Source organism: Pseudoalteromonas sp. NZS71 (assembly GCF_015864715.1).
Taxonomy (GTDB): domain Bacteria; phylum Pseudomonadota; class Gammaproteobacteria; order Enterobacterales; family Alteromonadaceae; genus Pseudoalteromonas; species Pseudoalteromonas arctica.
In genome coordinates, this window is the sequence record NZ_JADYWS010000014.1 from 57,672 (window position 1) to 115,342 (window position 57,671).

At 39.4% G+C, this 57,671-nt stretch carries 51 protein-coding genes (2 of these 51 cut by a window edge); 28 read left to right on the forward strand and 23 right to left on the reverse strand.

The features are described 5' to 3' along the window. Both I6E85_RS10875 and tcdA read left to right on the forward strand, forming a co-directional pair. Positions 1–163, forward strand: the 3' end of a protein-coding gene (locus I6E85_RS10875; protein ID WP_024599580.1) for a TIGR01621 family pseudouridine synthase. Its footprint begins 518 nt before the window's first position; only the last 163 of its 681 coding nucleotides appear in the window; its start codon lies beyond the left edge, outside the window; it ends in the stop codon at positions 161–163. Then, complete coding sequence (gene tcdA, locus I6E85_RS10880) at positions 164–961, forward strand: tRNA cyclic N6-threonylcarbamoyladenosine(37) synthase TcdA (RefSeq protein WP_024599579.1); 798 nt, start codon at positions 164–166, stop codon at positions 959–961. Positions 962–967: 6 nt separating this feature from the next. On the opposite strand, the gene I6E85_RS10885 is transcribed toward tcdA, so the two are convergent. From I6E85_RS10885 to I6E85_RS10895, 3 genes are all read right to left on the reverse strand, one after another. Further along, positions 968–1,384, reverse strand: coding sequence for a SufE family protein (locus tag I6E85_RS10885; protein WP_197236959.1), 417 nt, complete (start codon positions 1,382–1,384; stop codon positions 968–970). A 33-nt stretch (positions 1,385–1,417) separates the two neighbouring features. Continuing rightward, a complete protein-coding gene (locus I6E85_RS10890; RefSeq protein WP_197236960.1) occupies positions 1,418–2,644 on the reverse strand; it encodes a SufS family cysteine desulfurase in 1,227 nt (408 codons plus the stop codon). Positions 2,645–2,757: 113 nt separating this feature from the next. Continuing rightward, entirely contained in the window at positions 2,758–4,044 is a 1,287-nt protein-coding gene (locus I6E85_RS10895) for a citrate synthase (RefSeq protein WP_007586875.1), read from the reverse strand. 420 nt (positions 4,045–4,464) lie between these two features. On the opposite strand from I6E85_RS10895, the gene sdhC reads away from it, so the two are divergent. From sdhC to sucD, 8 genes are all read left to right on the forward strand, one after another. Beyond that, positions 4,465–4,842, forward strand: a complete 378-nt coding sequence (sdhC, locus tag I6E85_RS10900) for a succinate dehydrogenase, cytochrome b556 subunit (protein ID WP_076914908.1) — start codon at positions 4,465–4,467, stop codon at positions 4,840–4,842. Then, on the forward strand, positions 4,833–5,180 hold the full coding sequence (gene sdhD / locus I6E85_RS10905) for a succinate dehydrogenase, hydrophobic membrane anchor protein (RefSeq protein WP_007586873.1): 348 nt from the start codon (positions 4,833–4,835) through the stop codon (positions 5,178–5,180). Before sdhC ends, sdhD begins: the two co-directional genes overlap by 10 nt. Continuing rightward, entirely contained in the window at positions 5,181–6,953 is a 1,773-nt protein-coding gene (gene sdhA / locus I6E85_RS10910) for a succinate dehydrogenase flavoprotein subunit (RefSeq protein ID WP_197236961.1), read from the forward strand. A 10-nt stretch (positions 6,954–6,963) separates the two neighbouring features. After that, positions 6,964–7,680: a succinate dehydrogenase iron-sulfur subunit gene (locus I6E85_RS10915; protein ID WP_007375751.1), complete on the forward strand. Its 717-nt coding sequence runs from the start codon at positions 6,964–6,966 to the stop codon at positions 7,678–7,680. Between the two features lie 95 nt (positions 7,681–7,775). Next, the gene (gene sucA, locus I6E85_RS10920) at positions 7,776–10,595 is read left to right on the forward strand and encodes a 2-oxoglutarate dehydrogenase E1 component (RefSeq protein ID WP_024599576.1); all 2,820 of its coding nucleotides are present in this window, start codon (positions 7,776–7,778) and stop codon (positions 10,593–10,595) included. Positions 10,596–10,598: 3 nt separating this feature from the next. Further along, positions 10,599–12,116: a 2-oxoglutarate dehydrogenase complex dihydrolipoyllysine-residue succinyltransferase gene (gene odhB / locus I6E85_RS10925; RefSeq protein WP_197236962.1), complete on the forward strand. Its 1,518-nt coding sequence runs from the start codon at positions 10,599–10,601 to the stop codon at positions 12,114–12,116. A gap of 177 nt (positions 12,117–12,293) precedes the next feature. Beyond that, positions 12,294–13,460 (forward strand): ADP-forming succinate--CoA ligase subunit beta, encoded by a 1,167-nt coding sequence (gene sucC, locus I6E85_RS10930; RefSeq protein WP_024599574.1) that lies wholly within the window; start codon positions 12,294–12,296, stop codon positions 13,458–13,460. Next, complete coding sequence (gene sucD, locus I6E85_RS10935; RefSeq protein ID WP_024599573.1) at positions 13,460–14,332, forward strand: succinate--CoA ligase subunit alpha; 873 nt, start codon at positions 13,460–13,462, stop codon at positions 14,330–14,332. Before sucC ends, sucD begins: the two co-directional genes overlap by 1 nt. 59 nt (positions 14,333–14,391) lie before the next feature. Here sucD and I6E85_RS10940 read toward each other — a convergent pair whose 3' ends face one another. Further along, positions 14,392–15,462, reverse strand: a complete 1,071-nt coding sequence (locus I6E85_RS10940; protein WP_076924592.1) for a DUF3083 family protein — start codon at positions 15,460–15,462, stop codon at positions 14,392–14,394. Between the two features lie 218 nt (positions 15,463–15,680). Here I6E85_RS10940 and glnS point away from each other — a divergent pair, with 218 nt between their 5' ends. Next, complete coding sequence (gene glnS / locus I6E85_RS10945; protein ID WP_197236963.1) at positions 15,681–17,339, forward strand: glutamine--tRNA ligase; 1,659 nt, start codon at positions 15,681–15,683, stop codon at positions 17,337–17,339. 308 nt (positions 17,340–17,647) lie between these two features. On the opposite strand, the gene fur is transcribed toward glnS, so the two are convergent. The 5 genes from fur to I6E85_RS10970 form a co-directional block, all read right to left on the reverse strand. Continuing rightward, positions 17,648–18,091, reverse strand: a complete 444-nt coding sequence (fur, locus tag I6E85_RS10950) for a ferric iron uptake transcriptional regulator (RefSeq protein WP_007586857.1) — start codon at positions 18,089–18,091, stop codon at positions 17,648–17,650. A 186-nt stretch (positions 18,092–18,277) separates the two neighbouring features. Further along, the gene (gene fldA, locus I6E85_RS10955) at positions 18,278–18,805 is read right to left on the reverse strand and encodes a flavodoxin FldA (protein WP_007586856.1); all 528 of its coding nucleotides are present in this window, start codon (positions 18,803–18,805) and stop codon (positions 18,278–18,280) included. A gap of 14 nt (positions 18,806–18,819) precedes the next feature. Beyond that, positions 18,820–19,098, reverse strand: a complete 279-nt coding sequence (ybfE, locus tag I6E85_RS10960; protein ID WP_002962928.1) for a LexA regulated protein — start codon at positions 19,096–19,098, stop codon at positions 18,820–18,822. 2 nt (positions 19,099–19,100) lie between these two features. Then, positions 19,101–19,322, reverse strand: a complete 222-nt coding sequence (locus I6E85_RS10965; protein WP_002962930.1) for a DUF2788 domain-containing protein — start codon at positions 19,320–19,322, stop codon at positions 19,101–19,103. A gap of 95 nt (positions 19,323–19,417) precedes the next feature. Further along, positions 19,418–20,185, reverse strand: coding sequence for an alpha/beta fold hydrolase (locus tag I6E85_RS10970; protein ID WP_007586854.1), 768 nt, complete (start codon positions 20,183–20,185; stop codon positions 19,418–19,420). Positions 20,186–20,405: 220 nt separating this feature from the next. Between I6E85_RS10970 and seqA the strand changes: the two genes are divergently transcribed. The 7 genes from seqA to I6E85_RS11005 all read left to right on the forward strand — a co-directional run bounded on the left by seqA (position 20,406) and on the right by I6E85_RS11005 (position 28,387). Then, positions 20,406–21,002, forward strand: a complete 597-nt coding sequence (gene seqA / locus I6E85_RS10975; RefSeq protein ID WP_024589204.1) for a replication initiation negative regulator SeqA — start codon at positions 20,406–20,408, stop codon at positions 21,000–21,002. Between the two features lie 9 nt (positions 21,003–21,011). Then, positions 21,012–22,649: a phosphoglucomutase (alpha-D-glucose-1,6-bisphosphate-dependent) gene (pgm, locus tag I6E85_RS10980; RefSeq protein WP_101163771.1), complete on the forward strand. Its 1,638-nt coding sequence runs from the start codon at positions 21,012–21,014 to the stop codon at positions 22,647–22,649. Positions 22,650–22,770: 121 nt separating this feature from the next. Beyond that, the gene (gene astE, locus I6E85_RS10985) at positions 22,771–23,823 is read left to right on the forward strand and encodes a succinylglutamate desuccinylase (RefSeq protein ID WP_024589206.1); all 1,053 of its coding nucleotides are present in this window, start codon (positions 22,771–22,773) and stop codon (positions 23,821–23,823) included. A 265-nt stretch (positions 23,824–24,088) separates the two neighbouring features. Next, positions 24,089–25,303 carry a thiamine pyrophosphate-dependent dehydrogenase E1 component subunit alpha gene (locus I6E85_RS10990; protein ID WP_010552681.1) on the forward strand — a complete coding sequence of 405 codons (1,215 nt, stop codon included), beginning with the start codon at positions 24,089–24,091 and terminating at the stop codon, positions 25,301–25,303. Beyond that, positions 25,303–26,280, forward strand: coding sequence for an alpha-ketoacid dehydrogenase subunit beta (locus tag I6E85_RS10995; protein WP_008171214.1), 978 nt, complete (start codon positions 25,303–25,305; stop codon positions 26,278–26,280). The genes I6E85_RS10990 and I6E85_RS10995 overlap by 1 nt, the downstream gene beginning before the upstream one ends. Before the next feature lie 8 nt (positions 26,281–26,288). After that, the gene (locus tag I6E85_RS11000; protein WP_197236964.1) at positions 26,289–27,872 is read left to right on the forward strand and encodes a dihydrolipoyllysine-residue acetyltransferase; all 1,584 of its coding nucleotides are present in this window, start codon (positions 26,289–26,291) and stop codon (positions 27,870–27,872) included. A 149-nt stretch (positions 27,873–28,021) separates the two neighbouring features. Further along, the gene (locus I6E85_RS11005) at positions 28,022–28,387 is read left to right on the forward strand and encodes a DUF805 domain-containing protein (protein ID WP_197236965.1); all 366 of its coding nucleotides are present in this window, start codon (positions 28,022–28,024) and stop codon (positions 28,385–28,387) included. A gap of 68 nt (positions 28,388–28,455) precedes the next feature. On the opposite strand, the gene I6E85_RS11010 is transcribed toward I6E85_RS11005, so the two are convergent. Together I6E85_RS11010 and I6E85_RS11015 are read right to left on the reverse strand one after the other, a co-directional pair. Continuing rightward, positions 28,456–29,631, reverse strand: coding sequence for a putative manganese transporter (locus tag I6E85_RS11010; protein WP_197103004.1), 1,176 nt, complete (start codon positions 29,629–29,631; stop codon positions 28,456–28,458). Positions 29,632–29,791: 160 nt separating this feature from the next. Then, positions 29,792–31,417, reverse strand: a complete 1,626-nt coding sequence (locus tag I6E85_RS11015; RefSeq protein WP_024589210.1) for a M28 family metallopeptidase — start codon at positions 31,415–31,417, stop codon at positions 29,792–29,794. Positions 31,418–31,530: 113 nt separating this feature from the next. On the opposite strand from I6E85_RS11015, the gene I6E85_RS11020 reads away from it, so the two are divergent. From I6E85_RS11020 to I6E85_RS11035, 4 genes are all read left to right on the forward strand, one after another. Beyond that, positions 31,531–32,343: a DUF3025 domain-containing protein gene (locus tag I6E85_RS11020; protein ID WP_024589211.1), complete on the forward strand. Its 813-nt coding sequence runs from the start codon at positions 31,531–31,533 to the stop codon at positions 32,341–32,343. Beyond that, positions 32,340–33,128 carry an ABC transporter ATP-binding protein gene (locus I6E85_RS11025; protein WP_007586825.1) on the forward strand — a complete coding sequence of 263 codons (789 nt, stop codon included), beginning with the start codon at positions 32,340–32,342 and terminating at the stop codon, positions 33,126–33,128. Before I6E85_RS11020 ends, I6E85_RS11025 begins: the two co-directional genes overlap by 4 nt. Continuing rightward, positions 33,121–34,329 (forward strand): ABC transporter permease, encoded by a 1,209-nt coding sequence (locus tag I6E85_RS11030; protein WP_024589212.1) that lies wholly within the window; start codon positions 33,121–33,123, stop codon positions 34,327–34,329. Before I6E85_RS11025 ends, I6E85_RS11030 begins: the two co-directional genes overlap by 8 nt. A gap of 275 nt (positions 34,330–34,604) precedes the next feature. Next, positions 34,605–37,664: an ATP-binding protein gene (locus tag I6E85_RS11035; RefSeq protein ID WP_024589213.1), complete on the forward strand. Its 3,060-nt coding sequence runs from the start codon at positions 34,605–34,607 to the stop codon at positions 37,662–37,664. A 25-nt stretch (positions 37,665–37,689) separates the two neighbouring features. Here the strand turns inward: I6E85_RS11035 and I6E85_RS11040 are convergent, their stop codons facing one another. From I6E85_RS11040 to I6E85_RS11065, 6 genes are all read right to left on the reverse strand, one after another. Further along, positions 37,690–38,523: a UDP-2,3-diacylglucosamine diphosphatase gene (locus I6E85_RS11040; protein ID WP_010552730.1), complete on the reverse strand. Its 834-nt coding sequence runs from the start codon at positions 38,521–38,523 to the stop codon at positions 37,690–37,692. A gap of 361 nt (positions 38,524–38,884) precedes the next feature. Next, positions 38,885–40,609, reverse strand: coding sequence for a proline--tRNA ligase (locus tag I6E85_RS11045; RefSeq protein ID WP_024589214.1), 1,725 nt, complete (start codon positions 40,607–40,609; stop codon positions 38,885–38,887). Positions 40,610–40,698: 89 nt separating this feature from the next. Beyond that, entirely contained in the window at positions 40,699–41,403 is a 705-nt protein-coding gene (tsaA, locus tag I6E85_RS11050) for a tRNA (N6-threonylcarbamoyladenosine(37)-N6)-methyltransferase TrmO (protein WP_024589215.1), read from the reverse strand. Positions 41,404–41,816: 413 nt separating this feature from the next. Continuing rightward, positions 41,817–42,386, reverse strand: a complete 570-nt coding sequence (locus I6E85_RS11055) for an outer membrane beta-barrel protein (RefSeq protein ID WP_007586810.1) — start codon at positions 42,384–42,386, stop codon at positions 41,817–41,819. Positions 42,387–42,644: 258 nt separating this feature from the next. Beyond that, positions 42,645–43,109, reverse strand: a complete 465-nt coding sequence (locus tag I6E85_RS11060; protein ID WP_007586808.1) for an acyl-CoA thioesterase — start codon at positions 43,107–43,109, stop codon at positions 42,645–42,647. A gap of 132 nt (positions 43,110–43,241) precedes the next feature. Continuing rightward, entirely contained in the window at positions 43,242–44,888 is a 1,647-nt protein-coding gene (locus I6E85_RS11065) for an electron transfer flavoprotein-ubiquinone oxidoreductase (RefSeq protein ID WP_024589217.1), read from the reverse strand. Positions 44,889–45,109: 221 nt separating this feature from the next. On the opposite strand from I6E85_RS11065, the gene I6E85_RS11070 reads away from it, so the two are divergent. The 3 genes from I6E85_RS11070 to I6E85_RS11080 all read left to right on the forward strand — a co-directional run bounded on the left by I6E85_RS11070 (position 45,110) and on the right by I6E85_RS11080 (position 47,175). Next, on the forward strand, positions 45,110–45,859 hold the full coding sequence (locus I6E85_RS11070) for an electron transfer flavoprotein subunit beta/FixA family protein (protein WP_024589218.1): 750 nt from the start codon (positions 45,110–45,112) through the stop codon (positions 45,857–45,859). Then, entirely contained in the window at positions 45,860–46,786 is a 927-nt protein-coding gene (locus I6E85_RS11075) for an electron transfer flavoprotein subunit alpha/FixB family protein (RefSeq protein ID WP_024589219.1), read from the forward strand. 104 nt (positions 46,787–46,890) lie between these two features. Beyond that, positions 46,891–47,175, forward strand: a complete 285-nt coding sequence (locus I6E85_RS11080) for a hypothetical protein (protein ID WP_024589220.1) — start codon at positions 46,891–46,893, stop codon at positions 47,173–47,175. A gap of 69 nt (positions 47,176–47,244) precedes the next feature. Here the strand turns inward: I6E85_RS11080 and asnS are convergent, their stop codons facing one another. Beyond that, positions 47,245–48,642, reverse strand: a complete 1,398-nt coding sequence (asnS, locus tag I6E85_RS11085; protein ID WP_024589221.1) for an asparagine--tRNA ligase — start codon at positions 48,640–48,642, stop codon at positions 47,245–47,247. Between the two features lie 297 nt (positions 48,643–48,939). On the opposite strand from asnS, the gene I6E85_RS11090 reads away from it, so the two are divergent. Continuing rightward, the gene (locus tag I6E85_RS11090) at positions 48,940–49,374 is read left to right on the forward strand and encodes an ATP-binding protein (RefSeq protein ID WP_007586798.1); all 435 of its coding nucleotides are present in this window, start codon (positions 48,940–48,942) and stop codon (positions 49,372–49,374) included. 90 nt (positions 49,375–49,464) lie between these two features. Here I6E85_RS11090 and I6E85_RS11095 read toward each other — a convergent pair whose 3' ends face one another. The 5 genes from I6E85_RS11095 to bioA form a co-directional block, all read right to left on the reverse strand. Then, positions 49,465–50,481: an ABC transporter ATP-binding protein gene (locus I6E85_RS11095; protein ID WP_024589222.1), complete on the reverse strand. Its 1,017-nt coding sequence runs from the start codon at positions 50,479–50,481 to the stop codon at positions 49,465–49,467. A 14-nt stretch (positions 50,482–50,495) separates the two neighbouring features. After that, positions 50,496–51,995 carry an iron ABC transporter permease gene (locus I6E85_RS11100; protein ID WP_024589223.1) on the reverse strand — a complete coding sequence of 500 codons (1,500 nt, stop codon included), beginning with the start codon at positions 51,993–51,995 and terminating at the stop codon, positions 50,496–50,498. Continuing rightward, the gene (locus I6E85_RS11105) at positions 51,995–53,035 is read right to left on the reverse strand and encodes an extracellular solute-binding protein (RefSeq protein ID WP_024589224.1); all 1,041 of its coding nucleotides are present in this window, start codon (positions 53,033–53,035) and stop codon (positions 51,995–51,997) included. The genes I6E85_RS11100 and I6E85_RS11105 overlap by 1 nt, the downstream gene beginning before the upstream one ends. Next, entirely contained in the window at positions 53,036–53,848 is an 813-nt protein-coding gene (locus tag I6E85_RS11110; protein ID WP_024589225.1) for a hypothetical protein, read from the reverse strand. A gap of 421 nt (positions 53,849–54,269) precedes the next feature. Beyond that, positions 54,270–55,571: an adenosylmethionine--8-amino-7-oxononanoate transaminase gene (gene bioA / locus I6E85_RS11115; protein WP_024589226.1), complete on the reverse strand. Its 1,302-nt coding sequence runs from the start codon at positions 55,569–55,571 to the stop codon at positions 54,270–54,272. Positions 55,572–55,664: 93 nt separating this feature from the next. On the opposite strand from bioA, the gene bioB reads away from it, so the two are divergent. Continuing rightward, positions 55,665–56,705 (forward strand): biotin synthase BioB, encoded by a 1,041-nt coding sequence (bioB, locus tag I6E85_RS11120; protein ID WP_197236966.1) that lies wholly within the window; start codon positions 55,665–55,667, stop codon positions 56,703–56,705. A 10-nt stretch (positions 56,706–56,715) separates the two neighbouring features. Further along, positions 56,716–57,671 carry the 5' portion of an 8-amino-7-oxononanoate synthase gene (locus tag I6E85_RS11125; protein ID WP_024589228.1) on the forward strand. Its footprint extends 196 nt past the window's final position, so only the first 956 of its 1,152 coding nucleotides appear in the window; it begins with the start codon at positions 56,716–56,718; the stop codon falls past the right edge of the window.

A 57,671-nucleotide genomic window follows, 5' to 3' on the forward strand; every position in this document is an offset into this window, starting at 1 on the left:
GTCTTCAAATCGTACATATTTACATGCATATGCCTTGAGTTTTGTATGGCATGGTGAACAAATACAGTTTACTTTACTACCTGACTGCGGTGATGAGTATTTAGCGTTAATTAAACATCAAGATTTTCAAGCATGGCAGTCGCCATGGCAACTGGATTGGTAAATGAGCGAAAAAGTTACAGATATACGTTTTGGCGGAATTAAGCGTTTATATGGTCATCAACAATTTGATTGGCTTCAAGAAGCACACTTTTGTGTAGTAGGTATTGGTGGTGTAGGAAGCTGGGCGGCTGAAGCACTTGCACGTACTGGTGTTGGTAAAATAACATTGATTGATTTGGATGATATTTGCGCCACTAACGTAAATAGGCAGATTCATGCATTAACGGGTACTATTGGTCAAGCTAAAGTAGAGGCAATGAAAGCGCGCTGTGAGCTTATTAATCCAGAGTGCCAAATTAATGTGATAGATGATTTTATTACACTTGAAAATATCCAAGAGCATATTCAAGATTTTGATTATGTGATTGATTGTATTGATGCAGTTAAAGAAAAGGCAGCATTAATAGCACATTGCAAACGTAATAAACTCCCTATAATTACAACCGGTGGTGCTGGCGGGCAAACAGATCCTAGTCAAATAACCTTTGGTGATGTAGCTAAAACTACACAAGACCCATTACTTGCAAAAGTACGTTATATCTTGCGTAAGCAGTATAATTTTAGTAATAATCCTAAACGTAAGTTTAATATTGATTGTGTCTACTCAACAGAACAACTGGTTTACCCAGGAAGCGATGGCAGTGTATGTCATGCAAAGCAAAGTGCTGATGGCTCGATGAATATGGATTGTAATAATGGTTTTGGATCTGTGACTATGATCACAGGAAGCTTCGGCTTTTTTGTTGCGGCAAAAGCGGTGCGTAAATATCTAGATAAAAAACAACGCTCACAAGCTTAGTTTTCGTTAACTAAGCTTTTGTTGTGCCATGGTTTGTATTTCATCAACCATAGCTTTAATACCATTACCACGTGATGCGCTTAAGTGGCTTATAAGGCCGAGTTTTTCAAATTCTTCATACGCATTTTTATTCACTACTTGCTCTGGTGTGAGGCCATTGTAAAGCGCTAAAATAATGGCTAATAATCCTTTTACTATACGTGTATCCGAGTCACCAATTACAACAAGTGTATTTTCTGTTAAATCAAATTCAACAAACATCCATACTTTGCTTTCACAGCCAGGTACAAGTGCATCATCGGTTTTCAAAACATCAGCTAAAACAGGTAAAGTTTTTCCTAAAAGCATTATCTCACGATATTTTTGCTGCCAAGCGGGTGCATTTTTTATAGATTCAGTGACTTTGTTAAACGTATTTGTCATGAGTTATCCTAATTAATTCTATTAAAGTGACGTTTAGTCCAGTAAAGCGATACACTTTTTGAGTGAATCAATGAATATATCTACATCTTCATAGGTATTATAAAAACAAAAGCTCGCTCTTAGCGTTCCATTAAGCCCTAAATGTGTCATTAATGGCTGTGTACAATGGTGTCCACTCCTCACTGCAACCCCGTACCCGTCAAGTAAAGTTGCCAAATCATAAGGATGTTCATCATTTAAATTGAAACAGAGTGTACCAATATTGTCATATAGGTTGCTATATATTGTAATACCATCGATCTTTACCAATTCTTGAGCTGCATAGCTAAACAATTTTTGCTCATACTGCTGAATTTTTGCGTGATCTAACTCATTTAAATAGTCTAATGCGGCACCGAAACCTAAAACTCCAGAGATATTTGGTGTTCCAGTTTCAAATTTTGCAGGCGCAGGACGATAAGTACTGTGAGTTAAGTACACTTTATCGATCATTTCCCCACCTGATTGGTAAATATCAAGGGTATTTAATTGCTCATATCGACCATAAAGCACACCTAATCCTGTTGGGCCGAGCATTTTATGGCTTGAGCAGACATAAAAGTCACAGTCTAATTCACGTAAATCGGGTTTTAAATGCAGTGCACCTTGTGCTCCATCGACTAATACAAGAGAATTGACGCTTTTTGCAGCTCTAATTAGTGGTTTTAAATCGGTAATATTACCCAGTGTGTTAGATGCTTGTGTAATAGCTAATAGGGCAGGCTTAGTTTTTTTTATATATTCACAGCATTCTTTGGTGTTCAGCGTGCCATTTTTATTAAGTGGAAGTGCTATTAATTTAGCACCCGTTTGTTGACTTACTATTTGCCAAGGCACTATGTTTGCATGATGCTCAAGCGGAGATATCATGATGGTATGACTTTCATTAAAGCGTTTTTTTAATCCGTTAGCGACCAAATTAATGGCTTCTGTAGCGCCTTTAGTCCATACAATCTCTTTACTATACACATTAAAATACTGTGCAGTTTTATCCCGTACTTGTTCGTATGAATAAGTGGCTTGCTCGCTAAGTGTATGGCGTCCACGGTGTACATTAGCGTTTTGAAACGTATAGAATTCAGTAATTGTATCTATAACTGATTGAGGCTTTTGTGAAGTTGCTGCTGAGTCTAAATAAACAAGCGGGCAGCCGTTTATTGTTTGATTTAATGTTGGGAAGTCGTTTCTAATTTTATTTATATCAAACTTTAAATCAAGCATGGCTCATCTACATAGTGTTTTAAGGCAGGAATTGTAATCGGTTTATGATAATTCTCAAGTGTTGTTAATAAAAAAGGCCGCAAAATGCGGCCTTTTTAAACTAACCAGCGTAATTAACGCTTGTCAGTTGATACGTAGTCACGTTGAGTGTAACCAGTATAAAGTTGACGAGGACGGCTGATCTTATGACCAGGCTGAGATAGCATCTCATCCCAGTGAGTGATCCAACCAACAGTACGTGCCATTGCAAAGATTACAGTGAACATGCTTGTTGGAATACCAATCGCTTTTAAGATAATACCAGAGTAGAAATCTACATTAGGGTATAGTTTTTTCTCTACAAAGTACGGGTCTTCAAGCGCTATTTGCTCAAGCTTCATAGCAATATCAAGAAGTGGATCTTGGATATTCAGCTCAGCTAAAACTTCGTGACACGTTTGACGCATTACTGTAGCGCGTGGGTCAAAGTTTTTGTAAACACGGTGTCCAAAGCCCATAAGGCGGAACGGGTCAGCTTTATCTTTAGCTTTAGCTACGTATTCATCAATACGGTCAACAGAGCCAATCTCTTCTAACATGTTTAAACATGCTTCATTAGCGCCGCCGTGAGCAGGTCCCCATAAAGATGCAATACCAGCTGCAATACATGCATACGGGTTAGCACCAGATGAACCAGCAAGACGAACTGTTGAAGTTGATGCATTTTGTTCATGATCTGCATGAAGCATAAAGATTTTATCCATTGCTTTTGCAGTTACAGGATTAACTTTGTATTCTTCAGCAGGTACAGAGAACATCATGTGTAAGAAGTTTTCTGCGTAGCTTAAATCGTTACGTGGGTATACAAACGGTTGGCCGATATTTGTTTTGTAAGCCATTGCCGCGATTGTTGGTAACTTAGCGACAAGCTTAACTGCGCTTGTTTTACGTTGTTCAGCATCAGTAATATCAAGGTCTTCATGATAGAAAGATGATAATGCACCCACTACACCACAAAGCATTGCCATTGGGTGAGCGTCGAAGCGGAAACCTTGGAAAAAGTTAGCAATCTTCTCATCAAGCATAGTGCTTGTAGTGATTTCATTCTTAAAAACTTCATATTGTTCTTTAGAAGGTAACTCACCATTTAAAAGTAAGTAACAAAGTTCAATGTAATTTGAGTCTTCAGCTAATTGCTCAATTGGGTAACCACGGTGAAGTAGTACACCTTTACCACCATCAATATAGGTGATTGCAGATTCACAAGAACCAGTCGACATGAAACCTGGGTCATAAGTAAAGTGACCGTGTGAACCTAACGTACGTACGTCGATTACATCTTGGCCAGCAGTGCCTTGATAAATTGGAAGTTCGATTGGATCTAGTCCATCAATTTGGACTGTGGCTTTTTTATCTGCCATCGTTATGTATCTCCTATTAAGATATCTATTCTGATTTTTAGATTTTAAAGTTCTGAAATCTGTTTTAAGCACATCTTTTCATTTTAACGTGAAAGAGGGGGTTAAAGTCAATTTTTATAAACATTATGCATATATGTATAATAAATATTCGGTATTAATTAAATATAATACTATTGGCTAATTCGCAAACATCTCTAAATAAACAAGAATTGTAAAAAGCCCTGTGGGTATATATACTAACGGTGGTTTTAAACCGTATTGTATTTGGGTAAACATATTCTTAACAGCTTAAAATTTACAGCTTTGTGAACTTTAATTGTTTTGGTACGTTTATTTTGATAGTTCCATCAGTAATATTTGGTGGGTTTTTAGAAAAACAAGTAGATGAGCTCCACTGTGAGCAAAGATGGGCAAGTAACTGTGAAAAAGCAAAGACCTGTAAATCTAGATCTAACAACTATATCTATGCCGGCAACGGCTAAAGCTTCAATTTTTCACCGCGTCACCGGTGTTGCATTATTTTTTGCTTTAACGTTTGTCATTTGGGCTTGGTCTGAGTCTCTCTCTTCAGCTGAAAGTTTTGAATTCGTCAAGGGTCTGTTTAACGGATTCATTGCCAAATTTATAGCTTGGGGCACTGTTTCTGTATTAGGTTATCACCTTATTGGTGGTATCCGTCATATGATTATGGATATGGGACATTGGGAAGAACTTGAATCAGGTAACCTCAGCGCTAAAGTTTCAATGGCTCTTGGTGTTGTGTTTGCCGTATTGGCAGGGGTGTGGATATGGTTTTAAATCAAGCAACTCTAAAACGTGATGGTGTACAAGATTTCGTATCTTTACGTACCACGGCATTAATAATCAGCGCTTACGCGATTTTTATTATAGGCTATTTTTTAGCGACGCCAGAAGTCACTTTCGAAGCCTGGACAGGCCTCTTCTCTAACCTAGCAATGAAAGGGTTTACGTTAATTACCCTTGTTTGCATTATGGTTCATACCCGCATTGGCCTTTGGCAAGTTCTTACAGACTATGTTAAGTGCGCAAAGCTTCGTGCAGTTTTAGGTTTTGTATTAAACCTAATGGCCGTTGCTTACGTAGCTATTGGTCTAATCGTATTATGGGGTGTTTAAGTGAAATATTCTGTTCGTGAATTTGACGCCGTAGTAATTGGTGCAGGTGGTGCAGGTATGCGCGCTGCTTTAGCAATTACAGAATCTGGCAAAACGTGTGCATTAATATCTAAAGTATTTCCAACGCGCTCACACACTGTATCTGCTCAAGGCGGTATTACGGTTGCGCTTGGTAATTCACACGAAGATAACTGGGAATGGCATATGTACGATACCGTTAAAGGTTCCGATTTCATCGGTGACCAAGACGCTATCGAATACATGTGTCAAACTGGCCCAGAAGCTATTACTGAATTAGAAAACATGGGTTTACCATTTTCTCGTTTTGAAAATGGCCGTGTTTACCAACGTCCTTTCGGTGGTCAATCGAAAAACTTTGGTGGTGAACAAGCCGCACGTACTGCAGCAGCTGCTGACCGTACGGGCCATGCTTTATTACACCTTCTTTATCAACAAAACGTTAAAAACAAAACAAATGTATTCTCTGAATGGTATGCACTTGATTTAGTTAAAAACGATAATGGTGATGTAGTAGGGTGTACTGCAATTGAGATTGAGACAGGTGAAGTTACCTTTTTCAAATCTAAAGCTGTTGTATTAGCTACTGGTGGTGCAGGTCGTATATTCGCATCAACCACTAATGCTCACATTAACACTGGTGACGGTGTTGGTATGGCAACACGTGCTGGTATTTCTATGCAAGACATGGAAATGTGGCAGTTCCACCCAACGGGTATCGCAGGTGCTGGTACGCTAGTAACTGAAGGTTGTCGTGGTGAAGGCGGTTATCTTTTAAATAAAGATGGCGAGCGCTTCATGGAACGTTACGCTCCAAACGCAAAAGACTTAGCGTCTCGCGACGTTGTTGCACGTTCAATGATGACTGAAATCCGTGAAGGTCGTGGCTGTGATGGTCCTTGGGGTCCACATCTTAAGTTAAAACTTGACCACTTAGGTGAAGAAACACTTAACTTACGTCTTCCTGGCGTATGTGACCTTGCTAAAACATTTGCTCACGTTGACCCTGCAAAAGAGCCGATTCCAGTAATTCCAACTTGTCATTATATGATGGGTGGTGTTCCTACTAATGTAAATGGACAAGCGCTACAAATCGATGCTCAAGGCAACGAAACAGTAGTTCAAGGTTTATTTGCAGTAGGTGAGATTGCCTGTGTATCTGTACATGGTGCAAACCGCTTAGGTGGTAACTCATTACTAGATTTAGTTGTGTTTGGTCGTGCTGCGGGTAACTTCTTAGGTAAGTACCTGAATGACGTTGAAATATCTAAAGCTGCTTCAGAATCAGATTTAGAAGCGTCTCTTGCACGTTACAATCGTTGGGAAAATTCAACGGCTGGCCAAGGTGAAGATCCAGTTCAAATCAAAAAAGACCTACAACAATGTATGCAGCTTAACTTCTCGGTATTCCGTGAAGGTGACTCAATGGCATCTGGTCTTCAAGAACTTAAAGAAATTCGCGAACGTCTGCAACATGCTCGTCTTGATGATAAATCATCAGACTTCAACACGCAGCGCATCGAATGTCTTGAACTAGACAACTTAATGGAAACAGCTTACTCAACTGCAGTAGCTGCAAACTTCCGTACAGAAAGCCGTGGTGCACATTCTCGCTTTGACTTCCCAGATCGTGATGACGAAAACTGGTTATGTCACTCAGTATTCAATCCTGTAACGGATGAAATGAGCAAGCGTGATGTAAACTATGCGCCTAAAACGCGTGAAGCTTTCCCACCTAAAGCACGTGTTTACTAGGAGATAGACGATGGCACAAGTACAATTTTCAGTTTATCGTTATAATCCAGATGTTGACAACGCTCCTCGTATGCAAGAATACACCTTGCAAACAGAGGAAGGTCACGACATGATGGTGTTGGATGCACTTATTCTTCTAAAAGAACAAGATCCTACATTATCTTTCCGTCGTTCATGCCGTGAAGGTGTGTGTGGATCTGATGGTGTTAACATGAATGGTAAAAATGGTTTAGCATGTATTACTCCTTTATCTACGCTACAAAAAAATGGCAAAGGTAAAATAGTAGTACGTCCACTACCAGGTTTACCTGTGGTTCGTGACCTTGTTATTGACATGAGTCAGTTCTACACTCAGTACGAAAAAGTTAAACCTTATTTAATTAATGATCAGCCTGCAGCAGGCGAACGTCTTCAAACTATTGAAGAACGTGATAAATTAGACGGGTTATATGAGTGTATTTTGTGTGCATGTTGTTCAACATCGTGTCCTTCGTTCTGGTGGAATCCAGACAAGTTCATTGGTCCAGCAGGCCTTCTTCATGCTTACCGTTTCTTGGCTGATAGCCGAGATACAGCAACTGAAGAACGTTTAGCGGATTTAGACGATGCGTTCAGTGTGTTCCGTTGTCACAGTATCATGAACTGTGTTAGCGTTTGTCCTAAGGGTCTTAATCCGACCAAAGCAATTGGACAAATCAAATCTATGTTACTAAACCGAGCGGTTTGATAGCTTAGTAAAGGTAAGATGGCTAATATTAAAATTATATTAGCCATCTTGTTATAATAACTATTAATTTCTGCGCTAAAAAAAAGGGCTTATAAATGCACGAAGGTGTGATGAAGGCATGGCTAGAATCTTCACATTTAAACGGCGGCAACGTTGCTTATGTAGAAGAGCTTTATGAAGCGTATTTAGACGATGCGACTTCTGTGCCAGACGAATGGCGAGAAGTGTTTGAACAATTACCTAAAGTTGATGGTGTGGATGTTGAAGTAAAACATTCAGAGGTTCGAGCACAGTTTGCACAGCTTGCTAAAAACAAGCATAGAGAAGTAGTGGTAGCAGAGGGTAGTGGCGGTGACCTTAAACAGGTTAAAGTTCTACAACTTATTAATGCTTTCCGTTTTCGAGGACACCAAAATGCAAACCTAGATCCATTAGGCATTTGGCAGCGAGAACGTGTACGAGATTTAGAGCTAGAGTACCACGACTTATCTTCAAGTGATTTTGACCGCGAGTTTAACGTAGGATCGTTTGCCGTTGGGCGCGATACTATGCCTTTAGGTGAATTATACCAAGCTCTGAAAACTACTTATTGTGGTTCGGTTGGCGCTGAGTATATGCACATCACATCAACAGAGGAAAAACGTTGGTTACAACAACGTCTAGAATCTGTCCAGTCTAGACCTAAATTCTCAAAAGATGAAAAGCTTCGTATCCTGAAAGGGCTCACAGCAGCTGACGGTCTTGAAAAATATTTAGGCTCAAAGTTTCCAGGTGCTAAACGTTTTTCACTTGAAGGTGGTGATGCGTTAGTTCCAATGCTTAAAGAGCTTATTCACCGTGCTGGTGAAAGCGGCCAACAAGAAGCTGTTATTGGTATGGCTCACCGCGGTCGTTTAAATGTTCTTGTGAACGTACTTGGTAAAAACCCATCAGAGTTATTTGATGAATTTGCTGGTATTCACAAAGAAACATTAAGTTCTGGTGATGTTAAGTATCATATGGGTTACTCGTCTGATTTTGCTACCAAAGGTGGCAATGTACATATGGCGCTTGCTTTTAACCCATCACATCTTGAAATTGTTAATCCAGTAGTTATGGGCTCTGTGCGTGCTCGTCTTGATCGCTTAGGTGACAGCTCTGGTATTAAAGCATTACCAATTACGATCCATGGTGACTCTGCGATTGCTGGTCAAGGTGTTGTACAAGAAACGTTTAATATGTCACAAACTAACGCGTTTAGTTGTGGTGGTAGTATTCGTATTGTTGTTAACAACCAAGTAGGTTTCACAACCTCGAAGCAAGATGACGTTCGTTCAACGCCATACTGTACTGACATTGCTAAAATGGTCCAGTCTCCTATCTTCCATGTTAATTCAGATGATCCTGAAGCAGTTGCATTTGTTACTCAAATTGCACTTGATTTTAGAAATCAGTTTAAGCGTGATGTAGTAATCGATTTAGTTTGTTATCGTCGCCATGGTCACAATGAAGCTGATGAGCCTAATGCAACTCAGCCTGTTATGTACCAAAAAATCAAAAAACATCCAGTGCCGCGTTTAATCTATGCAGATCAACTTATTGCTGAAGGTTCTTTCTCTGAACAAGAAATTAAAGCGCTAGCTGATGAATATCGTGATGCATTAGATGAAGGTAACTGTGTTGTTTCTGAAATACAGCCAGAGACTTCACATTCTTCTGATTGGGCAAAGTATGTTGGTCATGAATGGGACGTTGAGTATGATGCTAGCGTACCTTTAGAAGAGCTTAAGGCTCTTGGTGAGAAGATAGCTTCTTACCCAGAGCAGTATAAAGCACAGTCACGCGTTAAAAAGATCTATGACGACCGTAAACTAATGGCTTCTGGAGAGAAACCACTTGATTGGGGTATGGCTGAAACGCTTGCTTATGCAACAATTGCAACTGAAGGTACTGATATTCGTTTAACGGGTCAGGATTCAGGACGTGGTACTTTTTTCCACCGTCATGCGGTAGTTCATAGCCAATCAGACGGTGCTACTTATACGCCACTTCAACACTTGAGTGAAGACCAAGGTACTTTTCAAATATTTGACTCTGTTCTTTCTGAAGAAGCTGTTGTTGCCTTTGAATATGGTTATGCAACTGCGGAGCCAACTTCACTACTACTTTGGGAAGCTCAATTTGGTGATTTTGCCAATGGCGCTCAAGTAGTATTTGACCAATTTTTAAGTTCTGGTGAGCAAAAATGGGGCCGTCTATGTGGTCTTACAATATTGTTACCTCATGGTTACGAAGGTCAAGGTCCAGAGCATAGTTCAGCACGCCTAGAGCGTTTCTTACAACTATGTGCTGATCACAATATGCAAGTATGTGTTCCTTCAACGCCAGCGCAAGTTTACGCTATGCTTCGTCGTCAATCAGTTCGACCACTTCGTCGTCCGTTGATTGTTATGACGCCTAAGTCACTACTTCGTCATCCGCTTGCTACTTCATCACTTGAAGAGCTTTCACACGGTGTTTTCCATAATATGATTGACGAAATCGATGATATTAAGCCAGAGAAAGTAGAGCGTGTTGTATTTTGTAGCGGTAAAGTTTACTACGAGCTATTACAAGAACGTCGTAAGCTTGAGCAAGATAATATTGCAATTGTACGTGTTGAACAGTTATACCCGTTCCCACACGATGAAATGCAAACAATTATAGAGCGTTACCAACACGTAACTGATTTTGTTTGGTGTCAAGAAGAGCCACAAAACCAAGGTGCATGGTACTGTTCACAACATCACTTTATTGATGCAATCCCACAAGGTGCTAAATTAAAATATGCAGGTCGTAAAGCCTCTGCATCGCCAGCGTGTGGTTACATGTCAGTACATACTAAAGAACAACAAGCGCTCGTAGCCGACGCGCTTACTATAGAAAATAAAGGATAAGCAATGAGCACAGAAATTAAAGTTCCTGTTCTTCCTGAGTCGGTTGCAGATGCTACCGTTGCTACATGGCATGTAAGTGTTGGCGACAAAGTAACTCGCGATCAAAACTTAGTAGACATTGAAACAGATAAAGTGGTTTTAGAAGTGGTTGCACAGCACGACGGTGTAATTACAGAAATATCACAAGAAGAAGGTGCAACCGTACTTGGCGATCAAGTTATGGGTTTACTTGGTGATGCTGATGCAGCGCCAGCAAGTGAAGGTTCAACTAAAGAAGAATCAGCACCAGCTAAATCAGAAGACGCGCCAGCGGCGCAATCAGCACCAGCATCAGAAGGTAAAGAAGTGGACATTAAAGTACCTGTACTTCCAGAATCAGTTGCAGACGCAACAATTGCTACATGGCATGTACAACCAGGTGACGCGGTAACACGCGACCAAAACTTGGTAGATATTGAAACAGATAAAGTTGTTCTTGAAGTGGTAGCTCAAGAAGATGGCATCATGGGTGATATCATTCACGGCGAAGGCGATACTGTATTAGGCGAGCAAGTAATTGGTTCGGTTAAAGCAGGCGGTGCACCAGCTGCTCCAGCTGCAAAAGCAGAATCAGCGCCAGCAGCAGATTCAAGCGAAAGTTCAGATGTGTTAACACCATCAGTTCGTCGTTTAATCGCTGAGAAAGGCCTAGACGCTTCTAAGATTAATGGCACAGGTAAAAATGGTCGTGTAACTAAAGAAGACGTTGATACTTTCTTAAAAGCACCAGCGCCAGCGGCTAAAAAAGCAGAAGCTTCTGCTCCAGCAGCACCGATGGGCGATCGTACTCAAAAACGTGTTCCAATGACCCGTTTACGTAAAACGATTGCAACACGTCTTCTTGAAGCTAAAAACTCAACTGCAATGTTAACAACATTCAACGAAGTGAACATGGAACCAATCATGAGCCTTCGTAAGCAGTACCAAGAAGTGTTTGAAAAGCGTCATGGTATTCGTTTAGGTTTCATGTCTTTCTACGTGAAAGCGGTAACTGAAGCACTTAAGCGTTTCCCAGATGTTAACGCATCAATCGATGGTGACGATATTGTTTATCATAACTATTTTGATATTAGCATTGCAGTATCTACTCCACGTGGTCTAGTTACTCCAGTACTTAAAGATTGTGACAAACTATCTGTTGCTGAAATCGAAAAAGGTATTCGTGAACTAGCACTTAAAGGTCGTGATGGTAAGCTTACGCTTGCTGATATGACCGGTGGTAACTTCACTATTACTAACGGTGGAGTATTTGGTTCATTACTATCTACACCTATCATTAACTTGCCACAATCTTCGATTTTGGGTATGCATAAAATCCAAGACCGTCCTATGGCTGTAAATGGTAAAGTTGAAATACTTCCTATGATGTATTTAGCACTTTCTTATGACCACCGCATTATTGATGGTAAAGAATCTGTTGGTTTCTTAGTGACTATTAAAGAGTTACTTGAAGATCCAACTCGCTTATTGCTAGATGTTTAATCTAGTTGTATGAAATGTAAGCTGTGAATGAACATTCACAGCTTTTTTTTTGCGCCTTTGGTCTTACTGGGGTTTTCATGTTAAGCCTTGGGATCTATACTAGGTGCGCAATTTGGGATAGTTGTTTATTTGAAAAAATATTCAGCTCTTTTAGTATAAAAAATTGGATAAAGCATCATGAATTTGCATGAGTATCAGGCAAAACAACTTTTTGCCGAATATGGTTTACCAGTTTCTCAAGGTTTCGCTTGCGATACACCTGAAGAAGCTGCAGCAGCTGCTGAAAAAATCGGCGGTGATATGTGGGTTGTTAAAACTCAGGTTCACGCAGGTGGACGTGGTAAAGCTGGCGGTGTAAAGCTAGTTAAAACTATCGACGAAGTAAAAGCGTTTGCAGCTAACTGGTTGGGTAAAAACCTAGTTACTTACCAAACAGACGAGAAAGGCCAGCCAGTAGCTAAAATTTTAGTTGAAAGCTGTACTGACATTGCTAACGAATTGTACCTAGGTGCAGTAGTTGACCGTGCATCTCGCAAAGTAGTTTTCATGGCGTCTACTGAAGGCGGCGTTGAAATTGAAACTGTTGCAGAAGAAACACCTGAGCTTATCCACAAAGCTGAAATCGATCCACTAGTGGGTCCACAGGCTTTCCAAGCACGTGAGCTAGGCTTCAAATTGGGTCTTAACCCAGTACAAATGAAGCAGTTTGTTAAGATCTTTATGGGTCTTGGTAAAATGTTCACTGATTTTGATTTCGCACTACTTGAAATCAACCCGTTAGTAATCACAGACGAAGGTAATCTTCACTGTCTTGACGGCAAAATCGGTATCGATGGTAATGCACTTTACCGTCAACCTAAAATCCGTGAGTTCCACGATCCATCTCAAGAAGATGCACGTGAAGCACACGCAGCAAGCTTCGAACTTAACTACGTTGCTCTAGATGGCAATGTTGGTTGTATGGTTAACGGTGCAGGCCTAGCGATGGGTACTATGGACATCGTAAACCTACATGGCGGCAAACCGGCTAACTTCCTAGATGTTGGCGGCGGCGCGACTAAAGAACGTGTTTCTGAAGCATTCAAAATCATTCTTTCTGACGACAATGTTAAAGCTGTTTTAGTAAACATCTTTGGCGGTATTGTACGTTGTGACATGATTGCTGAAGGCATCATTGGTGCAGTTAAAGAAGTTGGCGTAACCGTACCAGTTGTTGTACGTTTAGAAGGTACTAATGCTGAATTAGGTCGTGAAGTTCTTAAGAACTCTGGTCTAGATATCATTGCTGCTGAATCACTAACAGACGCTGCTGAGAAAGTTGTTGCTGCTGCGGAGGGCAAATAATGTCTGTATTAATCAATAAAGATACAAAAGTTATCTGTCAAGGTTTCACTGGTGGCCAAGGTACTTTCCACTCAGAGCAAGCGCTTGAGTACGGTACACAAATGGTTGGTGGTGTTAGCCCGGGTAAAGGCGGTCAAACGCACCTTGGTCTTCCTGTATTCAACACAGTTCGTGATGCTGTTCAAGAAACTGGCGCAACAGCTTCAGTTATTTATGTACCAGCTCCTTTCTGTAAAGATGCAATCTTAGAAGCTATCGATGCTGGCATTGAGCTGATTGTTTGTATCACTGAAGGTATCCCTACACTTGATATGGTTGATGTTAAAATCAAACTAGATCAAACAGGTACTCGTATGATCGGTCCTAACTGTCCAGGTGTTATCACTCCTGGTGAGACTAAGATTGGTATTATGCCTGGTCATATCCACAAACCTGGTAAAGTAGGTATTGTTTCTCGCTCTGGTACTTTAACGTACGAAGCAGTTAAGCAAACTACTGATGCTGGTTTTGGTCAGTCTACGTGTGTTGGTATTGGTGGTGATCCAATTCCAGGTACTAACTTTATCGACGTTCTAGAAATGTTCGAAAAAGATCCACAGACTGAAGCAATTGTAATGATTGGTGAAATTGGTGGTACTGCAGAAGAAGAAGCTGCAGAGTACATCAAAGCAAACGTAACTAAACCTGTAGTATCTTACATTGCTGGTGTTACTGCACCAGAAGGTAAGCGTATGGGTCACGCTGGCGCAATCATTGCCGGTGGTAAAGGTACTGCTGATGAGAAATTTGCTGCATTAGAAGCTGCGGGCGTAAAAACTGTACGTTCACTTGCTGATATCGGTAAAGCACTTAAAGAGAAAACAGGCTGGTAATCGCTTGTTTCCTTTAAAAAGGCCCGCATATGCGGGCCTTTTTGTTATTAGCTGAAAATTTAGAACGGGTAACTAATATGCTGGAAAAAACGTACAGATAAATCTTGTCGCTGCTTATTTATGGCTAGCTCATTGCACAGAGAATGAATTGTTTTTTCCACTTGGTTCATAAATCGACCGTACCCCATTTCATGTTTATCCTGTTGTGTAGCAACCACTACAAAATGTAGGGTCTCTACTAGTTTATTTGCCTCATAAAAATACTTAATCTGATTTTCATTAGAGTCAATATCAAAACTTAATTTTTGAAGTTCTGCATTGCCTTCACTTTTATCAATTTTACTGTTTCGTATAATAGGTGTTGCGCCATTAGCAACCATAGCGCCATGATTCAGGTTGTTATTTTGACACGCACGTATAAATGAGTAGGCAAAGTAGTCATAAAATTTAGCATAGTCATTTGTGTTCATTAGTGTTTGAAATTGCGTTTTAATAGCGCGCGAAACCGGTATAGTAAAAGTCGCGTAAGTCATCTCTGCGTAATCATTGGGTATGCTGCATTGTCTTGACTGATAGCGAGGGAAAAGGCTTCTTAATTTGTAACCATAGCTTTCTTTATTGCCTTTTTCTTTAGCAAATAGGTCATATGTTAAGTGTTGATGATCGCGAAGTTTAAACTGGGATTGATTTACTAAAAGTTGTTCTTGTAGAGTGTTTAAGACTTTTTGAACTTTATTATGAAATTCTGCAGAGTTGGCTCGTAAATCATCGCCTGTAGCTAAAAATAGAATACGTATTTTTTTACTCGGTGTACCTTCAGTGTAATAAATCTTATGCGCTTCATGATAGCAAGGGTTATAAAAAAAGAGCATCTGTTTATCTGTCTCAAACTGATAAGACTCATCATTAAACCTTACAACGGGCAGTTTATCATTCGCTAATAAGTGCACATTATAAAGCTCATATTCATCGCAAGAAGCAAACAGTTGGCGCGCAATACGTTCATAGCAACAATTTATATCACTAAAGCTTTTGTAAAAATCTTGATTAGGGGTGATTTCTGCTAAAAGGTAGTGGTTTGCGCGTGCGTTAGTTGGAATATATACACGATGTTGATTAAGTGTAGCCATCTTCGAATCCTTATAAAGTAGGTTATTTTGCTACTATAATTGGCTTTGATGACTTAAATATTGCGCTAAAACAAATTTTATTCATAAACAAGAGTTAAGCTGAATTAAAGTTAAGCAATATCTAAAATAAACCTTAATCTATTGCTGTATGTTAGTGTATGTTTTTGTAATAATGCATTAGTTTTGTTATTACGTAATATTTAGAGGACTGCACTCCTATGGCGGAAACTGAGAATCGCCCAAGTAACTTTATTAGAACCCGAATTGATGAAGACTTATCAAGTGGAAAACATGCCACTACGCATACACGTTTCCCACCTGAACCAAATGGTTTTTTGCATATTGGTCATGCCAAATCAATTTGTTTAAATTTTGGCATCGCAAAAGATTATAACGGTTTATGTAACCTACGTTTCGACGATACAAACCCAGAAAAAGAAGATATTAACTACGTTAATTCTATAAAAGAAGATGTTCAGTGGTTAGGTTTTAATTGGGATGGTGATATAAAGTATTCTTCTAATTATTTTGATACTTTATATGGCTACGCTGTTGAGTTAATTGAAAAAGGTTTAGCGTACGTTTGTTTTTTAACAGCAGATCAAGCACGTGAATATCGTGGCACATTAAAAGAGCCAGGCAAAAACAGCCCATACAGAGATACTTCAGTTGAAGAAAACCTAGCGTTATTTGAAAAAATGGGTGCTGGCGAATTCAAAGAAGGCGAATGTGTCTTGCGTGCAAAAATTGATATGGCAAGCTCATTTATGGTGCTTCGCGATCCAATTATTTACCGTGTACGTTTTGCTCATCATCATCAAACAGCAGACAAGTGGTGCATTTACCCAATGTACGACTTTACGCACTGTATTTCTGATGCACTTGAAGGTATTACACACTCGTTATGTACACTCGAGTTTCAAGATAACCGTCGTTTGTACGACTGGGTACTTGATAACATTAGTTTAGAGTGTCACCCACAGCAAATTGAGTTTTCACGTTTAAATCTTGAATACACAATTATGTCTAAGCGCAAGCTAAGTGATTTAGTGGTAAATAACCATGTAGAAGGGTGGGATGACCCACGTATGCCTACAATTGCAGGTCTACGTCGCCGTGGTTATACACCTGGCTCAATTCGTGAGTTTTGTTTGCGCATTGGTGTAACAAAGCAAGAGAATATGGTTGAAATGGGCATGCTTGAAGCGTGTATCCGTGAAGATTTAAACGAAAATGCACCGCGTGCAATGGCCGTACTCGATCCTGTTAAAGTTGTTATTGAAAACTACGATGCAGACAAGGTTGAAGTTTTATCTGTGGCTAATCACCCAAATAAAGAAGAAATGGGTCGTCGTGATGTACCATTTACTCGTGAAATCTATATAGAACGAGAAGACTTCAAAGAAGAAGCGAATAACAAGTTTAAACGTTTAGTGCTTGATAAAGAAGTACGCTTACGTGGTGCTTATGTTATTAAAGCACAGCGTGTTGAAAAAGGCGAAAACGGCGAAATCACAACTATTTTCTGTACTTACGATGCTGAAACACTTGGTAAAAATCCAAGTGACGGACGTAAAGTAAAAGGTGTTATTCACTGGGTTTCAGCACCAGAGTCTATTACCGCAGAAGTTCGTTTATACGATCGTTTGTTTAGTGTGCCAAATCCAGCAGCCGCTGATGAGTTTGAAACAACATTAAATCCTGAGTCACTGGTTGTTTTATCAAACGCTAAATTAGAGCCATCGCTTGCTAATTCACAAGCAGAGCAGGGCTTTCAGTTTGAGCGTACAGGTTATTTCTCTCGTGATTCTAAATCAGAGAACGTTGTATTTAACCAAACAGTCGGTCTTCGCGATTCATGGTCTAAAACTCAGTAAGTAATATCTAAAAAACCTGAACTCTGGATAATAAATCTATCTCGAGCAGCTATTTTCAGCGCTAACTGCGTTGAATTTACTTGCAATAGGCCAGCTATTGACGCGTGAATTCGCCTTGTTTTCACTTAAAATCTCTGGCTAGAGAAAATAAATTTAAATATCACCATGATTCAATACGTTGGTAAATCTCTTAACCAGAGTTCAGGTTTAATATCCCCAGTTTTTACTGGGTATGTTTATTACAAGCGTATTTTAGACACAAAAAAACCTGCACTTAGCAGGTTTTTTATTGCTTTTTAAAAGCGGTATTAGCTGTTAGCGTCGCTAAACTCTTTACACGCTGCTTTATCATTACACTCACCGTATAAATATAAAGAGTGGTTTGTAAGTGTAATACCATTTTCTTCAGAAATTTCAAGTTGACGACGTTCAATCATCTCATCTTCAAACTCTACCACTTTGCCACATTTCAAACATACTAAATGATCGTGGTGTGTGCTTCCAGAAAGTTCAAATACTGATTTTCCACCTTCAAAGTGATGACGGCTTACAATACCCGCATCATCAAATTGGTTAAGTACGCGGTATACAGTTGCAAGACCAATTTCTTCGCCTAAATCCAAAAGAATTTTGTAAACATCTTCAGCGCTGATGTGTTGGTTATCTGGAGATTGTAAAATCTCTAATATTTTAATACGCGGTAAAGTTACTTTTAAACCGGCTTTTTTAAGTTCCAAGTTATGATCAGTCATTAAATCTGTCTCAATTTTATTTGGTTATACTAGACATCTTGCAAAGATGTACACGACACATTAGCAACAAACAGGATAACGTGCCTAAGCGTTAAGTGCAAAGAACAATTGATTTATATTGCCACTAAAGCTTAAAACGCTAACTGTTTGATAATTATTTAAACAGTTAGCGATATATGCAGTAAATTAGTCAGCTAATTCACTTAAACACATTTCTTCATATACTTGAGCAGACCATGCTTTAACACGTTGTTCTGTAAGCTCTGGTTGACGGTCTTCGTCGATGCCCAAACCTACAAAATGCTTATCATCAGCCATGCCTTTAGATGCTTCAAAGTCATAGCTTTCGCTCGGCCAATGACCAACAACAATAGCGCCACGTTCAGTAACGATATCGTTGATCATGCCCATCGCATCTAAAAAGTACTCAGCGTAATCTTCTTGGTCTCCACAACCAAAAATAGCAACAAGTTTACCTTCAAAGTCAACTTCTTCAAGTTCTGGAAAAAAGTCATCCCAGTCACATTGTGCTTCGCCGTAGTACCAAGTAGGGATACCGAATAAGATCAAATCAAATTCAGCAATCTCTTCTTTAGAGCTTTTTGCAATATCATGAACAGCCACTAGCTTTTTACCCAATTCTTTTTGGATCATTTTTGCTACGTGTTCTGTGTTACCTGTGTCACTTCCGAAAAAAATGCCTACACTTGCCATGGATTTAAAACCTTTTATGTATCAATAGCCAATCTTTCTTGTAAAATCGTTTCAATCAGCGCACTGCGGCTAATATTTTGTGCATCTGCCATATCACTCAATGCTTGATATAACTGCGATGAAACTTTAAATTCAACACGCTTTAAGCCACGTGCTTTATCTCTTTTTATTTGATTACGTTTATTTACCTTTAACTGCATATCCCGTGAAAGGGGATTGGTTTTAGGTCTGCCTGGGCGTTTTTCGTATTCAAATAAATCGAGTGTAGTTCTATCTGTTTCTGACTTCGCCATGCTTAACCTACACCTGCGCCTTGCCAAAATACTTGAATAAGACCTTTAGCAATAAAGCCTGAACAACCTAAAAAGAGCACGCCCCAGACAATGTATTGTCCGAACTTAGGCACATTGCCACTTTTTAGTACGTCTTTAATTGCCATGCCGATGAATATGAAAATACCGGCTAAGCCAAAATACAACCCTAGGGTATCAAATTCGTTAATTAACTGACTGACCATCAACGTATAACCTTTAAATTAAACGGCGCGTACTATAGCATATAATTATTCATATATTTAGTGCGCAAAATCAAAAACACGCGATTAAAATTGCTTTAAACCGCAGTTAAAAAGTCGTTTATCGCTTTATTTACAGCAAGTGGCTTTTGAGCATGAAGCCAATGGCCTGCGCCATGAATTATTTTAGCCTTAGTATTTTTAAAGCGAGCTTTAATTGCAGTACGATGCTCGGGTAAAATATAGTCAGAATCATTACCTTTAATGAAAAGAGTATCGCATAAACAAGAATTGTTTTCATTAACATTGGATGTAATTGTAGAATATTTTTCGTCAAGCACATTTAAGTTAAATCGCCATGCAAAATGACCTTCCTCATTTTTAGCGAGGCTTTTAAGTAGAAACTGTCGAACTCCCAGTTCTTCTATGTAAGGCTGCATTAGAGCATCAGCTTGTTTTCTATCGTCAATTGATTGTGCTGAAACCGCTTTTAATGCCTGTAATATTTTTGTGTGCCGAGCAGGGTAACTAACAGGTGCTATATCAAGTACAACAAGCTTATTTACAAGTTCAGGATGTGTAAGCGCTAATTCCATTGCCACTTTACCACCCATAGAGTGCCCAACTAAATGTGCTTTATCTATGTTCAAATGTGCTAATAACTCAACAATATCTTGTGCCATTGCCGGGTAGTTCATTTCATCACTATGAGGAGAAAGCCCGTGGTTACGTAAATCAACGTTAATAACAGTAAAGTGTTCACTTAATGGTTTTGCTATTACATTTAGGTTTTCTAATGATCCAAAAAGCCCATGTATCAAAATAACATTAGGACCTTGCCCTTGTTGCTTGTAATTTAACTGCATACCCGCCTCCTGAAAATTTCGCCATAGTTTGCCGAGCATTGCTCTAAAAAGCAAAAAATACAGCGACTATTTATTAAATTGGGCTTTTGTTTGTTAAATCAACAACAATGAGGTAAATATTAATATGTTTACGGGAGTGCTTGTTGTAACTCGCATTTCTGATTGGTTTGGGTATAATCACACGGGAGAAAAAAATGTGACCCGTAATGACAGGAAGAACATGAAACAAATCGACATAGACGACGAGTTATATCAATATATTGCTAGCAATACGCAAAGTATTGGTGAAAGTGCATCCACTATTTTACGTCGTTTATTAAATCTGAGCGGCGAAAAAATTCAAACCGCAAACGTAGAACTAACTCAAAATAATCAAACTGCGACTACGTCTACCGCCACATTAAAAAGCTCAGAGCCATCTGCTGCTGAGACTTCAAAAAAACAAACGCCTGTAGCTCACGCACCCGTGAAGCAAAAAAGCGATAATGTTTTTAATGTATTAAATAAAGAAGAGCTGGCAATGCAAAAAGGTGTTGTTGGACGCTTTTTGTTTATTTTAAGTGCATTTTACCGCACACATAAAACTGATTTTTCTGCGGTATTAGACATAAAAGGGCGTGACCGTGTTTACTTTGCTACTAGTAAAGAAGCTTTAGTAAATAGCGGTAGTAGTATGAATCCTAAAAACATAACCGATAGTGAATATTGGGTTATGACTAATTCTAATACAACGCGTAAAAAAATGATGCTTCATGAAGTGGCTCTTTGCCTTGGATATAGTGCAGAGCAAGCTGAAAAAATTCGCGATTACCTGTAAGGAAATATAATGGCTATTCACTCAGGCGCAGGCAAAACTGCTCCACAATCGGCACTGGTTAACGTACCTAAATTAGTATCTGCGTATTACTTAAATGAACCTGATCTTGAACAAAATCCAGAGCATTGTGTTGCCTTTGGTACCTCAGGCCACCGTGGTTGTTCTTACGATGTTAAATTTAACGAATCACACATTTTAGCGATTACTCAGGCTATTTGTGATTACAGAAAACAAAATGACATATTTGGTCCGTTATTTTTAGGCAAAGACACACACGCATTGAGTGAAGCCGCATTTAACTCGGCTATTGAAGTATTAGTTGCTAACGAAGTGCAAGTGATAACGCAAGAGGACGGTGATTTTACACCAACGCCAGTTATCAGCCATGCCATAGTGAGCCACAATAAGCTACACCCAAATGAATTAGCAGACGGGATTGTTGTTACGCCTTCGCATAACCCTCCTGAAGATGGTGGCTTTAAATACAACCCACCTAATGGCGGGCCAGCTGATACCGACGTCACTAATTGGATTGAAGACAGAGCTAATCAACTTTTATTAGAAGATTTAGTTGAAGTTGAGTTATTTCCATTCGCTAAAGCATCGCGTTCCGGCTTTATCCGCTACGAAGATTTAATGACTCCTTATATTGATGACTTAGCAAATATCGTTAATTTAAAAGCAATCAGCGATGCAGGTATTAAAATAGGTATCGATCCACTAGGTGGTTCAGGCATCAACTTTTGGCCAGTCATTGCAAAAAAATATAATTTAGATTTAACCGTAGTTAATGATGTTGTTGATCCACGTTTTGCTTTTATGCCACTTGATAAAGACGGCAAAATTCGTATGGATTGTTCATCGCCTTATTCAATGGCAAATCTTATTGCACTAAAAGATGATTTTGATGTGTCTATTGGTAACGACCCTGACTACGATCGTCACGGTATTGTAACGCCAGATGGTTTAATGAATCCAAACCACTTTTTAGCAGTGGCAATCGATTACTTACTTAAACACCGTGATTGGAATGAAACCGTAGAAATTGGTAAAACATTGGTTTCTAGCTCTATGATCGACAAAGTAGCTGCTCGTAACAACCGTAAGGTTAAAGAAGTACCAGTAGGCTTTAAATGGTTTGTTGAAGGCTTAAGCAAAGGCAAGCTTGCCTTTGGTGGTGAAGAAAGCGCAGGTGCTGCATTTTTACGTTTTGATGGCTCTGTATGGTGTACAGATAAAGACGGCTTCATTATGGGTCTACTCGCTGCAGAAATACTTGCTGTGACAGGTAAAACGCCATCAGCGCTTTATAAAGAATTAGAACAAGAGTTTGGTTCTCCAATTTATAAACGCCTAGATGCACCAGCCACAAGCGGTCAAAAATCACGTTTAAAAGCATTGAGTGCTTCTGATGTTAAAGCAGATACACTTGCAGGCGAGCCTATTTTGCAAAAATTGACTCATGCACCAGGTAACGATGCCGCCATTGGTGGTTTAAAAGTGGTTACTGAAAATGGCTGGTTTGCAGCGCGTCCATCAGGTACTGAAGATATTTATAAAATATACCTTGAATCATTTAAAGGTGAAGAGCATTTAGCGTTACTTGAAAAAGAAGCTAAAAAGCTTGTAGATTCAGTTATAAGCTAACTTAATCTAATAATTTTAAAACGGCTGATTTATTCAGCCGTTTTCGTTTCTATACCTTGTGTATTTATAAAAATATATGCATAAGAGTCTACTCTCACATTATTTTTAAAGGGCTTATTATATGTCAGCCAATCCATCTTACTTAAATGAATTAAAACAAACTGGCGATTTTTTAACGCTTAGTCGTGACAACGAATGGCATTTAGATGCAGGTGAGTTTGTTTTAGATAATGGGACTCTTGTAAATATACACGATACCGGAGTCATTGAGTTTCAACCTGCTGTTACAACGTCAAAAGATGTAGTTTATTCAAGCGCTGTACACGGTAACGAAACTGCGCCAATTGAAATTTGTGATGCACTTATTAAACAAATTATAAAAGGCGAGCTGATACTTAAGCAGCGCGCTTTGTTTATTTACGGTAATCCACAATCAATTAATATTGGCCTGCGTTTTGTAGAAGAAAACTTAAATAGATTATTTAATGGTCACCATACAGTTGAAGGTGTACCAATGAATAATGAGCGAAACCGCGCTGCAAAGCTTGAGCAATACGTAAGCGATTTTTATACACGTGGCGAGCAAGGCAGTACGCGATGTCATTACGACTTACACACTGCAATTAGAGGCTCTAAAAACGAAAAATTTGCTGTGTATCCATTTTTACATGGTAAGCCATGGAAAAAGTCGCAGTTACAATTCTTATTGAGTTGTGGTGTAAATACTGTGCTTATGATGAAATCTCCTGCAACAACATTTAGCTATTATTCGTCATTTATACACGGTGCTGATTCTTTTACGGTAGAGCTGGGTCAAGTTAAGCCATTTGGTCAAAACGATATGGCTCGCTTTGAAAAAACAAAGCAAACCTTAACTGCATTAATTAGTCAAAATGAAGTTAAATATCCTGAATTTAATGCAAACGATTTTGAATTGTTTGCTGTCCATCGCACAATAAATAGAACGCAGAACGATTTTAGCTTTCCTTTTTCTGACGATGCCGAGAACTTTACTGGCTTTGCGAAAGGTGAACTACTTGCAACCGACGGTGATACAGCGATTTATGCTGACGTTGAAGGAGAGGCTATTATTTTTCCAAATGCGAGCGTAGCATTAGGGCAAAGAGCACTCCTTACTGTTATTCCAATGGATATTGATAGCAATTTCGTCTAATTTAACTCATCAGACCACTAATAGCTTGAAGTTAACTATATGATTACTATTAATTAAAGTAACCGTATCGTTAACTTGCCACTTATTTAACCAGTATTTGCTTTTGTTTCGTCCCAGATCTGTTGAATAACACTTTACGTTAACGTAAAGTGTTGGCAGCTTTAATTAAAGATAGTGCAGATGTTGCAAAGTTTAACCAGCAACAATCACCCACAATAATAATTTAAAGGGGCACTGTTTTACCGACAACAAAAGAAGGTAGGTTATGAGTAATCCAAATAACGTATCGCTGAATATTAACCACGAGCTTGAATTTATTGATGGTCAAGCACTTAATATTCCAACCCTTAGTATTTTAACTGAGGACGGCGACATTCATCCTAGTGCAACCGCACCTGACATTTCAAAACATACCGCTATTAAGTTATATGAAACAATGCGTTTTATACGTTTGTTAGATGAACGTATGCAAGGCGCGCAGCGCCAAGGCCGTGTTAGTTTTTATATGCAATGCCTAGGCGAAGAAGCCGCAGTTACAGCCTCTGCTGCTGCACTTGATCAAGACGATATGATCATGGCTCAATATCGTGAACAGGCAGCCCTGCATTATCGTGGCTTTACGCTTGATCAATTTATGAACCAAATGTTTTCAAATGAATTGGATTTAGGCAAAGGTCGTCAAATGCCAATTCATTATGGGTCTAAAGCGCTAAACTACATGACAATTTCATCGCCATTGGGTACGCAAATACCACAGGCAACGGGTTATGCATATGGCCAAAAAATAAAGCACATCGACGCTAAAACAGGCGAGCTTGCCAGCACAATTGATAATGTGACTATTTGTTACTTTGGTGAAGGTGCTGCATCTGAAGGTGACTTTCATGCCGGTTTAAATATGGCCGCTGTTCACAGAGCGCCGGTTATATTTTTTGCACGTAATAACGGCTATGCAATATCAACCCCTGCTGATGAGCAATTTAAAGGCGATGGTATTGCCTCGCGTGGTGTGGGTTATGGCATTAAAACAATTCGTGTTGATGGCACAGATGCACTTGCTGTGTATGCGGCGACTAAAAAAGCACGCGAAATAGCCTCAACACAAGGTGAGCCTGTACTCATTGAATCGATTGCTTATCGTTTGGGTGCGCACTCTACGTCAGACGATCCAAGTGGTTATCGCTCTAAAGATGAAGAAGCTAATCATCAAACGTGCCCTATTGATAAATTTAGAAAATGGTTGGTCAAGCAAGACTGGTTAAACGAAGAAGACGATATAAAAGCAAAAGAGTCGATTCGTGAAGAAATTTTAGCAGCGCTTAAACGTGCTGAAGTTGTTGCAAAGCCCGCTTTAGAAGAACTGGTATCTGACGTTTACGATACACCAATTCCATTATTGCAACGCCAGTACGAGCAACTAAAAGAACATATCAAACAGCATCCAGATGCTTACCCAGTAACCGCAGGGAGAATTAAGTAATGGCTAAAATGAACATGCTCCACGCAATTAACTCTGCTCTCGATATTACGATGAATGAACACCCTCAAGCCTGTATTTTTGGTGAAGATGTTGGTTACTTTGGTGGTGTATTTAGAGCAACATCGGGCTTGCAAGAGAAGTACGGTAAACATCGTGTTTTTAATACGCCTTTAACCGAGCAAGGTATTTTAGGTTTTGCTAATGGTTTAGCAGCTTTTGGTGCGCCTGCATTGGCAGAAATTCAATTTGCGGATTATATTTTCCCAGCGTTTGATCAAATAGTAAATGAAGCCGCTAAATTTCGTTATCGCAGTGGTAATGAATTTAATGTGGGTAACTTAACTATTCGTACACCTTATGGTGGCGGTATTGCTGGTGGTTTATACCATTCACAATCACCCGAGGCGTATTTTGCGCACACACCGGGTTTGAAAGTAGTTGTACCGCGTAACCCTTATCAAGCTAAAGGTTTATTACGTGCATCAATTAAAGATGATAACCCGGTCATATTTTTTGAGCCTAAGCGTTTATATCGTGCATCAATTGGCGAAGTGCCAGAAGAAGATTATAGTATTGAATTAGGCACGGCTGAAGTAGTGCAAGAGGGTGCCGATATTACGCTTTTAGCGTGGGGTGCTCAAATGGAGATTATTGAAGATGCAGCAAAGCAAGCAAGTGAGCAAGGTATAAGCTGTGAAGTTATTGACCTTCGTAGTATTTTACCATGGGATGTTGAAACGATTGCTAAATCGGTTATTAAAACCGGCCGTTTAATCGTGAGTCATGAAGCGCCTATAACCAATGGCTTTGGTGCAGAGATAGCTGCAACAATACAACAAGAGTGTTTCTTGCACTTAGAGTCGCCAATTTTACGTGTATGTGGTCTAGATACTCCATACCCGCTGGCACTTGAAAAAGAATACGTACCGGATGCACTAAAAGTGTTGGCTGCAATTAAACAATCAATGGATTTTTAGGGGTTACCATGGCTAAAGATTTTATATTACCCGATATTGGTGAAGGCATTGTTGAATGCGAAGTAGTTGAATGGCTAGTACAAGAAGGCGATACCGTATCTGAAGATCAACCAATTTGCGATGTTATGACAGACAAAGCATTAGTACAAATTCCGGCAGTGCATGATGGCGTTATTTCAAAGCTATATTATCTAAAAGGTGAGATTGCTAAAGTACATGCCCCTTTATTCGCTATGGATGTAGCAGGTGAAAGCATTAGCAATGAAGTAGTACAAGAGCCAGTACAAGCTGAAAATAAAACTAATGATGCAGCTGATGTGGTTGAGGACTTTATATTACCGGATATTGGTGAAGGTATTGTTGAGTGTGAGATTGTTGATTGGTTAGTTGCTGAAGGCGACGAAATAGAAGAAGACCAAGCGGTTTGTGACGTAATGACCGACAAAGCATTAGTACAAATTCCGGCAAAATATACAGGCACAGTAAAAAAACTATATTACCAGAAAGGTGAAATAGCAAAAGTACATAGCCCGTTGTTTCAAATGACAATTGCAGGCAGTGCAGCAAAACCAAATGTTGATATAAACCAAGCGGTCGTAAAGGCTCAAACTAATGCCGTCGCTGAAAAAGTTGCCCCTGTTAAAACACAGCAAGCTGCTAAAGTTATCAATCAAAAAGCGGTTGCATCACCTGCGGTTCGTCGTAAAGCACGTGAGCTAGATGTTGATTTAACCTGTGTACCAGGTAGTGGTAAAAATGGACGTATTTACAAGCAAGATATTGAAGAGTTTGTAAAAGGCGAAGTGCCAAATACTATTGATACTTCACCGCTTAATAGCGATGCTTCTCAAAGTGCAGTACAAAACCAAACACAGAATCAAAGCGGTGGCGTACGAGTAGAGCAAATTAAAGGCATTAAAGCGGCCATGGCTAAGCAAATGGTAGCTTCGGTTTCAACTATTCCGCACTTTACGTTTAGTGATGAAATAGACTTAACACAGCTTATAGCTTTGCGTAGCTCTTTAAAAGAGCAGTACAAAGCACAAGGCGTTAAGCTCACCATGATGCCATTTTTTGTAAAAGCACTCTCGCTAGCAATGAAAGAGTACCCTGTACTTAATTCAAAAGTGAACGATGAATGCTCAGAGCTTACCTATTATAACGATCATAATATCGGTATAGCGGTTGATTCTAAAATTGGCTTGTTAGTGCCTAATATTAAATCGTGCCAGAGTAAGAGCATTGTTGATGTGGCAAATGATTTAACCCGTTTAACTCATTCAGCGCGAGAAGGCCGTGTTGCACCCGATGATTTAAAAGGTGGGACAATTAGCATCTCTAACATTGGAGCTATTGGCGGCACTATTGCGACCCCTATAATTAATAAACCAGAAGTGGCTATTGTTGCGCTAGGTAAACTGCAGCATCTACCGCGTTTTGATGAAAGTGGGCAGGTTGTGAGTAAAGCTATTATGCAAGTGAGCTGGTCTGGCGATCATCGCGTTATTGATGGGGGCACTATTGCTCGCTTTAATAACCTATGGAAATCGTACTTAGAAAACCCATCGGCAATGATGATGGCTATGAGTTAATAGCTAAATTGTTAATATTTAATAAAAACCAGCTTTTAGCTGGTTTTTTGTTTTAATGTCAGCTGTTTTTAATTAAGATACAAATGTTACTAAAAAGTAATTAGATTAACCCCGTTAGGGAATATAAAAAATAACACTAAGGAAATTTCATGGAATATTATATGAACGCGTTGCGTAGCTACGCAGATTTTTCAGGCCGTAATCGTCGTAAAGCATTTTGGATGTTTATGCTAATTAATATTATTTTTTCGCTTTTAACAAGTGTTATAGATGGTATTACAAACACAATGTTCGTAAGCTCTATTTATAGCTTAGCGCTATTTATTCCTGGCTTAAGTATTGGCGCTCGTCGTTTACATGACACAGGCCGTTCAGGCTGGTGGCAGTTGCTTTGGTTAATACCAATCATTGGCTGGATAGTTTTAATTGTTTTTCTTGCGCAAGATTCGCACGAAGGTGAAAACGATTTTGGTCCAAATCCTAAAGAATTAGCAGCAGAACCAGCAACTGTATAAGTAAGAATAACTTAACATGTTAAAAGCTCAGCAATTGCTGAGCTTTTGTGTTTTTTAAATCTCATTTTTTAAATTTCAACAAAAAAATACAACCCATAACCAACTATTAATGCGGGAATAGACGTATAAAGTGTAGCTATAACTGCAGCTTTGGGCGCCATTGCTATTGCTGGAAATAACGCATCACCATCGTTAGAAATTGCGTTTCCTGCTAAAGCACTAAAGGGAATAATGCCTTGAATATAAAGCGTTGTAACAATTATTTGCGGACCACAGCCGGGTAAAAATCCAATAAGCACTGCAATTAATGGGGCCAAATAGGCGTAATGTACAAACCACGTTTTTAAATCAAGACCTGCAATGTTAACCAAAATCTCAAATAGCATAAAAGAGGCTACAACCCATGCCGTTACAAAATGGGTATCTTGTAATACTTTTATTATTTTAGAAGGGGGGTTACATGCATCGTCTTCTGACGTTACTTCTTGATAGCTTTCACCTCTTGACGAAAGTGCCCAAATACTCACAATAAATAAAGCCATTAATGCACCAAATAGCGTAATTAAAGTACTTGTGCTTGCACCAAACTGTGAAAAATCAACATTAAAGGCAATCAAAAATGCAATTATAAGGCTTGGGATAATTGCTACCATCCAAACCGGTTTACTGATTTTAATAATGTTAGTTGAGAGTATTTTAATTTGGTGCTTTTTTTCTTGCGCTGTTGGGCGTAAAAAGTCTTTTTTGTGTATTGTATTAACCAGTAAACCACTAAATGTACCCACAACTAACCCTATTCCCATAATTAACAAGCCTTCAGAAGGGCGGGTAGCAAGTAATAAAAATGCTGCATCGCCCATTGTAGCTGTTAGCACAGCAACAATAGCACCAAAGCTTGCTTGGCCTTTTGTAAATTGAGTAACCACAATAATAGCCCCACCACAGCCAGGTAATGCACCTAAAACCGCTGCAAAGCTAATTTCTAAAATAGGGGACTTGGCACCTAAATAACTAAGCTCTAATTGAGGTAATTGTTCTATAGCGTAGTAATAAATTAAAAGGGTAGCAGCAACAAACACACTCACTTGAAAAAATGCATCACTTAGTGCGGTCATTGTTATTTCGCGTAATTGCGGTATTGCAAGGCAAGTTAAAATAAATAAAGGCAGCAGTAAGCGTTTGTTTTGGCTCAAAAATCGTTTTGAGGCAGGAGTAATAAAACCAATGTGAGGGAGTGAAATCATACAATGCGACCTAATAAATTAACTAGGTCACACTGTATATTTTAATTAAATGATAATCAATATCATTTATATCTATTTAAATCGATTACTCTGTTTGAGTTTTTCGATAGCCAAATCTAAGTTAGTTTAAATTTGAATTAAAGGCTGTGATTAAATTGGGCTACTTACGCTGAAATTCAGAGTTTGTATTCCACGTTGGCCACTGTTCTGTTTCAGAAATATCAAAACCTACCTTATAAAATAATTGTAAGTCTTGAACAGCACCCGATAAATCCCATTCATCACGGTAACGGTCACATGGTTGATGGTAACAACCGCGAAGTACTAAGCTCATACGTTTACGGTAATTAGCCGTTTCTTCATCAGCAGCCACAGTACCACCACCTGCGTACATAGCCGGAATGCCCATGTTTGCAAATGCAAAGTGATCAGAGCGGTAATAGCCACCCGATGATGGTTTAGGATCACCTGATATTGTTCTGCCTTGCTCTTTAGCCGCAGTTTCTAAAAACTCATCCATTTGTGATTTACCAATACCAACCACATTCATGTCTTTTACTTTGCCTAATAAATTTAAGCTATCCATGTTTATGTTAGCGACTGTTTTATTAGCTGCAATCACTGGATTTGCTGCATAGTATTTAGACCCTAATAAGCCTTGCTCTTCAGCAGTTACCGCTAAAAATGTCATTGAGCGGCTAGGGGGCTTTGGTAATTTAGTAAAGGCTTCAGCTACTTCAATTAGCCCAGCGGTACCCGTTGCATTGTCGTGAGCACCGTTGTAAATTTGATCACCTTTACGTGTTTTGTCTGTACCTAAGTGATCCCAATGAGCAGAGTAAATAACATGCTCATCTGGTTTTTCACTACCAGGTAAAGTGGCGATAAAGTTATACGACACCGATTTTTTAATCGTGTTTTTAATAGTAACAGAAGCAGTTAAATCGCCCATATCAACATGGTAAGCACCTTTGGCAGCATTCGTTTTAACGGTATCAAAATCTAAACCTGCTTTAGTAAAAAGCTCTTTTGCTACGTCAGTTGTAACCCAGCCTTCAACAGCTACACGGTCCATGTTGTTGTTTTCTTTTTGAAAACCAAACTGCTCACCGCTCCATGAGTTTTCAACTACTGACCACGGGTAAGATGCAGGTGCTGTTTCATGAATAATAATTGCACCTGCAGCACCACGGCGACTCGCTTCTTCGTATTTGTATGTCCAACGCCCATAATAGGTCATTGCGTCGCCAGTAAATAAAGCAGGGTCTTTTGTTGCAAAACCCGGATCGTTAACCAGCATTACAACCGTTTTGCCCTTAACGTCTAAACCTTCGTAATCATTCCAATTGTATTCAGGTGCGTTAACGCCGTAGCCCACAAATACAAGTTCAGAATTTTCTATGCCTTCTTGTGTGCTTATGCGGCTGCTACCCATAACCATGTCTTTTTTGTATTGATAGTCTTTACCACCAATACTTAATACCATGTTTGCATCAGCCTCAAGCGACACAAGTGGAACTTCTTGTAAGTAGCTGTCGCCATTACCTGGATCTAAACCTAGGGCTTTAAACTGCGCAGTTAAATAATCAAGCGTTAGCTTTTCGCCAGGTGATGAAGGAGCGCGACCACCAAATTCGTCTGATGCGAGTACTTTTACATGTTTAGCCAATTCATCAGCTTGAATACTGTTATAACCATTTGTTACATCAGTAGGTGTAATACTTGTTGTTGCGCAACCTGCTAAAACAGCAGTAGCGAGGAGTGTGAGAGAGAAATAATGTTTCATGTCAGCTCTTTTTTTGTTTTAAGTTGTGATTAGTATATTAACTTCTATTAAGTAGAACCAGTTTTTGCGGTAAACTTCTCGTAAATTATAGGCATAAATTGTTAAAGGTTTAAATGAAGCGTTTTACTCCCCCCGAGCAGTGGCAAATCAGTAGTCTAGAAACAGGTGCATTTGCGCATTTACGTGAGCTGTTTAAAGTTAACGAATTAACAGATTGGCCGGCGCCGCAGTGGTTTTCTCCATTTTTAACCGCTATTAATGCGAATAATATTCCTATTACTTTTGAAGATGATGCAAAGGTAGATTTTGGCGATCGTTATTACGAACAAGTTATTTTTGAAACGGGTGTTGTACCTACACGCAGTGAGAACTGGCATGACTTATTTGGTGGCTTTATTTGGTGTTTATTTCCTAAAACCAAAGCACTTATTAACCAGCGTCATGTGCAAGATATAGCTGAGCATGGTTTGCAAAAGCGTACTAAGCATCGTAATGCACTAACGCTCTTTGATGAATGTGGTGTTGTATTAGCTATAAGTGAGAGTAAATGGCAGCAGTGGCTTTGCGATCATCAATGGAAAACAGCATTTGTTGAGCATAAAAGCGAATGGGGAAAAAGCATTAAAGCGTTTATGTTTGGCCATGCTAATTATGAAATGCTCACCAAACCTTATATAGGTTTAACGGGTAAAGCATTGTTTGTTTGTGTACCGGATGAAATATTTTGTAAAGATTTAGTTACTCAATATCAGTACCTAGACCAAGCCCTTTATGAGATGATTAATACAGATAACTGCTTAGCCGATAACAAACAGCTTTCACCACTGCCTTTATTAGGTGTGCCAGGCTGGCATGACGAAAACAAAGACGACTCTTTTTACAACAATACAGATTATTTTAGAGCGAAACGAAGGATACGAACATGATAGAAGTTGCTGGGCTTAAAAAGAAATTTAAGCTAACTAAAGATCACAAAAAAAATAAAATAGACGACATCGACCCTCGTGAAGATAAAGATTACTTTCACTCAGTACGAGATGTGAGTTTTAGCTGCGCAAAGGGTGAAGTACTTGGGTTGCTAGGCCCAAATGGTGCGGGTAAAACGACTACACTTAGAATGATTTCAACCGCGTTAAAGCCCGATGAAGGCTCAATAACAATTGCCGGAAACGACATTGTAAAAAAACCGCTACTGGGACGTAAGTCTATCGGTTTTTTATCGGGCTCTACCGGTTTGTATGGCCGCTTAACTGTAAAAGAAAACATAGAGTATTTTGCAAAGCTCCACGGTATGAGCAAAAGCGATATTGCATCGCGTTGTGATGAGCTATTTACATTGCTTGATATGCATAAGTTTGTAGATAAACGCGCAGAAAACCTATCAACAGGTATGAAGCAAAAAGCAAATATTGCGCGTGCTGTTGTGCATCGCCCAGCAGTTGTTGTACTTGATGAGCCAACAACGGGTCTGGATATAATGACCACGCAAACCGTTATTCAATTTATTAAGGGTTTAAAGGCGCAAGGTACTCCTGTTATTTTTTCTACCCATCATTTAGATGAAGTTGCACTTTTATGCGACCGAGTCGCTGTAATTAACGAAGGTATTAGCTGCTTTGACGGAACAGTAGATGAATTTAAACAAGCAGGTAATAGTGATGAGCTTAATCAAGCGTTTATGAACATATTAACGGAGAAACATGATGTTTGAGGTATTTAAAAAGGAATTAAGAGAGTTATTACGCGACAAAAAAACGCTATTATTTGTTGTTGCGCTCCCTGTCGCTATATTTCCGTTATTGTTTGCCGTAATGGCATTTATAAGCTCACAAGCAGCGATGGATGCAGAACAAAAAGTAAATACGTATGCCATTATTAATGGTGAATACGCACAAGAGTTTACTGATAAAGTGTTTTATCACAAAAGTTTTGAGCTTTATAAAGGGGCTAAAACCTTTAATAACATTGAAGAGCTTAAAGCTGGTGTTATAGCTGGCGATATTGATATGGGTATTTATTTACCAAGCCATGCTGAGCAAACATTAGATGATGGAAAACAAAGCCAGTGGCAGGTTGTATTTAACGATTCAAAATCTATCAATTTTTTATTCGAACGCGTTAAAGAGCTCGCAAAAGAATACAGTGACGTGCTGCAAACTCAAAAGCTGATTAGTTTTGGTATTGAAGAGTCTGTTCAAAAATCCATTCTTAATCCAATTGAAGTCATTAAAGTAGATACAGCCGATAAACGTGAAAACCTTGGCGAAAAAATTGGCGGGTTTTTACCTTACTTACTTATACCATTAGTACTAATGGGGGCTACTTATCCCGCTATTGATTTAGGTGCTGGCGAAAAAGAACGCGGCACACTAGAAACACTCCTACTTACACCTATTACGCGTACAGAGCTGGTGCTTGGTAAATTTATAACTTTGTTAACTACATCCATTGCCTCCACAACCATAACGGTCTTGAGTATGGGTTGCTGGATAGCACTGGCGTTAGCATTTGCTGATCTTGATTTTATTAAAGCGGCATTTAGTACATTAGCGGTAACCGATTTACTGATGATATTTGTACTGCTACTACCTGTGGCTGCTATATTCTCAGCCTTAGCTTTGGCTATATCTATTTATGCACGTACGTTTAAAGAAGCGCAAAACTACATGGCTCCGCTTAGCATGGGTGTATTTTTCCCTATTATTATTTCAATAATGCCAAATATGGAGCTTACTGCTAAAACAGCATTCATTCCTGTTACAAACGTGGCTTTAGCGATTAAAGAAATAGTAAAAGGGACTGTTGATTACACATTTGTGGGCTTAATATTTTTAGCTACTGCAATCATTGCGGCTGGACTACTGGCATTTTGCGTTAAATGGTTTAACAGAGAAGATGTACTATTTAGATAATGTAGATTTAGCACTCTAAAAATATATAAAAGGTAGCATTGGCTACCTTTTATATTTTAAAGGGATAATCGGTTGAAACAACTACTTTATAAGCTGCGTGAGTCAATACGGGAACGCGCATTCATTTATAATTCATATAGAGAGTGCGCTCTAAATAAAACTAATGATTTAGTCTTTTTATTATAAAAATTATAACGATAACCGATTAGTTAGATGGTCCAATTCTTTCGTTAATGCTCTATACTAATAACAATAAAAATTTATGGTGAAGGTAAATGTTGAAAAAGAATAATTTTTTGAATGTGACAAAAAATAATAGACTAATGCTCGTTGCAACAATAATATTTGTTCTTATAGCTTTACCATCTCTGTATTTGTTTGACCAAAAAGTAAGAAGTGATGTTTATAATTCAGCCCAAATAGAATTAAAACGTGAGCTTGAAACAAAAAGCCTTTCACTAAAAAAGCATCTTAAAGATAGTGTTACCGCTATTCGCTTTTTAGACGCAACGCCCCCGATTAAAGGCATTACTCGCGCCACTGAAAACAAGAAAATAGATCCCTTGTTAGGCACGCACATTGACGTTTGGGAAGAGCGCTTAGCGAGTATTTTTAGTGGTTTTATGCGCACAGACGACAGCATACTTCAGGCTCGCTATATTATTCTCGCAGATGGTGGGCAAGAAGTTGTCAGGGTTGATAGAAACCAACTCGGAGAAATTAATCGACTGCAAGGCCTGCAATTACAAAAGAAAGGCCAACGCGATTACATGATAAAAGCGAGTATGCTCGATAATAAAAGTGTTTATATTTCTCCTATTAACTACAACCGTGAAAATGGGCAGATACAAGAACCTTATATAAGTACTTTTCGTGTAGCTAAGCCTGTTTTTGATGAAAAAAATAAAATTTTTGCAATATTAGTCACTAACTACTTTGCTGATAAATTAATAAAAAGTTTAACGGTTGAATCTCCACAAGGAACACAAATTTACCTAATGAATAATGAAGGTGAATTTTTATATCATCCAAACTCTCAATTACGCTTCGGTTTTGAATTTAATAAAGCAAAAACATGGACTGAAGAATTTTCCACTGCAAGCACAATGGCAGAGCAAGGCACTTTACCGCTAAGTAATTACCCAATTGCTTACACGTTAAAAAAGCGTATTTCGCTTGATGGTGATATTGCGATGTTACCTTTAGAGCTTGGTGTAAGTGTTGATACTAAAACGTTGTTTGCAAAGGTGAACGAAAGGCGTCAAAACTTTATTGCAATGCTAGTGGTATTCTTTAGCGTATTTTTAGTTATTGCCTTTTTATACCAACGTTTTATAAACCGTAAGTTGTTAATTAATTCTCTAAAAGAGCAAAACAATAAAGTAATAGAAAATTCTTTGGATGCTATTTTTACAATTGAGCAAAACGGCGAAATTGTTCACTTTAATAATACAGCTAAAGAGGTTTTCGGTAATTCAATCTCAGGCACTAGCCCTGACTTTGTTTCTTTATTTAACTTAAATGAAGCCGATAATAACTGTATAGAAGAGACTATTTCAAACGGATCAAAAATACCGTTTGAAGCTATCTACACAGATGGTTATGGCAACAAACAATACTTTTCAATTACACTCAGTAGTATTTTTGATGTCTACAATAACCGTTATCAGGTAGCGGCTATTTTAAGAAATATTAGTTCATTAAAAAATACTCAATCAGAGCTTGAAGGCTTAAACAGTACTTTAGAGCTAAAAGTCTCACAAAGGACTGTTGAGCTAGAGCGAGCAATTGATCAAGCATTAGCAGCGAGCCAAGCAAAAAGTGACTTTGTAGCAAATATATCTCACGAAATACGCACACCGATGAATGGCGTTTTGGGTATGCTTGAAATGCTCAAAGAAGATGGCTTAAGTGAACAACAATACCATTACTTAAAATTAGCTAATAGTAGTGCTAACTCTCTGATGAATTTGATTAACGATATTCTCGATTTTTCTAAAATAGAAGCGGGTAAACTTGATATTGATAATCATACATTTGATGTTGTTACAGTATGTAGCGATATGATTAGCTCTTTAGCGTTACAGGGCCAGCGCAAAGGTCTTGAAGTATTCTTAGATACAAAAGATGTAGTAGATAGAATGGTTATTGGCGACAGCCATCGACTTAAACAAATTTTAATTAACTTAGTTAATAATGCATTTAAATTTACTCACCGAGGTGAAGTAAGTTTAACTGTCGGCTCTAAGTACATTACCGACTCAAAGTTATTAATGAGCTTTACAATAAAAGACACGGGAATTGGTATAGCGCCAGAGAACATAGACAAACTATTTGAAGTGTTTACACAAGAAGATTCAAGTACAACCCGTCATTTTGGTGGTACAGGCTTAGGCTTGTCTATATGTAAAAAACTTGCTCAGTTAATGGGTGGTAATATTACGGTTATAAGTGAAAAGGGCGCTGGTAGTACCTTTACCGCAACAGTTGAGCTACATGTAGCACAAGAGAAAAAACTAAACACAGGTATTGAACTTGCTACAAGTATTAACGTAGCGGCATTAATAGCGCGCGATAACGTTTATAAAAACGTGTGCGATTTATTGCTACTAACCTGTAAAGTAAATGCAGAAAACATTTTAAGACTCGACTACTTTAGTGAGCATAAAGAGTTTGAAGCTGACTTATTATTAATTGACGATGAGCATCCTCAAATTGATGCGTTAATTGATTACTGTAAGCAGTTTAATAAAAAGTACGTCTTAATTTTACGCGACATGGTGACCGATAAACCGACTAAAATGATATTACCTGAGGGTAGCCACATTCTAAATAAACCGCTTACCCAAGATCAATTTAGCTATAAGTTAGCCAGCTTATTTGGTGCCAGTAATGATTGCATTATAGCGCCACCAAAAGGCTTAACAGAAGAACAAGTAGAGCCAGACCTATCTGCTTATCATATATTATTAGTAGACGATAATATGATTAATATTGAAGTAGCTAAGGCGATTTTAAAACGCACTAAAGTAAAAATCACCTGTGCATCAGACGGTGTAGAAGCATTAGAAGCATTGAGAGAAAACACAGAGCAAGCTTTTGATGTTATTTTAATGGATTGCCAAATGCCTAATTTAAATGGCTACGATACAACAAGTGAAATCAGAAATAGTAAGGCCGGGGTAGACTACACTTACATACCTATTATTGCTATGACAGCAAGCGCGATGGAAGGTGATAGAGAACGTTGTTTAACTGCAGGCATGAACGACTATATTACTAAACCAATCAAGCCAAGAACGCTAAAAGATAAGTTAATCACCTGGCTAAGTTAATAGTGATTAAATGAGAATCAGCTGCTTATGCAGCTGATTTTTTTGGTTTAGCATCCGTTGATATATTTAACTTTGTTATGTCGGCGCTATCGAGTACGGTTTGTGTGTCTGACCAATGTAGTAATTCAATTTTTCCATCTTGCTGCTCTACCAGCGCCGTACAACTCTCAATCCAGTCTCCATCGTTACAATACATAATTCCGTCATCTACTTTTATTTTGGGATGATGAATGTGTCCACAAATAATACCGTCTACGTTTTGCTTTTTAGCTTCATGAATTGCGGCATCTTCGAAGGCTTTAATTGCTTCACGTGCTTTGTGTACGCGAGCTTTTATCCATGATGCAAGCGAGTAGTAATTACCACCAAATAGCTTTCGAATACGATTGGTCCAGCGGTTTAAAAATAATAAAAAGTCGTACCCTGCATCACCTGCGATACTAATAAGTTTGTTATAGCGTGTCGCGGAATCAAAATCATCACCGTGTACGAGTAAAAAACGTTTATTAGCTTTAGTGGTGTGAATAAACTGCTGGTGGATTTCAATACCAAATAACGTTTGATTTATATAGTTTCTAAACGTTTCGTCATGATTACCGGGAATATAAATGACGCGTGTACCGCTAGCTGCTTTTTTTTGTATAGAGTTTAATACTTGATAATGCGAAGGGTGCCAATAAAACTGACGTTTCATTGACCATAAATCAATAATATCACCCACTAAATAAAGTGTATCGGATTCTACCGAGTTTAAAAAATCGAGTAAGTAATCTGCTTTACAGTCTTTGTAACCTAAATGAACATCAGATATCCAAATAGTAGGGTAGTGTTGCTTCTTAGTGTTTGCGCCATTACTCATTTTCATTCCCTAAAGTATCGAGTGTAATAGTTAAATAACCTGAACTCTGGTTAAGAGATTTACTAAGGTATTGAATCATGGTGATATTTAAATTTATTTTCTCTAGCCAGAGATTTTCAGTGAAAACAAGGCGAATTTACGCGTCAATAGCGAGCCTATTGCAAGTAAATTCAACGCAGTTAGCGCTGAAAATAGCTGCTCGAGATAGATTTATTATCCAGAGTTCAGGTTAAATACTTTAGGGAATAAAAATGACAATTATACGACAGTAATACTAAAGCCAAATAACACACATAAAATTTAGGTATAAAAAAACCGCTTTTAAAAAGCGGTTTTAAAATTACTTATAAGTATTTTTAGCTTAACCTTTAACGGCTGCTTTAATTGCATCAATTGCTGTATCGATATCAATCATTAGCTTTTCACCTGTACGGCGGTTTTTAAGCTCAACTTTGTTTTCGTCAAGGTTACGCTCACCAATTACTAGCGTAAATGGCACACCAATGAGTTCCATATCGTTAAACATAACACCAGGGCGCTCTTTACGGTCATCAAATAACACATCAAGACCAGCATCTTTTAAACCTTGGTAAAGGTTATTTGCAATATCAGGAATACGATGCGATTTGTGCATGTTCATTGGAACAATTGCTAAATCGAATGGCGCGATTGATTTTGGCCAAATGATCCCGTATTGATCGTTGTTCTGCTCAATAGCAGCAGCAACAATACGTGAAACACCAATACCGTAACAACCCATAGTCATGGTTTGGTTTTTACCACCTTCGTTTAATACACCCGCTTTCATCGCTTCTGAGTATTTAGTGCCAAGTTGGAAAATATGACCTACTTCAATACCACGTTTAATTTGTAAAACGCCTTGGCCACATGGGCTCATATCGCCTTCAACAATATTACGAATATCAGCAACTTCGTAATCAGTTACGTCACGATCCCAGTTAATACCGCTGTAATGCTCGTCGTCTTTATTTGCACCGGCAACAAAATCAGCAAGTATGTTAGCGGCTCTATCAACAATAATAGGCATAGATAAGCCGACAGGGCCTAATGAGCCAGGTTTTGCGCCAATAGCAGCAACAATATCTGCCTCTGTTGCCATTTCAAGCGGAGAGTCTACTAATGGGTGCTTTTCAGCTTTTAGTTCATTCAATTCGTGATCGCCACGCAGTACTAAGGCTACTAAACCGCGTACTTCGTTTTCATCAGGCGTACCATAAACAATTAACGTTTTAACACCGCGATGTGGCTTAACACCGTAGTGTTTTTTAAGCTCGTTAATCGTTTTAGCATCAGGAGTTGGAAACGCTTTAAGCTCTTTTGATGCTTCAGGGCGAGGCTCGCTTGGTGCCAGTGCTTCTGCTTTTTCAATATTAGCGGCGTAATCACTGCCATCACTAAATGCAATTGCATCTTCGCCCGACTCAGCAAGTACATGAAACTCGTGCGATACGCTACCACCAATAGAGCCTGTATCGGCTATAACAGGGCGGTAATCAAGGCCTAAACGCTCAAAAATATTACAATATGCTTTGTGCATCGCTTGATAAGTCGCATCTAAACACTCTTCACTTAAGTGAAAAGAGTAGGCATCTTTCATTGTAAATTCACGAGCACGCATTACACCAAAACGAGGACGACGTTCGTCGCGTACTTTAGTTTGTACTTGGTATAAAGTAACTGGTAATTGCTTGTAGCTGCTTATTTCTTTACGTACGAAATCAGTTATTACTTCTTCGTGTGTTGGGCCAAGTGCAAACGTACGGTTATGACGGTCTGTAAAGCGCATAAGCTCAGGACCAAATTCATTCCAACGGCCAGACTCTTCCCACAAATCAGCAGGTTGAATAACAGGCATTAGCATTTCAATTGCACCTGCTTTGTCCATCTCTTCGCGTACAATGTTTTCTACTTTACGTAGCACGCGTAAACCAGAGGGTAACCAAGTGTATAAACCCGAAGCGACGCGACGGATCATACCGGCTCTAAGCATTAACTGATGCGATACGATTTCAGCATCTGATGGCGTTTCTTTAAGTGTTGCGAGTATATATTGGCTTGTACGCATGTTTTTTCCGAAATAGAGTAATTATATTCTTTTAATAGAGCTTAAGTTTACCAGCGGATGCTTTTACACTAAAGCGCTAACTGAGTTATTTAGTTTTTTTCTATACTTGTTACTACGTTATGTTCGCCACTGACTTGCCAGCGAATATTATAATTATACAAAGTCATACCATAGCTCTGCTCGCCGTCTTTTTGTTTTTTATATGCAGGGCGGGGATCTTGTTTTAAAACATTGGCAATAAAATCATGTAAATCTGGGTATTGTGTTTGCGCATTAACAAACTCAATTGCTTGAGGGCTAAATTCAACCGTCATTTGTGTTTCTGGGCGCGTGTCAGCAAAGCCAGCACTTGCATCCGGCATAGAGTCTGAATACGGCAAATACGGTTTTATGTCAATAATCGGTGTGCCATCAAGTAAATCAATGCCAGCGAGTAATAAGCTAAGTTGTCCGTTTTTATATTCAATACCTTCAAGTTTTACGGCGCTCATTCCAATTGCGTTTGGTCTGAATGTAGCACGGGTCGCAAATACACCTTTTCGCTCATTGCCACCCAAACGAGGCGGGCGCACCATAGCAGAATAACCTTTATCAGCTGTTTCATGAAAACGAAATAACAACCAAATATGAGTAAATTCATCTAAACCACGTACAAACTCTTCGCGATTAAAATCGGGGGCAAATATAAGCTTTGCTTTAGCTTGTGGCACTAAACGTGGTTGCCTAGGTATAGCAAACTTTTGTTTATAAGGAGATTGAATGTGGCCAATAGCCGAAATGGTATAATCGCTCATAGTACTCGGGTACAAATAAAATAGAGCGCTATTCTACCCGCATTTAGCATTTATGGCATTAATGTAAGCAAGTTTATTGCGTATACCAATTTTATTAAAAAATATGATTATTCTACTGCATTAAATAGCGCACTTACTTTGTTAGGAATTATTCATAGTTGACTGCGTGGATGCAGGAGGTAGAGCAATGCAGGGAGCAATTTGTGATAACAACTATATATTATAATTTTGCCTTGTTATTGCGCTATTTTCTTAGTGCTACAATAGAACAATTATTTAATGCACTTAGCATTATAGACCAAACGGTTTAAAGTTTTTATTAGACTGATTGGTTTATATTAATATATTTAAAAAGAGCCTAAAACAAAAAAGGTAAGCCCTTGGGCTTACCTTTTATACATGCTAAAGACTAATTAAAACATGTATTGAACTGATACAGACGCTACATCCATATCTGGGTCAATATCGTCATCAAGTTTATAGCGTTCGTACTCTAAACGAAACTGTACATTTGTTGTAAGCGCGTATTCAATACCAGCGCCGTAAAATGCATCACCACCATCTGTAGACGCTGATACGCCACCTACTGGTAAATCTTGTGTGTAATCTGCATCCCATTCAAGCCAACCGCCTTTTGCATACACAGAAAAGCTTTCTGTTATAGGGTAGCCCAAACGTGCGGCAAGCGATACGCCATCAATTTCAGCTTTGCTGTCTATATCACTTACTTCATCAAAGTTTTGATAAGCAAGCTCTAAGCTTAAGTACTCGTTAAATTGTGCACCAACGTAACCCTTAAGCATTTGTGCATCGTCGTCAAAGTCAGTGTCGTTGTCACTGTCTTCAAATTCAAAAGAATATTGACCGTAACCGATACCAGTATAAATACGTGGAGAATCGAAATCAGAAATGTCAGCGTGTGCTGCAGAGTTAAAACCCAGTGTTGCTAGTGCAATAGCTGAAAGAGAAAGTGTTTTAATCATTGAATAGCTCCTTTACAAAAAATAATCAAATGCTTGATTTCATTAATCAAACTTCAATTATCTACTTGCAGCGAGCGTGCCAATATTAAAATGAATTAAAAACACGCCTTAATTAATTCTTTTGTATTGGTTTTTACGGTATTTAGCGTGTTTTATAATCAAAGTGAACTTTTGTGTAATTGAGTACTCTAAAATAAGTTGTATGTTTTACAAAGTATAATGAGTTTTTTACATAGCCTGAATTATTTAAACTAGTAATTACACTGTATGAAGCAAGTTTTCTGTTTCAATTGCTATTTCTTTCATTTTTATAGCGTAATTTTCTAATTTAATATCTTCTTCTGTTACAGCTTTAAACGAAGGCACTTCTATAGGGTAGCCCGTTTCATCCATTGCAATAAAGCTGATAACACAATGATTTGTTTCAACCATATTTTGTGTTTTTGGATCGCCACAACGCACTTGTATAAATATTTGCATGCTACTTCTACCCGTATGGGCAATTTTAGCTTCTACTTCGACTATTTGACCCACTAAAATTGGGCGTCTAAATTTAACACCCGCAACCGAAACCGTTACGCAGTAGTGACCACTCCAACCCGCAGCACATGCATAGCCTGCTTGGTCAATCCATTTCATGACGGCCCCACCATGAACTTTACCACCAAAATTAACATCGGTAGGCTCTGCTAAAAAACGAAAAACAACTTTTGACGACGGCATAGATAACACTCTTATTATTAAAACTACTATTAGCATAACGTAAAAAAGGGGCCGAAGCCCCTGCAATTTAGGATATGTTTATAATTTATATGTAAAAAAAGTGACTATATGTGTATATAACGCATAATTTAGTTACATATTTGGGTAGTTTGGCCCACCAGCACCTTCTGGAGTTACCCAGGTAATGTTTTGGCTTGGGTCTTTAATATCGCAGGTTTTACAATGCACACAGTTTTGAGCGTTAATAACAAACTCTTTATTGCCTGCTATTTCTTGTACTTCGTAAACGCCAGCAGGGCAATAACGCTGTGCAGGTTCATCAAATTTCACTAGGTTCACGTTAATAGGAATTGACGCATCTTTGAGCTTTAAATGACACGGCTGTGATTCTTCGTGGTTAGTATTTGATAAAAACACACTTGAGAGTTTATCAAAGCTAAGGTGTCCATCTGGCTTTGGGTACGCTATTTTGTCAGCGGCGTTAGCATCAACAAGGGTAGAGTGATCGGGCGTATTATCTTTAAATGTAAAGGGTAAACCACCATTGAAAATATTTTGATCAAGCGTGTTATACGCACCACCTACAAACTTACCGAGCTTGTGCATTGCAGGGCCAAAGTTACGAGATTGATATAACTCTTTATATGCCCACGATTGCTCAAACGCAGTTTGATAATGAGTTAAATCGGTATTTGCCAACTCATTTTGCAATGCTTCAAAAATAACTTCAGCGGCAACCATTCCCGATTTCATTGCAGTGTGATTACCTTTAATTTTTGCAAAATTAAGTGTGCCTGCATCGCACCCTACAAGTAAGCCACCTGCAAAATGCATTTTTGGTAATGAATGTAAACCGCCCTTAGCAATAGCACGCGCACCGTAAGCAATGCGTTCTGCGCCTTCAAGTACGTTTTTAAATACTGGATGGTGCTTCATTCGCTGAAACTCATCGAACGGGCTTAAATGTGGGTTTGAGTAATTTAAGTCAACAATTAAACCTACAACGACTTGGTTGTTTTCACTGTGATACATGAATGCACCACCATTAGTATCGCCGCTAAGTGGCCAACCTGTACCATGAACAACTTTGCCAAGCTCATGCTTACTTTCATCAATTTGCCAAATTTCTTTAAAGCCTAAACCGTAATGCTGCGGCGATGAATCTGCATCAAGTGCAAACTCATTAATTAGCTGCTTACCTAAGTGACCTCGGCAGCCTTCTGCAAATATAGTGTATTTTGCACGAAGCTCCATGCCAGGCATGTAACCGTCTTTTTCATTACCGTCTTTGTCGACACCCATATCGCCAGTGATAATGCCTTTTACTGCTTTATCTTCAATTATTAAAGAGTGTGCGCTAAATCCTGGAAAAATCTCTACGCCTAAGCTTTCAGCTTGCTCAGCAAGCCATCGACATACATTACCCATAGATACAATGTAGTTACCGTCATTATGAAATGTTTTTGGCGTAGCAAAGTGGGGGATTGATGTCGATTTTTGCTCGTTATTAAACCAATAAATTTCATCGTTAGTTACTTTGGTTGTAACCGGTGCGCCAAGCTCTTGCCAATTTGGTAGCAGTTCATCCAAAGCTTTGGTTTCAAAAACAGCGCCAGAGAGTACATGTGCACCCACTTCGGAACCTTTTTCGACTACGCAAATCATGCACTCTTGTTGTTTTTCTTGTGCTAATTGCGCGAGTTTAATTGCACTTGAAAGCCCCGCAGGGCCAGCGCCAACAATTACTACATCAAATTCCATGGTTTCACGTTCGACCATAATAACCTCTTTATCTATGACGGACTTATTCGAATGTTTACTACGCATTTAAATAAGGTGTACAGCCTATTTTTAACCTTGCAAATTAAACGTTACAGACTGTGAATAGTTAAAGGTTATTTTAGGTTGACGTTTACGTCAACAGGAAGTAGTCTAATTTCATAAAATAAATAAGTTGACGTGCACGTTACCTTGTAGGTTTAAATAATTATGGAGTTCCTATGAAAGTTCTCGTACCAATAAAAAGAGTGATTGATTACAACGTAAAAGCACGCGTTAAAAGTGATAAAAGCGACGTTGATTTAACTAACGTAAAAATGGCAATGAACCCGTTTTGTGAAATTGCTATAGAAGAAGCAATACGCCTTAAAGAAGCCGGTACAGCCAGTGAAGTTGTTGCTGTTACTATTGGTCCAAAAGCATCGCAAGAGCAATTACGCACAGCATTAGCACTGGGTGCCGACAAAGCCATTCACATCGAAACCGATGAAAAGCTCGAGTCACTCCATATTGCAAAGCTACTCGCTAAAATTGTAGAGCAAGAATCTCCTGAACTTGTCATTTTGGGCAAACAGTCAATCGATTCAGATAATAACCAGACAGGTCAAATGCTTGCTGCGCTTACTAATCGTGGGCAGGGTACATTTGCATCCAAGGTTGTTATTGAAAATGGCAAAGTAAACGTGACCCGCGAAGTTGATGGGGGCCTGCAAACGGTAGCACTTAACTTACCAGCGGTTGTTACGACTGATTTACGCTTAAACGAGCCTCGTTACGCATCACTGCCAAATATTATGAAAGCCAAACGTAAGCCGCTTGAAGTAATAGCAGCTGATTCGCTTGGTGTTGATTTAACACCGCGTATTCAATTAATAAGCGTAGAAGAGCCAGCTAAACGTACCGCAGGAATTATTGTTGAAGACGTTGCACAGCTTGTAGAAAAATTAAAAACAGAGGCAAAGGTGATTTAAATGAAAACACTCGTAATTGCAGAGCACGACAACGGTGCCTTAAAACCAGAAACCTCAAAAACTATTAACGCTGCAGTAAAAATAGGTTTTCCTGTTGATGTACTTATTGCAGGGAACAGCCTAAGCGCAATGAGCTCACAAGTGGCCAGCATTGATGGCGTAGCTAATGTTTTAGTTGCCGATAATAGCGTTTATGAACATCAGTTAGCTGAGAGCATGACCGATTTAGTTTTATCGCTTAGCGACACCTACAGCCACATTGTTGCAAGTGCTACTACAACAGGTAAAAACTTTATGCCACGTGTTGCTGCGTTATTAGATGTTGCGCAAATTTCTGAAATTATCGCAGTAGTGGACGCCGATACATTTAAACGTCCAATTTATGCAGGTAATGCAATCGCAACGGTTAAATCACTCGACAGTAAAAAAGTAATTACCGTACGTGCCAGTAGCTTTGATTTACAAGGTGAGCAATCAGCTGCTGCTATAACAAGTATTGATACAGTGTCTGATTCGCAATTAAGTAGCTTTGTAAGTGTTGAACAAACAGAGTCTGAACGACCTGAACTTACGGCTGCCACTGTGGTTATATCGGGTGGTCGCGGTATGCAAAACGGTGAAAACTTTGCACTACTTAATGGTATTGCCGATAAACTCGGTGCTGCGATTGGTGCGTCGCGTGCAGCAGTTGATGCAGGCTTTGTACCTAACGACATGCAAGTAGGGCAAACAGGTAAAATTGTAGCGCCTAATTTATACATTGCAGTAGGGATTAGCGGTGCTATTCAGCATTTAGCCGGCATGAAAGACTCAAAAGTAATTGTCGCGATTAATAAAGACCCAGACGCACCTATTTTTCAAGTTGCAGATTACGGTCTAGTGGCTGATTTGTTTGAAGTACTGCCACAGCTCGAAAGTGCTTTATAGCGCTTAATTAAGCAAAATATATTCTGGTTGAAAGCCGTGGTGTCCTTTGGGTATCATGGCTTTTTTTGTTTTTATAATAACAATTTGTTAGATAAGGGGGATCGATGGACAGCAGTGATATTGGATTAACTATTGCTTCAACTTTTATGTTTTTATTTTCATGTGTGTGGACCGCTCTCGCTTGGGGTTTTAGCGTTCATGAGGTTAAGCAACAGCAAAGTTCAAAAATCCATATGGCTGCAAAAATTTCTTGGTATGGGATGTTCTTAGTTCATGTATTTTTACTATTCTTACTCTGGTTTTCTAGCTTTACAAAGGGAAGTCTGTTTTTAACCTTGTTTGCATCACATATAAGTTTTTACTTATTTTTTGTAAAAAATCTTAAATAGAAATATATTAGACACAAAAAAACCAGCCAATTGGCTGGTTTTTAGTATTTATAAACGACTTACTGAATATTAGTAAGTGGCGCTGCCTTTAGTACGTGGGAAGGCAATAACGTCACGTACGTTGCCCATACCTGTTACATAAGCAACTAAGCGTTCAAAGCCTAAACCAAAGCCTGAGTGTGGCACGCTACCGTATTTACGTAAATCGCGGTACCAGCTGTAATCTTCTTTGTTTAAGCCCATTTCTTCTAAGCGTGCATCAAGTACATCAAGGCGTTCTTCACGTTGTGAACCACCAATGATCTCACCAATACCGGGTGCTACAATGTCCATTGCGGCAACGGTTTTACCGTCTTCGTTTTGGCGCATGTAGAATGCTTTAATGTCACGTGGGTAGTTTTTAATAACTACCGGTGCTTTAAAGTGTTCTTCAGCTAAGTAACGCTCGTGCTCAGATTGTAAATCTACACCCCATTCAACAGCGTACTCAAACTTTTTACCACAGTTTTTAAGGATCTCTACTGCTTCAGTGTAATTTACCTGCGCGAAGTCTTTTTCTACAAATTCTTCTAAACGCGTAATTGCAGTTTTTTCTACACGTTGTGCAAAAAATTCCATGTCATCACGACGCTCTTCAAGTACGGCTTTAAACACATACTTAAGCATATTTTCAGCAAGTTTTGCGACGTCTTCTAAATCAGCAAATGCAACTTCTGGCTCTACCATCCAAAATTCTGCAAGGTGGCGAGATGTATTTGAATTCTCTGCACGGAATGTTGGGCCAAACGTGTAAATTTTTGACATTGCAGAAGCGTAAGTTTCGCCATTTAACTGGCCAGATACAGTAAGAAATGCTTCTTTACCGAAGAAATCTTCGCTGTAATCAACTTCGCCTTTGTCTGTAAGCGGTAAGTTTTGCATATCAAGCGTAGACACACGGAACATTTCGCCAGCGCCTTCACAGTCACTTGCCGTAATAATTGGCGTGCTGATCCAGTAAAAGCCTTGCTCGTGGTAAAAACGGTGAATAGCTTGTGCTAAACAGTTACGTACACGAGTTACCGCGCCAATCATATTTGTACGAGGGCGAAGGTGAGCGTGCTCACGTAAGTACTCAATGCTGTGGCGCTTTGCCGACATTGGGTATGAATCTGGGTTTTCTACCCAACCTAATACAGTCACTGTATTAGCTTGAATTTCGTAAGATTGACCCTGACCAGCAGATTGTACTAAAACACCAGTAACCGACACAGAACAACCGGCTGTTAAGCTAGTAACTTCATCATAATTATTCAGTGAATTAGGAACTACCGCTTGAATAGGATCAAAACACGAACCGTCATGAACGGCTAAAAATGAAATTCCTGCTTTTGAATCGCGGCGAGTACGGATCCAGCCCTTAATTGTTACTTGGCTGTCTACCGCAACATTGCCTTTTAATAGCTCTGAAATCGCTAAATGGCTCATCTTCACTCCAATGATATAAGTTGCCTAACTATTTTATTTTAACTGTGCGCAACACTCGGGCATAAATTGCACATAAACGGCGCTGCACTTGAACCCTGTATCTTACCTAGTAAAGTTGAATAAAAAAACTATTGTGGGCAACTCTTTAAAAGTTTTTATGCATGCGGTTTATTTTTAAACAGTTTTTAGAGTTTAATTGCTACTATTATGATTTGTTGCTCTTAAATTTAATGATTTTGTGGCATTATTAACAAACAAATCAAATTAATATTTATTCACACTTAAAAAATCGATGCTATGAAACAAGTTTTTATTTTACGAGGACTACCAGGAAGCGGTAAGTCTTACTACGCGCAAAGCCTTGCTGACGAATTAGGTGGAGTTGACGAAAGCCAATACCTAATCTGCTCAACTGATGATTACTTTATTAATGAGCAGGGCGAATATCATTTCGATAAATTTAAATTGTCGCAATTTCATAATTTAAATTTAGCGCGCTTTATAAATGCACTTGCTCAAGGTATGCCATTGGTGATTGTAGATAACACCAATATTAAAAAGTGGGAATTTATAGCTTACACCCAAGCTGCTGTTGCTTTAGGTTATCAAGTAAAAGAAGTGATAGTGGGTGAAGTGAAAGACAAATCAATGCAGCACTTATATGCTAAACGTAACTCGCATAATGTCCCGCTTAAAACCATAAGCAAAATGGCCTACATGTTTGAGTGGTAGTGCTTCGAATTTAGTTAGTAACATACATAGCAATACCTATTAAAAAGCCCATATATATGGGCTTTTTGGTTTATGTAAGTAAAAAAGTAGTTAAGCTTCTTGTTTATAAACCGCTAGTGGGTGCGATGTACTTAGTGATACATGCACTTCATCGCCTGGGTTTACCACAACTTCATGGCTTACTCGGCTAGTTACAACCGTAGAGCACGCAAGTTTTACAGCGCACAAGCGACTGCCACCTTCAAAACGTACCCAAATTACTTCGCCGTTATTGCCAACACTGCTTTGAACAAGTAACACATCGTCTGGTCGAAGTAGTACATCAACGTCGCCACTTTCACAGTCAACGCCATGAGCGGGCGCATTACCAATTGAGGTAGTGGCTTGTCCTTGGCTAAATTGGCCGCTAATAAAGCTGGCTTCACCTAAAAAGCGTGCCACAAAGCGATTATTTGGGGTACTAAAGCAGCGCTCGGGTGTATCGATTTGCTGAATTTTGCCGCCTTTAAGTACACCAACACGATCGCCAACCGAGAGTGCTTCTTCTTGGTCGTGTGTTACCCAAATCGCCGGTACGCCAGCAGCTTTAAGTGCGTTTCTAATATCCCAACGAAGCATGTCTTTAAGGGCGGCATCTAAGTTTGAAAGCGGCTCATCAAGTAATACAAAATCAGGTTGGTGGGCTAGGGTGCGCGCAAGTGCTACACGTTGCTTTTGTCCGCCAGAAAGCGTTGCTGGTTTTTTATCTCTAAAATCGCTCAGTCCAAGTAGTTTTATCCAATACTCAGCAGGGGCTGTATCTTTTAATCTAAAGCAAATGTTTTGCTGTACGGTTAAGTGCGGAAATAACGCAAAATCTTGAAAAACCATACCTACACTGCGTTTTTCAGGAGGTATTGTTAATTTGGGTGTAGCGCGCCATTTACCTGTGTTTATTTCGCCTTCGCTAATAGGTATAAGGCCAGCAAGGGCTTGTAAAATTGTACTTTTACCACAACCTGTTGGCCCTACAAGCATAAGGATTTCGTTTTCACCCAGCGATAAGTTTAAATCGCTTACTACGCGGTTACTGCCATAATCTATAGACAACTGACTTACAGATAGCATTGTTTCTTAAATCCTTAATGTTCAAACTGGTTGCGTTTTTCGCCAGACATCATAATAGCTAACCCGCAGGCAGATATCACTACTAACAATAATCCAGGAATAGCGGCGCGACCAAAATAGCCCGCTTCGTATACACGCCATAAATAGGTAGAGAGGGTTTCAAACCCTGTTGGGCCAAGTAATAGCGTGGCTTCGAGTTCGCGCATTGACTCTAAAAACACCAGTGCTGCACCGGCAATAATACCGCGCATAGTTAAAGGCAGTGTTATACGAGTAAATACTTCACGTGGACTTGCCCCTAATACGCGCGCAGACTTTACTAAGCTTGGATCTAAGTGTTCGGTGCTTGTTCTAACAGAGCCTACAGCAAGTGGTAAAAACCGCAGCATATAAGCAATAATAAGCAGTCCTAGTGTTTGGTATAAAAACGGTAACTGCAAACCACCGTAAACAAGCGCTGTGCCCATTACTATACCCGGAATACCAAAACCAAAGTAAGTAACACGCTCCATTATACGACCCGCTTTTCCACTCAGTGCGGCATGTGCAACGGGGATCGCAACGATAACAGCTACAATTGCCGCAATACCCGATGCATACGTAGAGTTCCACGCAATATTAAAATCAAATGAGCTAAAACCATCACGAGCTAACCAAAGCGAAAATATAGCCAAAGGCAAGCCAATAGCGAGCAGTAAAACAGGTGCAAACGTAATAAATATTGCACTTAACTGTAGTTTGCTTGGGAATAAAATTAACGGGCGACCTTGGCGCTCAGGGGCTGTTTTTATTTGTGATTCAACTAAAAGTAAAAAGCCAACAATAACCATCAGTTGAAGCGAAAGCATAGCTGCGCGCCCTAACGCAAAGGCGTTGTATTCAACGTAAATTACGCGGGTAAACGTATCTAAGCGCATCATTGCGGGCGTGCCAAAGTCTGATAACGTATAAAGGGCGACTAACAATGAGCCTGCTGCAATACCGTTAACTACGCGCGGTAATATAACTTTAAATATACTTTGCGTCATCGACATACCTAGCGTACGCGCGGCATTAACCATGCTCGCGTCAAGGCTCAGTAGGGATGAGCGAGTTGTCATCATTACAAACGGGAAAGTATAAAGTGTCATTACAATGGCGGCACCTGTTAGGCCATACATTGATGGTGTTTCTATTCCTGTTAAGGTGTTTATTTCGCCACCGGGGCCAAAAGCAGCATAAAGTGTAAACGCGCCAATATAACTGGGGATTGCCAGTGGGGCTGCAAATACAACCAGCCAGAGTTTTTTAAATGGCAAATGCACATACGCGCTAATAAACGCCAGTGGCACACCAATTAAAATAGATCCGAGTACCGTTAAACCCATTAACGATAACGTGTTGCCTAAAATTTGAAGATTGTGGGTGTCAAACACTGAGCTTGCATCGCTTGCAAGCACTATTAATACATAAACAGGGGTAAGCGCAACAAGCGCTGCAAGCAGCGCCATTGGATAAGAGGCAGGTATTCTCATTACAATACGCCGCTGCTACGCATCAAATCTATAGTAGGGCGTAAATCAGCAAGGTGTGTTAAATCTACTTTAGGTGGAGAAATATTAGCAAGTGATGGTAGACCCTCAGGTTGGGTAATACCATTTACTAACGGAATTTCGTACGCTTCACTGGCTAAGTAACCTTGTACTTCTTTACTAAGTAAGTAACGCATAAAGTTAGTAGCAAGCGGATCGTCGTTAAGGGCTAATACACCCGATGCATTAACTAAACAGCCCGCATCATTTTGTGTAAATGCTAAATCAAGCTTGGCATCAGGCTTGCCTGATTTTAAACGCAATGTGTAATAATGATTAGCAAAACCAATATCAACTTCACCGCGTTCAACGCCCATAACAACACCTAATTCACCAGCGTATGTTTTAGCACGTTTTTTAATCTTTTTAAGCCACTTAGCAGTTTTGTCGTCGCCTTCTAAAATTCGCATTGCGGTTACAAACGATTGAAAAGAAGCGTAGGCGGGCGCCCAGCCAATACTTAAATCGCTGTCGGCAATTTCCATAATACTTGTTGGAATTTGATCTTTGGTCAAACGCGACGTGTTATATGGCAATGTACGAATACGGCCAGTTACTGGAGCCCACTCTTTATATCTAAATTGTGGTTGTAACTGAGCAGATAAATCACCTGGGATAGGTTGTGCAAGGCCTGCATCGGTTACTAAACCAATCGCGCCTGAATCAACCGCCCAAAATAAATCAGCGCGGCGAACGCCGGCTTTAGCTTCTGCAACAATCGTATTTGCTAAAGCAGCAGTAGGACCTCGGCGTATACCGAGTTTAAAGTCTGGATTTTTTTTCTGGATTGCTTGTAATACGTTTTCATACAAACCACCTTCGCCTCGGCCTAAATAAAGGGTTAACTCGCCTTTAAGCTTTGGTAAATCATCAACAGAAACTGGGTTTGCTATATCAGCGGCTAGCGCACGAGAAAGAGGCAGTGGCAATGAGCCAACCACCCCTAACGCAGCTAGGCCTTGAATAAAGGTCCTACGCTTCACTTAAAATACATCCTTACGGGCTTTTTCGGCTTTTTCTATTAAAACCTTAGCGCGGTCTAATTTTGTTTGCATATCACTGATCACATCGCGTACTTCATCTACGCTTTTGCTGTTTTTAATTGCTAGTGGCAGTGTTACGTTAAAGTCTTTTTCCAGCACTTCAACTAGGTTAGCGTCTTGTTCTATAAGTGTACCTTCAACGCCTTCAAACAGGTGTAGATAAGTATCGTGAACAATTTCAGTTGCTTCGTCTTGTAAACGCTCAGCAAATTTAGCTACTACACGGTCTAATTTGTGCTTAATTTCATCAATTGTGGCACTTTGTGTCATTTCTTTTGTAGCGGTTGCTTTTACAGTGTCTAACAAGCCTTTTTGCTGGAATTTTGCAGCAAGCTTAACAGCCCCAAGGCCTTGCCACAAGGCTATGTTCATCGCTTTTTGTTGTTTACGAACTTCCTCAGCAGGCTGTTTATTATCAATGGCCATTTTTACGCCATAAAGACCCTGCCAAATAGAAGCGTATACTGGTACAAAGTTAGTTTCTATTGCGCTGTGAAACTTAACTGATTCCCAGTATTCAATTAAATCATCAGTTTTTACAGATTTTGCGCCTTTAGTATCGTAGTCGCTTACCATGGTATCAACTTTGCCTACCATCCATTCTACTTCTTCTGCGTAACTTTTAAGGTTAGCTTGAAGATGATTAACATGCTCGCCAATAGGGCCGTTAGCTAATACCGGTTGAGCCATAAACGCCGAGGCTAGTAAAAGGCTTGCACCTAAAGTTTTGGCTGGTTTAAATAGTAATTTCATAGCAAAGAAGTCCAAAAAGGTAATTGTAAATGATAGACATTATCATATAGCTAATAGTTAACGAGATCAATAACCACAAACTCGCTTAATAGATAAAAACACTAAATGTAGCGGTAGGTTACAGTAAATAGCGCTATAACCTGTAAGATTAGGGCGTGTTGACCTTTGCGGATTGAAATTTGTTCAATCTAGGGACGATTAAATCGCGGCGCGAGGTTTGTAACCTAGTGGGCTAAGTAAAAACCGAGTAACAAAGAGTTTATCGTCCCTAGAAAGAACCCAAAGGGCAGCGCATGTTTGTCATTTATGCTGCGTTATCGCCTATTTATGGGGAATAACCACACTACATAGGCTCTGCCTTGCCTAAAAACCAAACATACTGCTGCAAATTCACCTACCAAAGATCAACACGCCCTAGCTATTAAGCGTAATGCTTGCCTTCAATGGCATTATAAATGGCATCACACAGTGTTTTTATACTGGTGTCGTCACTTATATACGGTGGCATAAGGTAAATTAGTTTACCGAATGGGCGTATCCATACGCCTTGCTCTACAAAATAAGCCTGAATTTTAGCAACATCAACATTGCCAGCAGCCTCGTTTAGTTCAACAACGCCTATTGCACCTAAGGTACGCACATTGGCAACCTCATTTAGTTCACTGCATTTATTAAGTTGTTGTAGCTGGGTGTTTATTTGCTTTATTCGTTGTTGCCAGTTTTGCTCAAGTAATAAATCAATACTTGCGCAGGCCGCAGCACAGGCAAGCGGGTTACCCATAAATGTAGGGCCGTGCATTAAAACACCGGCTTCACCTTCGCTTATGCCAATGGCTATTTTATCGCTAGTGATAGTGGCCGATAGCGTCATTGAGCCGCCAGTTAATGCTTTACCAATACACATTATATCGGGCTCTATATTGGCGTGCTCTACGGCAAATAATTTACCTGTACGGCCAAAGCCTGTGGCAATTTCGTCGCAAATTAGCAGTACATTATATTGGGTGCACAACTTACGCACGCAGGCTAAATAATCGGGGTGATAAAAGTTCATACCACCCGCGTTTTGTACAATAGGCTCAATGATAAAGGCGGCAACTTGGCTGTGGTTTGCTTTAAAATATTCTTCAAGCTCTTGGGCTTCTGCCTGGTTAAATTTGCTCCCAAATTGACTAACCGGTGCAGGTACAAAAACGTGTTCAGGTAAAAAGCCGCTATACAAATTATGCATTGAGTTAACGGGGTCGCATACGCTCATGGCTGCAAAGGTGTCGCCATGGTAGCCCTTGTAAGGCGTCATTAGTTTTTGTTTTGTCGTAATACCTTGGCTTAACCAATATTGCAGCGCCATTTTTATTGCTACTTCAACACTTACCGATCCGCTGTCGGCTAAAAACACTTTAGTTAAACTAGGCGGCGTTATATTTACTATTTTTTTGCACAGCTCTACCGCGCTGTTATGCGTAATACCGCCAAACATAATGTGGCTCATATTATTAATTTGCTCAATCATGGCGTTATTTATAACAGGGTTATTATAGCCATGTATGGCGCTCCACCACGAGGCCATGCCATCGATTAATTGCTCACCAGTTTCGAGGTGAATAATATTGTGGTTTGCATGTGTAACAGGGTATACCGGAATTGGCTTAGTCATAGATGTATATGGGTGCCAAATGTGCTCACGATCAAAATCAAGGTCAATCGTATTCTTTTTAATCATATGTAAACTTTAACTTGGTGGGCTTCGTTGACAATGTTACTTCAACTCGTAGACTAAGCCAATATCACCGCTGAGAAAAAATAAGAGAGTATTATGGAACTTGCACCTGTTCGTCACGATTGGACCCACGATGAGGTTAAAGCATTATTTGAAATGCCATTTAACGACTTACTTTTTAAAGCCGCCTCGGTTCACCGTGCTAACTTCAACCCAAATGAAGTGCAAATTTCTACGTTGTTATCAATTAAAACAGGCGCTTGCCCAGAAGATTGTAAGTATTGCCCGCAGTCGGGGCACTACCGAACAGATTTAGAACGTGAACGCTTGATAGAAGTAGAAAAAGTAGTAGAGCAAGCGCGCCTTGCAAAACAAAAAGGCGCGACCCGTTTTTGTATGGGCGCTGCATGGTCAGATCCAAAAGACAGAGACATGCCATACATTTCGCAAATGGTTAAAGAAGTAAAAGAGCTAGGGTTAGAAACCTGTATGACGCTGGGTAAACTCACAAACGAAAAAGCTCATGAGCTTCGCGACGCGGGGCTTGATTACTATAATCACAACCTTGACACGTCACCTGAGTATTACGAGCAAATTATATCAACCCGTACATTTCAAGACAGATTAAATACCATTGACCACGTACGCGATGCTGGTATGAAAGTATGCTCAGGCGGAATAGTCGGTATGGGCGAGCAAGCAAGCGACCGTTATGGGTTACTGATGCAGCTAGCTAATTTGCCACAACAGCCAGAAAGCGTGCCTATTAATATGCTCGTTAAAGTTAAAGGCACACCGCTTGAAAACGCAGACGATTTAGATCACTTTGAATTTGTACGTACCATAGCAACAGCGCGCATTATGATGCCACACAGTTATGTACGTTTATCGGCAGGGCGTAACGCCATGAACGAGCAAATGCAGTCAATGTGCTTTTTTGCAGGCGCTAACTCAATATTTTATGGCGACAAACTTCTTACCACCGAAAACCCTGACGCTGATGCCGATATGAACCTAATTAAAAAATTAGGCATGAACCCAGAAAAACGTCACGACTATTCAGACGAAGCAGTAGAAGCCTCGCTTTCATCGCAAGTAGCCGACAAAGCAACCTCTGAATTGTTTTACGAAGCGTAGGCTTATATCAATGCCTTTTGATTTTATAAACACGCATCTGCAGGCTCGCCAGCAAGATGCGTTACTTCGTAAGCGCTATGTAGTACAACACGCTACAGCGCGCACCATAACGGTTAATAATAAAACCTACCTTAACTTTGCCAGTAACGACTACTTAGGCTTTGGTGATGAGGCTGTTAACCTTAATGACTCCCACGCGTTAGGGAGTCACAGCTCAGCATTGGTTACGGGTTATCAGGCGCAGCAAAAAGCGCTTGAACAATACTTATGTGAGCAATTTGGTTATGGCGCAGGAATGCTATTTAACTCAGGGTTTAGCGCTAATAGCAGCGTAATTAAAGCGTTGTTTCAAGATAAAGCCGCTGCGCAAAACAGCGCTATTTTTCAAGATAAGTTAAATCATGCAAGCTTGATTGACGGTGCTCTGCATTCTAACGCGGCTTTAGTACGTTTTAATCACAACGACATGAACCATTTACGTTCACGGCTCGAAAAATCAAAAGCGCAAAACAAGCTAATTATAAGCGAAGGCGTGTTTTCGATGGATGGCGATACCGCGCCTCTTAAAGAATTACTCGCACTTGCAAAACAGCACAACGCATGGCTAATGATTGACGACGCACACGGCTTTGGTGCATTAGGTAAAACCGGTTTGGGCAGTTGCGAAGCGTTTATTACGCAAACGCTGCCAGATATATTGATCATTACCTTTGGTAAAGCAGTGGCTAGTAGTGGTGCGTGTGTATTAGGCAGTAAACAGTTTATTGATTACATGCTGCAATTTAATCGCGATTACACGTATTCGACTGCTATGTCGCCGCTTATGGCAAGCCACACACTTGCGCGTATTAAAAACATAAAAACAGCCAATGATAAACGCGATAAGCTAAATGCCAATATTGCGTTATTTAAGCAACTCGCTAAAACTCACAATATTGCTGTAATGCAATCAAACACAGCCATACA

Excerpts from the sequence above, each read along its gene's own strand:
- tcdA (WP_024599579.1), top strand. The coding sequence starts at position 164 with ATGAGCGAAAAAGTTACAGATATACGTTTTGGCGGAATTAAGCGTTTA.
- I6E85_RS10885 (WP_197236959.1), bottom strand. The coding sequence starts at position 1,384 with ATGACAAATACGTTTAACAAAGTCACTGAATCTATAAAAAATGCACCC.
- I6E85_RS10890 (WP_197236960.1), bottom strand. The coding sequence starts at position 2,644 with ATGCTTGATTTAAAGTTTGATATAAATAAAATTAGAAACGACTTCCCA.
- I6E85_RS10895 (WP_007586875.1), bottom strand. The coding sequence starts at position 4,044 with ATGGCAGATAAAAAAGCCACAGTCCAAATTGATGGACTAGATCCAATC.
- sdhD (WP_007586873.1), top strand. The coding sequence starts at position 4,833 with ATGGTTTTAAATCAAGCAACTCTAAAACGTGATGGTGTACAAGATTTC.
- I6E85_RS10915 (WP_007375751.1), top strand. The coding sequence starts at position 6,964 with ATGGCACAAGTACAATTTTCAGTTTATCGTTATAATCCAGATGTTGAC.
- sucA (WP_024599576.1), top strand. The coding sequence starts at position 7,776 with ATGCACGAAGGTGTGATGAAGGCATGGCTAGAATCTTCACATTTAAAC.
- odhB (WP_197236962.1), top strand. The coding sequence starts at position 10,599 with ATGAGCACAGAAATTAAAGTTCCTGTTCTTCCTGAGTCGGTTGCAGAT.
- sucC (WP_024599574.1), top strand. The coding sequence starts at position 12,294 with ATGAATTTGCATGAGTATCAGGCAAAACAACTTTTTGCCGAATATGGT.
- sucD (WP_024599573.1), top strand. The coding sequence starts at position 13,460 with ATGTCTGTATTAATCAATAAAGATACAAAAGTTATCTGTCAAGGTTTC.
- I6E85_RS10940 (WP_076924592.1), bottom strand. The coding sequence starts at position 15,462 with ATGGCTACACTTAATCAACATCGTGTATATATTCCAACTAACGCACGC.
- glnS (WP_197236963.1), top strand. The coding sequence starts at position 15,681 with ATGGCGGAAACTGAGAATCGCCCAAGTAACTTTATTAGAACCCGAATT.
- fur (WP_007586857.1), bottom strand. The coding sequence starts at position 18,091 with ATGACTGATCATAACTTGGAACTTAAAAAAGCCGGTTTAAAAGTAACT.
- fldA (WP_007586856.1), bottom strand. The coding sequence starts at position 18,805 with ATGGCAAGTGTAGGCATTTTTTTCGGAAGTGACACAGGTAACACAGAA.
- ybfE (WP_002962928.1), bottom strand. The coding sequence starts at position 19,098 with ATGGCGAAGTCAGAAACAGATAGAACTACACTCGATTTATTTGAATAC.
- I6E85_RS10965 (WP_002962930.1), bottom strand. The coding sequence starts at position 19,322 with ATGGTCAGTCAGTTAATTAACGAATTTGATACCCTAGGGTTGTATTTT.
- I6E85_RS10970 (WP_007586854.1), bottom strand. The coding sequence starts at position 20,185 with ATGCAGTTAAATTACAAGCAACAAGGGCAAGGTCCTAATGTTATTTTG.
- seqA (WP_024589204.1), top strand. The coding sequence starts at position 20,406 with ATGAAACAAATCGACATAGACGACGAGTTATATCAATATATTGCTAGC.
- pgm (WP_101163771.1), top strand. The coding sequence starts at position 21,012 with ATGGCTATTCACTCAGGCGCAGGCAAAACTGCTCCACAATCGGCACTG.
- astE (WP_024589206.1), top strand. The coding sequence starts at position 22,771 with ATGTCAGCCAATCCATCTTACTTAAATGAATTAAAACAAACTGGCGAT.
- I6E85_RS10990 (WP_010552681.1), top strand. The coding sequence starts at position 24,089 with ATGAGTAATCCAAATAACGTATCGCTGAATATTAACCACGAGCTTGAA.
- I6E85_RS10995 (WP_008171214.1), top strand. The coding sequence starts at position 25,303 with ATGGCTAAAATGAACATGCTCCACGCAATTAACTCTGCTCTCGATATT.
- I6E85_RS11000 (WP_197236964.1), top strand. The coding sequence starts at position 26,289 with ATGGCTAAAGATTTTATATTACCCGATATTGGTGAAGGCATTGTTGAA.
- I6E85_RS11005 (WP_197236965.1), top strand. The coding sequence starts at position 28,022 with ATGGAATATTATATGAACGCGTTGCGTAGCTACGCAGATTTTTCAGGC.
- I6E85_RS11010 (WP_197103004.1), bottom strand. The coding sequence starts at position 29,631 with ATGATTTCACTCCCTCACATTGGTTTTATTACTCCTGCCTCAAAACGA.
- I6E85_RS11015 (WP_024589210.1), bottom strand. The coding sequence starts at position 31,417 with ATGAAACATTATTTCTCTCTCACACTCCTCGCTACTGCTGTTTTAGCA.
- I6E85_RS11020 (WP_024589211.1), top strand. The coding sequence starts at position 31,531 with ATGAAGCGTTTTACTCCCCCCGAGCAGTGGCAAATCAGTAGTCTAGAA.
- I6E85_RS11025 (WP_007586825.1), top strand. The coding sequence starts at position 32,340 with ATGATAGAAGTTGCTGGGCTTAAAAAGAAATTTAAGCTAACTAAAGAT.
- I6E85_RS11030 (WP_024589212.1), top strand. The coding sequence starts at position 33,121 with ATGTTTGAGGTATTTAAAAAGGAATTAAGAGAGTTATTACGCGACAAA.
- I6E85_RS11035 (WP_024589213.1), top strand. The coding sequence starts at position 34,605 with ATGTTGAAAAAGAATAATTTTTTGAATGTGACAAAAAATAATAGACTA.
- I6E85_RS11040 (WP_010552730.1), bottom strand. The coding sequence starts at position 38,523 with ATGAGTAATGGCGCAAACACTAAGAAGCAACACTACCCTACTATTTGG.
- I6E85_RS11045 (WP_024589214.1), bottom strand. The coding sequence starts at position 40,609 with ATGCGTACAAGCCAATATATACTCGCAACACTTAAAGAAACGCCATCA.
- tsaA (WP_024589215.1), bottom strand. The coding sequence starts at position 41,403 with ATGAGCGATTATACCATTTCGGCTATTGGCCACATTCAATCTCCTTAT.
- I6E85_RS11055 (WP_007586810.1), bottom strand. The coding sequence starts at position 42,386 with ATGATTAAAACACTTTCTCTTTCAGCTATTGCACTAGCAACACTGGGT.
- I6E85_RS11060 (WP_007586808.1), bottom strand. The coding sequence starts at position 43,109 with ATGCCGTCGTCAAAAGTTGTTTTTCGTTTTTTAGCAGAGCCTACCGAT.
- I6E85_RS11065 (WP_024589217.1), bottom strand. The coding sequence starts at position 44,888 with ATGGTCGAACGTGAAACCATGGAATTTGATGTAGTAATTGTTGGCGCT.
- I6E85_RS11070 (WP_024589218.1), top strand. The coding sequence starts at position 45,110 with ATGAAAGTTCTCGTACCAATAAAAAGAGTGATTGATTACAACGTAAAA.
- I6E85_RS11075 (WP_024589219.1), top strand. The coding sequence starts at position 45,860 with ATGAAAACACTCGTAATTGCAGAGCACGACAACGGTGCCTTAAAACCA.
- I6E85_RS11080 (WP_024589220.1), top strand. The coding sequence starts at position 46,891 with ATGGACAGCAGTGATATTGGATTAACTATTGCTTCAACTTTTATGTTT.
- asnS (WP_024589221.1), bottom strand. The coding sequence starts at position 48,642 with ATGAGCCATTTAGCGATTTCAGAGCTATTAAAAGGCAATGTTGCGGTA.
- I6E85_RS11090 (WP_007586798.1), top strand. The coding sequence starts at position 48,940 with ATGAAACAAGTTTTTATTTTACGAGGACTACCAGGAAGCGGTAAGTCT.
- I6E85_RS11095 (WP_024589222.1), bottom strand. The coding sequence starts at position 50,481 with ATGCTATCTGTAAGTCAGTTGTCTATAGATTATGGCAGTAACCGCGTA.
- I6E85_RS11100 (WP_024589223.1), bottom strand. The coding sequence starts at position 51,995 with ATGAGAATACCTGCCTCTTATCCAATGGCGCTGCTTGCAGCGCTTGTT.
- I6E85_RS11110 (WP_024589225.1), bottom strand. The coding sequence starts at position 53,848 with ATGAAATTACTATTTAAACCAGCCAAAACTTTAGGTGCAAGCCTTTTA.
- bioA (WP_024589226.1), bottom strand. The coding sequence starts at position 55,571 with ATGATTAAAAAGAATACGATTGACCTTGATTTTGATCGTGAGCACATT.
- bioB (WP_197236966.1), top strand. The coding sequence starts at position 55,665 with ATGGAACTTGCACCTGTTCGTCACGATTGGACCCACGATGAGGTTAAA.